This window comes from Pasteurella sp. WM03 (genome assembly GCF_004570945.1).
Lineage (GTDB): Bacteria > Pseudomonadota > Gammaproteobacteria > Enterobacterales > Pasteurellaceae > Rodentibacter.
This window is the reverse complement of record NZ_SPPO01000002.1, coordinates 57,672-114,951: the sequence shown is the minus strand read 5'-3', so window position 1 is coordinate 114,951 and position 57,280 is coordinate 57,672. Positions and strand designations below refer to the sequence as shown.

The window sequence follows — 57,280 nt, the reverse complement described above, 5'->3', positions numbered from 1 at the left end:
TTGATTCAGTCCGTACACAACTTGCCGATTATCAACAGGCCCTTGATGCACAACAAACTCGTGCATTGCAGTATCAACAAGCAATTGCGGCATTAGAAAAAGCCAAAACCTTATGTGGTTTAGCTGAATTAAGTGTAAAAAATGTGGACGATTATCACGCCGAATTTGCTGCTCACGCCGAAAGTTTGACGGATACCGTGTTGGAATTGGAACACAAAATGTCTATTTCTGAAGCGGCAAAATCTCAATTTGATAAAGCTTATCAGCTCGTTTGTAAAATTGCGGGTGATGTGCCTCGTTCTGCGGCTTGGGAAAGCGCAAAGGAATTATTGCGTGAATACCCAAGCCAAAAATTACAAGCTCAGCAAGCCCCACAATTCCGTGGAAAATTACATGAGCTTGAGCAACGTTATGCTCAACAGCAAAGTGCGGTCAAATTACGGAATGATTTTAACCAACGGGCAAATTTAAATTTAGAAACAGCCGATGAGTTAGAAGAATATTATGCCGAGCAAGAGGCCTTGGTCGAGGATCTGTCAGCAGAACTTTCCGAACAAGTGGAAACACGTTCGATACTTCGTCAAAAACGTGAAAATTTAACCGCACTTTATGATGAAAACTCACGTAAAGCGCCCGCTTGGTTAACGGCTCAAGCAGCATTAGAACGTTTACAGGAACAAAGTGGTGAGACATTTCAACATAGTCAGAATGTGATGAATTTTATGCAGGCGCAACTCGTGAAAGAACGCGAATTGACGATGCAGCGTGATCAACTTGAACAAAAACGCCAACAATTAGACGAGCAAATTTCCCGTTTAAGCCAACCGGACGGTTCTGAAGATATGCGTTTGAATACGCTTGCAGAACGTTTCGGCGGGGTATTGCTTTCTGAACTTTATGATGATGTGCCGATTGAAGACGCACCATATTTTTCCGCACTTTACGGCCCGGCACGACATGCTATTGTAGTTCGTGATTTAAATTCGGTAAGGGAACAATTAGATAAACTTGATGATTGTCCGGATGATCTTTATTTAATTGAAGGTGATCCGACCGCTTTTGATGATAATGTACTATCCGCACAGGAGCTTGAGCTTGGTGTCGTGGTGCAAGTATCTGAACGTGAATTGCGTTATTCTAAATTCCCGGAAATCCCATTATTTGGTCGTGCCGCCCGTGAAAAACGTTTGGAAGAATTGCAAGTTCAACGTGATGAAATTGCGGAAGATTACGCACAAATTGCCTTTGATGTGCAAAAATGCCAACGTTTACACGAACATTTTAGCCAATTTGTCGGTTTACATTTAGCCCTTGCATTCCAACCAAACCCGGAAGCGTTAATGGCAGAAATTAACCGTGAGCGTAATGAAATTGATCGTGAATTAAATCAATTTAGTAGCGGTGAGCAACAATTGCGTATTCAATTAGACAATGCAAAAGAAAAAATGCAGTTGCTTAATAAATTAATTCCACAATTAAGCGTATTGGCAGATGAAGATTTAGTTGATCGTATCGAGGAATGTCGGGAACAATTAGATATAGCTGAGCAAGATGAATTATTTATTCGTCAATATGGTGAGACGTTGTCACAACTAGAACCGATAGCTAACACGTTACAAAGCGATCCGGAACATTATGAAACGTTAAAAAATGAATTAGCACAAGCCATTGAACGTCAAAAACAAGTGCAACAACGTGTTTTTGCATTAGCCGATGTCGTACAGCGTAAACATCATTTTGCTTATGAAGATGTAGGACAGACGGAAACCTCAGAATTAAATGAGCAATTGCGTAAACGTTTAGAATTGATGCAATCGCAACGTGATACACAACGTGAACAGCTTCGTCAAAAACAGGCTCAATTCGCACAATATAATCAAGTGTTTATTGGATTACAAAGTTCTTATGAGAGCAAAAATCAGTTATTAAAAGAGCTAATGGATGAAGTGGGGGAATTAGGAGTACGTGCTGATGAAGGCTCAGAGGAGCGTGCCCGTATTCGTCGTGATGAATTGCATCAACAACTTTCAATTAATCGTCAAAAACGTTCTTATGTAGAAAAACAACTCACGTTAATTGAAAGTGAAGCGGAAAATCTTAACCGCCGTATTCGCAAGGCTGAACGTGATTACAAAACCCAGCGAGAATTGATTGTTGCTGCCAAAGTCAGTTGGTGCGTCGTGCTACGTTTATCCCGCCACTCTGATGTGGAAAAACGATTAAACCGTCGTGAGCTTGCTTATTTATCTGCCGACGAATTACGTTCAATATCAGATAAGGCATTGGGCGCATTACGTACTGCCGTTGCGGATAACGAATATTTACGTGATAGCTTGCGAGCCTCGGAAGATAGCCGCAAGCCGGAAAATAAAGTACAGTTCTTTATTGCAGTCTATCAACACTTACGCGAACGTATCCGACAAGATATCATTAAAACGGATGATCCTATTGACGCCATTGAACAAATGGAAATTGAGCTTTCCCGTTTAACAGCGGAACTTACCGAGCGTGAGAAAAAGCTAGCGATTAATTCCGAAAGTGTGGCAAATATTATGCGTAAAACGATTCAACGTGAGCAAAATCGTATTCGTATGTTAAATCAAGGGTTACAAAATATTGCCTTCGGTCAGGTAAAATCCGTACGCTTAGTAGTAAATATTCGTGATACCCATGCGATGCTGCTTGATGCCCTTTCAGGTCAGCAAGATGAATATCAAGATTTATTTAGTGACAACCGTATTACTTTCTCAGAAGCTATGGCGAAGCTCTATCAACGCATTAATCCGCATATTGATATGGGACAACGAACTGCGCAAACTATCGGTGAAGAATTGTTAGATTATCGCAATTATCTTGAATTAGAAGTGGAAGTTTTCCGTGGTGCAGATGGTTGGTTGCGTGCAGAAAGCGGTGCACTTTCCACCGGGGAAGCAATTGGTACCGGTATGTCAATTCTCTTAATGGTCGTACAAAGTTGGGAAGAAGAAAGCCGCCGTATTCGAGGCAAAGACATTATACCTTGTCGTTTACTCTTCCTTGATGAAGCTGCACGTCTTGATGGCAAGTCTATTTCCACTTTATTTGAATTATGTGAACGATTGGATATGCAATTATTGATTGCCGCCCCTGAAAATATTAGCCCTGAAAAAGGCACAACCTATAAATTGGTACGGAAAATCTCAGGAAACCAAGAACACGTTCATGTGGTCGGATTACGTGGATTTGGTGCAACAGAGTAGAATACAAGTGCGGTTAAAAATGAGCGTGTTTTTCGGTTGTAGCCGTTGCACAAATCTGTTTTTTGGTTAAGTTGTAGGGACACACTGCGTGTGTCCGAATTTTAACCTATTTAAATGATTTTATAACGGACACACGCAGTGTGTCCCTACATGTTCGTTGAAATTTCTATTTTTGTGCATTTGCTACATAATACTGGTATTTTTGAGCGCACTTTTTTGAAAATATCTATTTCTTCTAAAAAATTATTAATGTTTAATCAACTACTAGTCAGGGAACAAAATGTACAATCTCATTCTCGCTATTTTCTGCAGTGTTGCGGTTTCTGTATTGCTTAAAATTGCACGTAAAAAAAATATTATTATCGAGCAGGCTATTGCATTTAATTATATTACGGCAATTACGCTTAGCTATTTTCTATTAAAACCGGATTTTAAAGGGCTAACATTGACGGATTATATCGTACAGAGTGAAAGTTCCCCCATTTTTCTAGCCTTAGGGGTATTGTTACCTAGCGTGTTTATTATTATGTCAAAAGCCGTGGAGTTTGCAGGTATTGTTCGTTCAGATGCAGCACAACGTCTCTCTTTATTCTTGCCTATTTTAGCGGCATTCCTCATTTTCCATGAAACATTGAGTCAATCAAAAATAATCGGGATTATCCTGGCATTTATAGGGCTATTTTGTTTACTAACAAAACCAAATCAAGGACAAAGTGCGGTTAATTTTAAAGGCGTTTTATGGTTAATCGGTGTGTGGTTTGGCTATGGCATTATTGATATATTATTCAAACAAGTGGCTAAAAGTGGTGGAGCATTTCCAGCGACACTATTTATATCATTTTCACTTGCTGCTTGCGTCATGTTTGTCTATTTATTTCTGAAACGTGTACAGTGGACTTTGGCGAGCTTCAGCGGTGGGGTAATTTTAGGTGTACTAAATTTCTTTAATATTCTCTTTTATATTAAAGCTCATCAGAGTTTTGGTAGTAACCCAACATTAGTTTTTGCCGGTATGAATATCGGAGTCATTTGCCTTGGCACTATTACCGGCGCATTCATTTTCAAAGAGAAAATTAGCAAAATCAATGGGCTAGGTATTCTATTTAGTTTGAGCGCAATTTTCTGTTTGTACTATTTAGATAAAATTATGGCATAAAAGAGAAATAGTATGGCGAATAATTTTAGCTTTTTTATTTATGACTATGAAAGCTTTGGCATTAGTCCATCAAAAGATCGCCCGGCACAGTTTGCCGGTATTCGTACAGATGCGGATTTTAATATTATCGGTGAGCCGGTAATGCTTTATTGTAAGCAAACAAACGATTATTTGCCTTCTCCGGAAGCTGTAATGGTAACGAGTATTACACCTCAAGAATGCAATGAAAAGGGAATAGCTGAACCAGAGTTTGCAGAAAAAATTCTTGCCGAATTTTCCCAACCAAACACCTGTGTGATGGGCTACAACAATATTCGTTATGATGATGAAATGACACGCTATACCTTTTACCGCAATTTTATCGATCCTTACGAGTATAGTTGGAAAAATGGTAATTCCCGTTGGGATTTATTGGATGTGGTACGTGCGTGTTACGCACTTCGTCCCGAAGGCATCCAATGGTGTTTTGATGAAGAGGGGATTCCAAACTTTAAATTAGAAAATCTTACAAAAGTTAATGGAATTGAGCATGAAAATGCTCACGATGCGATGGCTGATGTCTATGCAACGATAGCTATGGCGAAGCTCATTAAGGAAAAACAGCCTAAATTATTCCAATATTTCTTTGAAAATCGTGGTAAAAAAGAGGTAGAAAAGCTCATTAATACAGCTGAAATGACCCCATTAGTACATGTTTCCGGTATGTTAGGGAATTATCGTGGTAACTGTACTTGGATCGCACCATTGGCTTGGCATCCAACAAATCAAAATGCCGTCATTGTTTGTGATTTAATGGGAGATATTGATAATTTATTGGCGAAAAGTGCAGATAAATTACGTGATGATTTATATACTAAAAAATCTGAATTAGAAAAAAGGGGAGTCCCATCAGTTCCATTAAAACTGGTTCATATTAACAAATGCCCAATTATTGCTCCGGCTAAAACATTATTACCGGAAAATGCGAAACATTTGGGGATCGATCGCCAATTATGTCTAGAAAATTTAGCTAAATTGCGTGCATCTTTTGATATTCGAGAAAAAGTCGCAGATATATTTATCGAAGAGCGTCAATTTGAACAAAGTGATAATGTTGAAACTGAGCTTTATAGTGGTTTCTTTAGTCATGCGGATAAAAATAATATGGCTATTTTACGTCAATTACCAGCAGAAAAATTGGCTGAACATGGCTTGTCCTTTGAAGATAAACGTATACCGGATTTATTATTTCATTATCGTGCAAGGCATTTTTATAAAACATTAACACGACCAGAACAAATTAAGTGGCAAAAGTATCGACAACGTAAATTAGAGCAAAGTGCAGCTGATTTTGAAGCCAGTTTGCAACGTCTTGCTAATGAGAATGCAGATAATCAGGAAAACTTAGCTTTATTGCAACAAGTTTATGAATATGGCATAAAATTGCTAGGCTAATTCGTGACAACATAACAATATAAGAAAAGCATATTCAATGATGAATATGCTTTTTTAGTGGGTAACAAACTCAAATAGAAAAACAAGTCGCTTAAAAATCGCTAAATATCTTTCTATCTTTCTCAAACCCGCTAAAAAACAAAATCTTAATTCCTCATAAAACATAATCCCAAGAATCTTTACATTCTGATGACAAATCATTCAGCATAGTCAATAAAACATTTCAGAAAGCCGTTACAACGCTTAAAAATCACTTTATTTGTCCTGTTTAAGTAGTATCTGTGACTTGTGCATAAGTCTGTGATTTTCTTAATCCGTAGTTTTCACTTACCGGATAACTAATTTCGCATAATGATTTTGCGGATTATGTTACAATTCGCCGCGCGGTATAATAGCGCACGCACCGCGCAAGAATTTATACATAATCCGCCGTTATGCGAAATTAACTCATTGATTTTATGGCAAATATCACATTAAAGGACATTACGCCTATTCATTTTTTGAATGCAGTCAGATTACTTAAAGCAGATGATTATCAAGTTTACTGCACACTAGATACGATTGAGATCAGGTTTGAGACCAAGCGGTTTTACACGAAAGAAGAATCAAATGCACGGTTTGATCTTTGCGACCATTTGGCGGCGTTCTTGGGGGAGTTGAAAAATTCAAGTGTACCAATAGACAAGGAAGAGTTTATCAAGGCATTTAGTCCGATTGCACCAAAACCTAAATTTTACAGACGAAAATAGTCATCGATTGTTGGTTTTATTTTTTTATCCCTAATTTTGTTCCAAAATAGATAATTAACAAAATTGCTATTGCACCGGTTGTTAAAGTCATATTCTTTCCTTATTGATTTCTGTTCAAAAAACGCCCGAAAAAGTTCGGGAGTTCTGTTACACCCGAACTTTAGTGCGGAATCCCGCACCAAAGTCCGCTTTTATTTTTTTTCTGATTCTCTCAATAATATGATGTCGCAAGCATCTTTTTGAAAGTTATCAATCATAACTTCCATTATTTCAGTCCATTTTATAGGTTTACCTAATTTGACACTGAGTTCAATAGCTGCTTTCTCTAGTTTTAGTTTTTTCTCTGTTTTTATATTGTATGTAGCTCTCATATAAAACCTTTGTTTTCAAGTTTTATCCACTGTTTTTTGTGATTTAGTTCATAAATTTTATAACTTTTTAGCTATTTTGTTTAATAATTATTGAGTTAATTAGTTTTATTGCTCTATAATGATTTTATTAGTTAAATAGTTATTGAGTTGCATATTCTTTGATTGGCTTAAACTTGAACAAGTTTTTGACTGCCAAGTCCCTTTGATTGGGGATTTTGGTTTTGTCGGTGTTCATATTGAGACAGGAGAGCAACAGGAAGGTATCCGAATTCCTACTTTTAAACATGAAGGAAGTTTTTGTGATTCGGTGATGATAAAAATTAATGGTTCTACTTTAACTATGAGTGGGAATCCAAGTAGATGGGGACGGGTTGAAAATTTATTTGGTCCTTCATCTGTTGAGGCTTGTGTCAATGTATTCAACAAAATATTAACTGAACTAGGATTACCCAATTTTACTAAATGCACAAGAACTTGGATTGGTCAATCAGATGAAAATTCAAAACCTAAAAAATATTCAGATGGTGCTGTAATCAAAGAATTACATATCACAGAAAACAGGGCGGTTACACCCGAACTTTAGTGCGGAATGCCGCACCAAAGTCCGCTTTTATTTTTTTTCTGATTCTCTCAATAATATGATGTCGCAAGCATCTTTTTGAAAGTTATCAATCATAACTTCCATTATTTCAGTCCATTTTATATGGTTTACCTAATTTGACACTGAGTTCAATAGCTGCTTTCTCTAGTTTTAGTTTTTTCTCTGTTTTTATGTTGTATGTAGCTCTCATATAAAACCTTTGTTTTCAAGTTTTATCCACTGTTTTTTGTGATTTAGTTCATAAATTTTATAACTTTTTAGCTATTTTGTTTAATAATTATTGAGTTAATTAGTTTTATTGCTCTATAATGATTTTATTAGTTAAATAGTTATTGAGTTACATATTCTTTGATTGGCTTAAACTTGAACAAGTTTTTGACTGCCAAGTCCCTTTGATTGGGGATTTTGGTTTTGTCGGTGTTCATATTGAGACAGGAGAGCAACAGGAAGGTATCCGAATTCCTACTTTTAAACATGAAGGAAGTTTTTGTGATTCGGTGATGATAAAAATTAATGGTTCTACTTTAACTATGAGTGGGAATCCAAGTAGATGGGGACGGGTTGAAAATTTATTTGGTCCTTCATCTGTTGAGGCTTGTGTCAATGTATTCAACAAAATATTAACTGAACTAGGATTACCCAATTTTACTAATGCACAAGAACTTGGATTGGTCAATCAGATGAAAATTCAAAACCTAAAAAATATTCAGATGGTGCTGTAATCAAAGAATTACATATCACAGAAAACAGGGCGGTCGGCGGAAATAATGTCGAACATTACATTAGTGGACTCGCAACCCTCAATTATAGAAATTCAACTGCAAGATTACACACAAATGGGCAGACAGTGGATTGGTTAAGTAAACAGGGGAATGCCTCATTAATTTATCCATCTGTTTACAACAAAGCATATGAGCTTGAATTACATTCATTGACAAAAATAAGAAATAAATTTGGAGAACAGTCCGAACAATACCAACAGTTAATCAAAGTGATTGAATATTGTAAAGAACAAGGCGTAGCAAGGTTTGAACAGAAATTAAAATCAAGGTTTTTACAACGAGAAAATTTACATTTTTATGGTTTAAGTGATTATTCGAGATTAAGAAAATTAAACAAAGAATTTTTAAATATTGATAAAAAATTAAAGGTTACAGCAATGAATTTTGAAACTATATCAGAAACATTAATTAATAGCGGGGTAGTAGAGACCGTAAAAGCGGCGAATACAACAGCAATGTATGCTTTACAGTGGTCTCACGGTCAAGTTTTTGATTTATCAAAAGCTCAAGTGAAAGTACACCGTGCAAGATTGCGCAAAATTGGCATTGATATAGCGAATAAATGCGATATTTCTAAATTCTCACCGGTTAAAGTGGTATCAACCAGAGAAATTGAAGTAAAACCTTTGACTATTCCGAAATGGTATCAAAGATCGAATCATCACTTAAAACTAGCAGCCTAAGGGGGCATAAATGGAACACGGTATCATCATTAGAGGGACTTTACTTGGTTATAAATCCAGTGAATATACAAATAGAGAAACGGGTGAAGTTCGTTATCGTCATGTAATGGGAATTGGCGTTTCTGCAATTAATGAATTTGGTTCAAAAAGTGAAGAAGTCCAAAAAATTTCTATTTCTCAAAATGATTTCAATAATGGGTTAATTGAAAAAATAAACAGTTTGAAATTAAAAGATGTAGAGATTCATGTCAATTTATCCGCTTGGGAAGTTGGGGGGAGATATGGTTATTCAATTTCTTATGCTCCTCAATATGGCATTACACCAGTTAAATAGGTGGCAAAAATGCAAGAGTTCTTAGTTATGTGTTTAGCCTCAACGTTGGGGTTTCTTAGTGGTATCGGAATTCTTTATTTTATCTTGTGGTAAGGATTATGGCGAACGATGAAATTATTTTAACAACGGTGATTTGTGACACAGATTCATCTGTTTGCCAAGATGTATTTTTGAAAATTCCAAAGACAGAAATAACAAAATTTCAATCTTCGGAGTTATCAAAAATAGGCGAGTGGGGAGAATATTCAATGCAATATGAACCTGCTCAAATTTGGGGATTTGCTTTTAGTGCCATTGTGTTTTTTTATTTGACCGGTTTAGGTGTTGGTTCGGTTCTTAGTGCAATAAAGCAATTCACACGTTAAACAAATTTAAGGATTTCATTATGAGCAAGTTAATTAAAAAATCTCTTGTTGTTTTAGGTACATTATTAGTCGGTTCAACTGCATTTGCAGTAGATTTTTCTCAAATGACAAGCAGTGTTGATTTTTCATCTGCTGTAACTGCCGTGCTTTCAATCGGTGGAGCTTTGGCAGGTGTACATCTTGCAATTGCTGGAGCCCGAGCAGTTCTTCGTATGATTAAATAAAAAACAAGGGGCGGAAGCCCCTTTTTTGATCTTGAGGGAGAACTATGTGGGATCTAGCCTTAAGATTAGGTAAGATTATCAAAGTTGAAGATGATGATGTTCTAAAATCGAATTTTTTTCCTTATAAAAATTCATCAGATGACGAAACTATTGCTAAGAATGGTGATTTAATTTGTATTGATGAAGTTTGGCGAATCTTTGATGAAGCGAAGAAAATCAAAGATGAGCATAAAAGTTTTCTTGCAGAACACCGCCATTTTGTGAATGAAAAAGGTAATACAAGTGATCTTGTTGTCATTTCTCAATCTGTCAGCAATATTCCCAGATTTATCAAAGATAGAATAGAAAATACGTTCAAAATGACGAAATTAAAATCCATTGGATTAAATAATCGTTATCGTATTGATGTTTATGCCAGTGCAAAAACATTTAGAACAAATCTTATTCATTCAATCCAATCAAAGTATGATCCGGAAATATTCAATTTATATAAAAGTTATGATAATGACAATGCAAAAGAGCAATCAATAGATGGCAGAACAAATTTATTAAAAAATAAATTTTTTATTGGAAGATTTATACTTTCAATTATTCTTTTAATTATAGGTGGAATGTATTTATATAAATATTTTAACGGTTCAAATCAAAGTAATATTTCAGAATCTGAAATTGTTGAAGAAAAATTTCAAGAGAAAAATAAAAATAAACCAGTAGAGAAAAAGATTAGGAGAGTTGAGCAATACAATGAAAATAAAAAACAGATTGAGAATTCAAAATTATCTGAAAAGTGGCGTATTGTTGGAAATATAGAGCGTAAAGGAAAAAAATTGATTATCTTGTCAGATGGAAATTATCTTAGATATGAACTATCATCAAATTTTATTAATGACGGAAATAGGCTTATAGGTTTAGTTGATGGTGAAAAAGTAACTATTTATTCTGGTAATGCAAAAAAAGATTTCGTGTTTGGAATGAGAGTAAAAAATGAAAATTAGAGTAGTAGTATTATTAACGCTGTTCTTGGCATTTTTTGCTAAAGCAGATAGTTTAAAAGTTGATGACCTAGAATTAAAAAGAGCCATTGGAATGATTTATGAGGAGTTCTTAAATCGTCCTTATATGCTTGATCCAAATGTGCTTGAATTAAATAAAAAAGTTTCTTTTTATTTAACGGATAACGTAAACAAAGAGGATTTTTTTAACCGTTATTTCAACAACATGAACATAAAAGTTTATAAAAAGAATGGAGTTGATTATCTAAAATACGTTGAACCAATTATCAAGATAAAAGGACATAGTTTCGTGTATAAACCTCGTTTTCGTGGCGTTGAATACCTATCTGATAATATCCGTGAATTAATTACCTCATCATCAGAGGTCAATGAAAATCAACGTTTCAAAGGGTCAATTAACTCAAAAGGGGATGTGCTTGTCGTTCACGCCGACCAAGAGACAATAAATAAAGTTAAAAAAGTGCTGCCAATGCTCGACATAAAACCGGCTCAAGTAGTCGTAACGGCGAGAATTTTAGAAGTGAAAAAAGGGGATAACCATCAATCGGGCCTAAACATTCTCGCCAACATTTTAAAATCGAAACTATCCCTTAATTTTTCAATCGGGAATACATCAGATAACCTGATTTCATTAAAAACATCAGATGTGAACGCACTTTTTAGCCTATTTGACACAGAATCACGCTTTAACGTGATTTCTTCACCGGTGATTAGAGTGCTTGATAGTGAAAGCGGTTCATTTGTCGTGGGATCAGATGTACCGGTTCTTGGTGCAGAAAGTTATCAAGACGGTGTAAGAACAAAAAGCATAGATTATCGTTCTTCCGGTGTTATTTTTAACATCAAACCAACTATTACAGATAACGGCGTCAAAGTGAATGTACGGTCAGAGTTATCCAATTTTGCCCGTACAGAAACCGGTGTAAATGATACGCCAACATTATTAAAAAGACTGGTTGATTCAACTGTTTATGTTAATGATGGTTCTTTAGTGATTCTAGGTGGTTTGAGTGAAGAAAAAACGGATAAAAACGACCAATCGGCATTTGGTTTACCATCTTGGATTTTTGGCAAGTCAAAGAAATTTGAAAAATCAGACATTCTCTTACTTATGCACACAAGAATCGTTAATGACAGTAGAAATGAAGTCAATTTAGACCATTTAATGCGTAAATTTGACAAGGATAATCTTTTTTAGCCGTGGTTCGGCACGCCCGGAACTTGTGAGGACGTACCGAACCACGGCTAAAAGATGACATTGTCACAAATTTAAAAATTAAGTGCGTTCAAATTGATCGCACTTTTTTATCTAGTTATTTTTTCACTTGTGAAAAAATGGAAGGGCAAACCGGCCGGATTTGCCCGAAAACCTTGCTCGATGTAATTTGAAAAATTGTCCGCCTTGCGGTGCTGTCAGTTTAAAAAATTGCTGAACGTTTGCCGCACCTGCCGAAAAATAAAAATCTTAGTTTCACACAAAAAACCGAATAAAACCTACTAAAAAATCTTTACATTCTGATGACAAATCATTCAGCATAGTCAATAAAACATTTCAGAAAGCCGTTACAACGCTTAAAAATCACTTTATTTGTCTTGTTTAAGTAGTATTTGTGACTTGTGCATAAGTCTGTGATTTTCTTAATCCGTAGTTTTCACTTACCTGATAACTAATTTCGCATAATGCATATTATGTTAAATAAAATAGAGGTGAATCACTTTTAAATAATTACTCTACTTAAGGTAAAAATTTTGCATTTATTAATTCAAGGCATTTAATACTGAGGTTTTAAAGTGTGACTAATTAATCAATGTGACGTTGTCTTATTTATAAGATGTTACTCAAATCCAGTTGATGAGAATCATTGTTTTTATTTTTTTATTTAAAATTAATAAGTTATAAAAATTTAAATAAAAATAAACTTGAAAATTCTCATTTAAACTTATAGAATAAGAGCCAGAAGTTAAGTTATTTTTTAGTAATCAATAAGGAAAGGAGTTAGTTATGCTTAGCCAAGCAATTACAGACAAATTGAATGAACAGATTAATCTAGAGTTTTACTCTTCCAATGTTTATTTGCAAATGAGCGCATGGTGTTCGAAACATGGTTATGAAGGTGCTGCTGCCTTTTTACTTCGTCATGCCGATGAAGAACTAGAACATATGCAAAAGTTATTCCAATACGTCAATGAGACTAGTGGTATGCCTCTTTTAGGTAGAATTGAGGCGCCTAAAAATGACTATAAATCTTTGAAGGAAGTATTTGAAATTACACTTGAGCATGAAAAATTAGTCACCTCAAAAATTAATGAGCTGGTTGAAGTGACTTTTGAGAACAAGGACTACTCCACTTTTAATTTTTTACAATGGTATGTTGCTGAACAGCACGAAGAAGAAAAATTATTCAGCGGTATTCTTGATAAATTCAACCTTGTTGGTGAAGATGGTAAAGGTTTATATTTCATTGATCGTGATTTAGCAACATTAGAGTAATACAGGAGAAATAAAATGTTATCAGCAAACGTAGTAAAATTGTTAAATGACCAAATGAATTTAGAGTTTTATTCTTCTAATTTATATCTTCAAATGAGTGCATGGTGTGAGCAACAAGGCTTTGAAGGAACAGCAAAATTTTTATCTGCACATGCGGCTGAAGAAATGCAACATATGCGTAAATTATTCACTTATTTAAATGAAACAGGCGCATTGGCTATCATTTCTGCTATAGAAGCACCATCACACGAATATAAATCATTAAAAGAAGTAATTGAGCTTACTTATGAGCATGAAAAGCTCATTACCAGTAAAATCAATGAGTTAGTAGGACTTACTTTTGAAGAAAAAGATTATTCAGCATTCAATTTCTTACAATGGTATGTAGCTGAACAACATGAAGAAGAAAAACTTTTCAGCAGTATCCTGGATAAATTAAACCTTCTTGGTGAAGATGGTAAAGGCTTATTCCTCATTGATAAAGATTTAGGAAATCTTGCCAGCTCCGTCGCTTAGTTTGTAAAACTCTTCCCAAATACAAAAATGCGGTCATTTTACATTATGTTCTATGATTGCATTTTTGTGATCTATTTCACAAATTTAGAAGAAATTGCTCGATCATCCTGCATTTTTCCTTTATATTCCCTCCCATTTTTAATAATCATTTTCATTTAAAGGAGAAAATAATGAAAAAAAACCTGATCTTAGGATTAGCCTTTTTTATCAGTTCTGTCCAAGCTCACGAAGTCTGGGTTTCAGCACCACAGCAACTGAAAGCAGAAAATATTTTAAAAGCAGAGCTTGCTTATGGAGACTACCCTTATGTTGAAAAAATTCCTGATGCCCGCTTACACATTTTTTCACCAATGGAAATTATCAGCCAAGATGGCGAACATCAGACCTTGATACAAAAAGGTGAAAATTATCAATATCAATCTGAAAAACCTTTAAAATCAGGTTATTATTGGATTACTGCGACCTATAAACCAACGTTTTGGTCACAAAATTCTGAAGGTTGGAAGATGGATAATATGCAAGCTACACCAAATGTCACTTACTGTGAACAAACTCAAATGTTTGGCAAAAGTCTTTTGACTGTGGGAAATCAACCTTTAAATGCAGAAATGGCAATGACCCGTATAGGATTACCTCTTGAAATCGTTCCATTGAAAGATCCAAGTAAAGTAAAATCAGGCGAGGTCTTCCCTATTCAAGTTTTCTATAATGAAATGCCATTAGCGGGAGAAACTGTGATTGCAACGGCGGATACCGTGATTGTGAAAGATTTAGAAGCCGCAACAGGCCATCGTGAACCTCAAGGCTTTTCCGGTAAAACAGATAGTCAGGGGCGAGTTAATATCATTCCGTTAATCGATGGTATTTGGAAAATTAAAGTCGTTCATAAAACGCCATTTGCCGATCAAAATATTTGTCAGCAATCGGCAAATTATTCAACCTTAATTCTTCCGGTTGGAAAAGGATTGGATAAACTTCCTCCAAAACCGGAACACCATCATTAAGCTTGTAGGGACACATTGCATATGTTCATTATAAAATTAAATCATTTCAATAGGTTAAAATTCAGACACACGCAGTGTGTCCCAACAGGCTGACTAAAAAACAGATTTGTGTAACAGCTACATAATACAGATAAATTTGACCGCTCTTTTTATTTCAGTATCATACCGCCGATAATTGAAAAAGAGGCAAAATTATGACAACTGAACTTCAAAAACTTGATCCTGATGCCGCAATTGACATTGCTTATGATATTTTCTTGGAAATGGCGGGAGAAAATTTAGATCCGGAGGATATTATACTCTTTAACCTTCAATTTGAAGATCGTGGTGCAGTGGAATTTGTGGAAACCTCAGAAGATTGGGAACAGGAAATCGGGGTATTAATCGATCCGGATACTTTTGCTGAAGTCTGGATTGGTTTAGTCAATGAGCTGGATGAAATGGATGATATTTTTGCCAAATTCCTCATTTCTCATAATGAAGAAGATCGTGAATTTCACGTTATTTGGAAAAAATAACATTAAACCTAGTTATGAAAAGGTTTTATCGAACTTTCCGTTCCGCAATTATTGCGATTTTGTTATAAATTTTCCTTTATAAATCAATATTCGGAACGTTAAGTCCATTTGCTATTTTAAGAGTCATGTCTTGTTGTTCATTTTGCAGACTTGTACACAGGTATATTGATACCTGAATCTCAGTTCAACACATCGCTTTTTATATTAAGGGATAAAGTTTAAACATCTTTTTTCATTTTTAGATAAGCTTATTAGCATGTATTTCAAATGTTTTAGAAAATTAGATTATTACATCAGCTAAATAAAATCCATTGGGATTTTTTCATAAAAAGAAATAATGTTTTTCCTAGAAACAGATTTATCTATAAAAAAATAAATACTAGAATCGCAACCCTTATTTTACACAAGTTAAAGGAAATAAAATGAGCAACGTATTGGTGTTAAAATCAAGCATTCTTGCTGATAATTCTCAAACTAATAAATTAGTTGATTATACGATTGAAAAACTGCAAGGTAATCATATTGTAGTTCGAGATTTAGCTAAAGATCCCCTTCCCCACTTCGATTCTACAGCGGCTGTTGCGGTGCGTGGCGAACCTCAAACAGAAGAAGAAAAACAACTTCTTGCACTTTCCGATGAGCTAGTCTCCGAATTAAAAAATGCGGATACTCTTGTCATTGGTGCGCCAATGTATAACTTAAATATTCCCACTCAATTAAAATCTTATTTTGATTTCATTGCTCGTCCACGTGTCACATTCCAATATACGGCAAATGGTCCGGAAGGTTTATTGAAAGGTAAAAAAGCCATCGTATTGTGTGCATTTGGTGGCTTATATGATGATGAAAACCTCGTCACACAATATATGAAAGCTATTTTAGGTTTTGTCGGAATTACTGACGTGCAATTTGTGTATGCACAAGGTATTGGCTTTGGCCCGGAAGCGGTCAAAAAAGCATTACAGTCTGCCAAAGTAAAAATTAATGATATTGTGACCGCACTTTAATCTTTTCTTAAGCCATCTTTCAAGATGGCTTCTTTTTCTCTTATTGATATGCATCTTGTAAAATGAAATAGAATTTTTAAATCTTTTCTTGACTTATTTATTTTGTACTAGTTTAATAGTACAAAATAAATAAAAAGGATTTAAAAAATGCAAAACAATGCCTTTATTGCGGTTACCACACAACCTGTCCCTTATCACCCAGATACCACGGCTATTTTTAACACATTATGTCATCATCCCAACACACTACTACTCGACTCTGCTGAAATCGGTAGTAAAAATAGCTTACAAAGCCTTATATTTATCAATGCGGCAGTCAAAATTACCTGCGTAGGTCACAACGTCACATTTAAAGCATTAAATGCAAATGGTAAACAGGTTTTGAAAGAAATTTTTTCTGTTTTAACTGAGCTTAATCCGCTAAGTGCGGTCGATTTTGATGATGAATTTTCTGTTAATTTCCCTCCGCTTGATAATCAATTAGATGAAGACAGTAAATTACAATCAACAACAATTTTTGATGGATTACGGGTTATTTCAAATCTTTACCAACACAGCGATACGGCTATTTTTTTAGGCGGTTTATTTGCTTATGATTTAGTGGCTCATTTCATCCCGATGAACAACATCAGACTAAAAGATGACGGGATTTCTTGCCCTGACTACAGTTTTTATCTTGCTGAACATCTTATTACTATCGATCACCAAAGCCAGCAGGCAACGCTAAAAAGTTACTGTTTCTCACAAGAAGAACAAGTCAATGTGGCAAAAACAGCCCTGGCTATCGCACAAAAATTAAAAAATATTGATCACATCTTATCCATCAAATCGGCAAGTGATGAGATAAAAACTAATTTTGACGATTCTGAATTTATCCATGTGGTGAAAGCTTTAAAACACCATATTAATATTGGCGATGTCTTCCAAATCGTGCCTTCCCGTCGTTTTTCTCTTGCTTGTCCGAATCCGCTTGCCAGTTATGCTCAACTTAAACAAAATAATCCTAGTCCTTATATGTTCTACATGAACGATGAAGATTTCATTTTGTTTGGCGCCTCACCGGAAAGTGCGCTCAAATATACGCCGAAAAATCGTCAGTTAGAAATTTATCCGATTGCCGGCTCACGCCCACGTGGATTTGATGCGCACGGTAATATTGATCCTGAATTGGATACCCGTTTAGAGTTAGAATTACGATTAGATCATAAAGAGCAAGCAGAACACCTGATGTTAGTGGATTTAGCACGCAACGATATCGCTCGAGTTTGTCAAAGTGGTACTCGTCAAGTGGCAGAATTAATGCAAGTGGATCGTTATTCCCATATTATGCATCTTGTGTCACGAGTGGTGGGTAAACTCCGCCCTGAATTAGATGCCCTTCACGCTTATCAAGCCTGTATGAATATGGGGACACTCACCGGCGCACCGAAAATCAAGGCAATGCAGCTTATTTATCAATATGAACAACAAAAACGCCACAGTTATGGCGGTGCGGTGGGTTATCTCACTTCCGATGGCAGTTTAGATACCTGCATCGTGATTCGTTCAGCCTTTGTTCAAAACAGTATCGCACACGTGCAAGCGGGCTGTGGTGAGGTGTTAGATTCCGATCCGCAAATGGAGGCGGACGAAACCCGACATAAAGCTGCTGCGGTATTAAAAGCAATTCGTCAAATCAATACACAAGCCAAATAAGGGATACGTTATGGCAAATATTCTTTTTTTAGATAACTTTGATTCCTTCACTTATAATCTTGTGGATCAATTTCGTGTCTTAGGACATCAAGTGAAAATTTACCGCAATGATTGCGATTTAGAACAACTCGTTGCAACGGCGATGAGTACACCAGATACTATTCTTGCCCTTTCGCCCGGCCCCGGCACACCGGAAGAAGCGGGTATTTTGTTACCATTAATTGAGCGTTTAAAATCACAAATCCCCATTATTGGAATTTGTTTAGGTCATCAAGCCTTAATCCAAGCATTTGGTGGTAAAGTTGTCCATGCCGGTGAAGTGTTGCATGGTAAAATCTCAAAAATTTCCCATGATGGTGAAGCGATGTTTCAAAATTTGGCTAACCCAATGCCGGTCGCACGCTATCATTCACTCATGGGACAAGATTTACCTCAGGAATTTGTTATCAATGCCCAATACAATGGTATTATTATGGCAATTCGCCACCGAGAGTTGCCTATTTGCTCATTCCAATTCCATCCGGAAAGTATTTTAACCGTGCAAGGATCACAGTTATTACAACAATCCATTGAATGGTTACTCAATCACTAAAAACAATGATAGGCACTAGCCTATCCAACCTAATAAGGAAAACGATATGATTACTGTATTTGGACTTAAATCTAAACTCACACCACGAAGAGAAATGTTAGCTGACGTGATTTATAACAGCCTCTATTTAGGCTTAGACATTCCCAAAGGAAAACACGCGATTCGTTTTTTAGGCTTGGAAAAAGAAGATTTTTACTACCCTTTCGATCGTAGTGATGATTACACCGTCATTGAAATTAATTTAATGGCTGGCCGAATGGAAGGAACAAAAAAACGCCTAATCAAAATGTTATTCAGTGAACTGGAATATAAACTAGGTATTCGTGCCCATGATGTGGAAATTACCATTAAAGAGCAACCGGCTCATTGCTGGGGTTTCCGTGGCATGACAGGCGATGAAGCACGGGATTTGGATTACGATATTTACGTATAATAGTCATGTGCTATTTACGCCATCATAATAAGATTTCAATCCCAATAGCAGTAAATAGCACTATATCAAGGAACAAACTATGCAACACAACTTCTTATTAGAACAACTTTATGATGGTCATCAATTAAACCAATCAGAAAGTACCGCACTTTTTAATGCGGTCATTCAAGGCCATCTTTCTAATGAACAACTTGCGGCAATGTTGATGGCTCTAAAAGTCCGTGGTGTCACCGTTGAGGAAATTACCGGAGCGGTGGCAGCCTCATTACAAAATGCAAAATCTTTCCCACGTCCCGACTACCCTTTTGCCGATATTGTCGGTACCGGAGGCGATGGACAAAATACGATCAATATTTCCACCGCAAGTTGTATTGTTGCCGCAACAATGGGGGTTAAGGTTGCCAAACACGGTAATCGTAGCGTGTCCAGCCAATCCGGTGCAAGTGATGTGCTAATCGCATTAGGCGTCAATGTCAGTATTTCTGCACAATCGGCACGTCAAGCCTTAGATGAAATCGGTGTCTGTTTTTTATTTGCACAACAGTATCATTCCGGCTTTCGCCATGTTGCCCCAGTTCGTGCCTCATTAAAAACCCGCACAATATTCAATATTCTCGGCCCTCTTATTAACCCTGCCCGACCGAATTACAACCTGCTTGGCGTCTATACGCCGGAATTAGTCAAAACCTATGCTGAAACGGCGGTGGCGCTTGGTCATCAGCATAGCTTTGTCGTACATGGTTCAGGATTGGATGAAGTCGCATTACACGGTGAAACACAAGTAGCGGAAATTAAAGACGGTAAGATTGAATATTTCACGCTAACACCTGAAGATTTTGGCTTAAAAATGCAATCATTAGAAAGTTTACGCGGTGGCGAACCACAAGAAAATGCCAAATTATTAACCGCACTTTTACAAGGCAAAGGTAAATTGGAACACGCCAATGCCGTTGCTGCCAATACCGCATTATTGCTTAAACTATTCGGCTACCATGATCTCAAACAAAATACCCAAAATGTATTGGAAACCTTAGCCGGTGGCAAAGCATTTGAGACCCTGCAAAAATTAACACAATACTAGCCCCTGAAACACCTGATAGAAAATAAGATGATTACTCAAGACTTCTCAAAACCCATTGATTCTGCGACCGTACTGCAAAAGATCGTCCTTGATAAAGCTGCATGGGTGAAAGCCAAAGAAGCGGAATTTCCGCTCAATGAATTTCAACAAAACATCACAAAATCCGACCGCTCTTTTTATGATGTGCTATCAAAAGGCACTCAGCAAAAGCCTGCTTATATTTTGGAATGTAAAAAAGCCTCGCCTTCTAAAGGATTGATTCGGGCTGAATTTAATTTAGATGAAATCGCCAATGTCTATAAACATTATGCCTCAGCCATTTCTGTGCTGACGGACGAAAAATACTTCCAAGGGGATTTTGAGTTTTTGCCTCAAGTGCGAAATATCGTGAGCCAACCGGTGCTTTGCAAAGATTTTATGATTAGTGAATATCAGGTGTATCTTGCCCGTTATTATCAAGCCGATGCTATTTTATTAATGCTTTCCGTGGTAAATGATGAAACCTATCGAGTGCTGGCAGAGCTCGCTCACTCGTTGGGAATGGGTATATTAACCGAAACCGGTAATGAAGCTGAGTTTGAACGTGCTTTATCGTTGGGAGCAAAAATCATCGGTGTGAATAATCGTAATTTGCATGATTTAACCGTGGATTTAAATCGTGTAGTCGAATTAACGGAAAAATATGCAGATCGCATACCGGAGGATGTTCGCATCATCAGCGAATCCGGTATTTATACTCATCAACAAATTCGTCAATTACAAAAAGTTGCACAGGGATTTTTAATCGGCAGTAGTTTAATGGGAGATACTGATTTAAATAATGCGGTTCGTTCGGTGATTTTCGGTGAAAACAAAGTATGTGGCTTAACACGCACTCAAGATGTGAAAACCGTTTATGCAAACGGAGCACTTTATGGCGGATTAATTTTTGCTGAACATTCAAAACGTGCGGTGAGTTTGCGTCAGGCTCAAGAATTAGTCACCGTCGCGCCACTTCGTTTTGTCGGCGTATTTCAAAATCAAGAAGCGGATTTTATCGTTAGAATCGCTCAACAATTGCAGCTTTATGCGGTGCAGTTGCATGGTTCGGAAACGCCGGCGTTTATCACTGATCTACGCAGTAAATTACCCGAAACCTGTCAAATTTGGAAAGCCCTATCAATCAACATTGATGAAAAAAGTGCGGTTAATTTTACAGATGATTTAAATGTTGATCGTTATATTTTTGATAGCCAGACCTCAAACCAACAAGGGGGGACAGGTCAAACTTTTGATTGGTCATTAATCCCTGAAAAGCTCAAATACAAAACGATTTTGGCCGGTGGGATTTCAACGGAAAATATTGAACAGGCAATAGCTCAAGGCTGTTTAGGTGTAGATCTGAATTCCGGCGTAGAAAGTGCGCCCGGTATAAAAGATGAGTTGAAAGTGCGGTCAGCTTTTGAGACGATTTTTAATACGATATCATTCTTTTAATTCAATACTGCAAAGATGTCGTATAAACATTCCGAGACTTTACTAGGAGATGATTATGTCTAGAATAGCATTTGTTACCGGTGCAACAGCCGGATTTGGTGCGGCAATTTGCCGTACATTAATTGGCGCAGGTTACCATGTCGTTGGTACAGGTCGCCGAACCGAACGATTAACCCTTCTCCACGCCGAACTTGGCGAACAATTTCTTCCTCTTGCTTTCGATATTTCTGATCGCGAAAAAACACAACAGGCCATCCAATCGCTCCCCACTGAATGGCGTAATATTGATTTGCTTGTTAATAATGCCGGTCTTGCCCTCGGTTTAGAAACGGCGGATCAAGCAAATCTTGACGATTGGGAACAAATGATTGATACCAATATTAAAGGTCTTGTGACAATCACCCGTCTTTTACTCCCCCAAATGGTCGAACGCAATACCGGACATATCATCAATCTTGGATCAATTGCTGGCAATTATCCTTACCCAGGCGGTAACGTATATGGTGGCACAAAAGCTTTCGTAAAACAATTTAGTTTAAATTTGCGTGCAGACCTTGCCGGTAAAAATATTCGTGTGACCAATGTAGAACCGGGGTTATGCGGTGGGACAGAGTTTTCAAATGTTCGCTTTAAAGGGGATGACCAGCGTGCTGAAAAAGTTTATGAAAATGTTCAATATGTCACCCCACAAGATATTGCAAATATCGTCTTGTGGCTGAATCAGCAGCCCGAACATATCAATATTAATCGTATTGAAGTCATGCCTACGGCACAAACTTTCGCGCCTCTCAATGTTGCAAGAAATTCAAACTCATAACGATAAGGAAACACAATGTCAGAAATGTTATTAAATCCGTATTTTGGTGAATTTGGCGGTATGTACGTGCCAGAAATTCTCGTACCGGTGCTTAAACAATTGGAAAAAGCCTTTGTTGAAGCTAAAAGTGATCCGACATTTCAACTGGAATTCCAAGATTTACTGAAAAATTATGCCGGCAGACCAACTGCACTGACCCTTTGCCGCAATCTAACAAAAGGGACAAAAGCTAAAATTTATCTTAAACGCGAAGATCTTTTACATGGTGGCGCACATAAAACCAACCAAGTCCTCGGTCAAATTTTACTTGCAAAACGGATGGGGAAAACCCGTATCATTGCCGAAACAGGCGCCGGTCAGCATGGTGTAGCAACGGCTCTCGCTTGTGCAATGCTTGATATGCCCTGTCGTGTTTATATGGGGGCAAAAGATGTGGAACGCCAATCCCCTAATGTATTCCGTATGCGTTTAATGGGCACTGAAGTTGTGCCTGTGCAGAAAGGTTCTTGTTCATTAAAAGACGCTTGTTGCGAGGCGATGCGTGATTGGTCGGCAAATTATGAAAATACTCACTACTTACTTGGTACGGCAGCCGGTCCTCACCCTTTTCCAACCATTGTGCGTGAGTTCCAAAAAATGATTGGAGAAGAAACCAAACGCCAAATTCTGGAAAAAGAAGGTCGTCTGCCGGATGCAGTGATTGCCGCGGTGGGAGGCGGTTCTAATGCAATAGGGATGTTTACTGATTTTATAGATGAACCAAAAGTACGTTTGATCGGTGTAGAACCCGCAGGCAAAGGTATTGAAAGCGGTGAACACGGTGCACCGCTAGGGCATGCCAAAGTCGGTATTTATTTCGGAATGAAATCACCGTTAATGCAAACGAATGACGGGCAAGTTGAAGAATCTTATTCGATTTCGGCGGGATTGGACTTCCCTTCTGTCGGGCCTCAACACGCTTATTTACAAAGTATTGGACGAGCGGAATATCCCTCTATCACCGATGATGAAGCCTTAAATGCGTTCCAAGCACTCGCCAAACACGAAGGTATTATTCCCGCATTGGAAAGTTCACACGCCCTTGCACAAGCGCTAAAAATGATTCATCAAGAACCCAATAAAGCACAAATTCTTGTGGTGAATTTATCTGGACGGGGGGATAAAGATATTTTTACCGTGGATAAAATCTTAACTGAAAAAGGAATGCAATCATGAGCCGTTTTGAAACTAAATTTGCTGAGATTAAGGTAAAAAATGAGGGAGCATTTGTTCCCTTTGTAACCTTATGTGATCCTACGTTTGATCGTTCTTTTGAGATTATTTGCACGCTTGTTGATAATGGTGCCGATGCCCTTGAATTAGGCTTTCCTTTTTCTGATCCACTTTTAGATGGCCCGGTCATTCAAGCCGCAAATAATAGAGCATTAGAGGCAGGACATAGCACGGAAGACAGCTTTAAATTACTTAAAAAAGTGCGGTCAAAATATCCGGAGATTCCTATTAGTTTACTACTTTGTGCCAATCTTATTTTTGCCAAAGGTCTAGATACATTCTATCGACGCTGTACAGAAGTAGGTGTTGATGCCGTATTGGTGGCAGATATTCCATTACTGGCGAAAGATGATTACATCAATTCTGCGAAAAAATACGGCATTCAACCTGTTTTCATCTGCCCGCCAAATGCCGATGAAAGAACCATCCAAGGTGTGGCAGAAAACAGTGAAGGCTATACTTATTTGGTTTCTCGTGCCGGTGTGACCAGTGCTGAAAATCAATCACATGCCAAAAATTTGGATGCTTTGGTCGAACAATTGAAAGCACACAATGCACCTCCTATTTTGCAAGGATTCGGTATCGCCGCACCGAATCAAGTAAAAGAAGCCTTGCAATTAGGGGTTGCCGGTGCGATTTCAGGTTCGGCAACCGTAAAAATTATTGAACGCAATTTAGACAATCATACAAAATGTTTAGCCGAACTCGCCGAATTTGTCCAACAAATGAAAGTGGCGACTAAACAAAATACCTAATTATTTTTAAGACATACCAAATAAAAGTGCGGTTAAAATTAACCGCACTTTTTCTTTAGATTGTGTGTGCATCCGCTTAACACCCCATTGAAATGGTTTGTTTTTTATAACAGGCACACAAATTTGTTTATTGCTGAATGCCCTACAGAGGCTAAGCAATAGCCTTAAATTCTTCTCACTTGCCAAAATGTTTTTGTCCAATATGGTGTGTTCATTGAAGAATAGATCACCCCACCTTTTGTAGAAGCGTGCAAGAATTTATCATCTTTTACATAAATTCCTACATGATACCCATTTGGGCCACGCCCCGTTTTAAAAAAGATTAAATCACCGGTTTGAATATCTTCTTTTCGGACAAGTTTCCCATATTTAGCCTGTTCCTTTGTTGTTCTTGGCAAGGAAATATTAAAACGGTCAAAAAAGGTTTTCTGAACAAATCCTGAGCAATCAACTCCACGACGAGACTGCCCACCTAAAACGTAAGGCGTACCGGCCCATTCATATTGTTGCTCACTTAGCAAGGTCATCGCCATGATCGGATCATCAATTTGCCCTTTATAATTAATATGATAATCTTCAGCGTCCCTTTCCAGATTTCCTGAAGAACAAGCAAACAATGTCATTGTCGTAGCAATAAAAAATAGTCGGTTAATGGAAATCATTTTTTATCTCTCAAACAAAAAAGTGCGCTTAAATACCGCACTTTTTCTCTATTACTGACTCAGCTTAGCTTTTTCTACTCTTGCACGCAATTTTTGCCCCGGTTTAAATGCAACAACACGACGGGCTGAAACAGGGATACTTTCCCCTGTTTTTGGATTGCGTCCCGGGCGGGAAGCTTTATCACGCAATTCAAAATTACCAAATCCTGATAATTTAACATCGTTACCCGCTTCAAGAGATAAACGAATTTCTTCAAAGAAATTATCCACTAAGCGCTTAGCTTCTAACTTTTGCAATTGATATTTTTCAATTAAAAATTCGGTAATATCAATCTTTGTCAGTGTCATAAAATTTACTCCCTTAATTCCGCGTTAAAACGTTGTTTAACCTCATCTAATATTGCCGAGACCACCTTATTAATTTCATCATCTTCCAAGGTTTTTTCATTGTCTTGGATGATTAAACTAATCGCAAGGCTTTTAGCACCACTTGGCACCCCAATACCTTTATACACATCAAATAAATTCACTTGAATAAGTTTCTCTCCGCCTACCTGTTTGCAGACTTCAATCACATCGCCAGCGGCAATTTCATCAGAAACAACCAGAGCTAAATCACGACGGTTAGCCGGGAATTTTGAAACTTCTTTCGCTTGTACAACAGTCCGATTTGCTATTGCGTTCCATAAAATTTCAAATACCACAACTTTTCCATTTAGCCCTAATTTTTGAGAGATAGATGGATGAATGGTGCCAATAAAACCAATTTCTTTACCGTCCACTTCAATGGCTGCCGATTGTCCTGGGTGTAGTGCATCATACATTTTTGCCACAAAACGCACTTTTTTTCCAATGCCGGTTAAAGAGAGAAGACTTTCTAGATCACCTTTTAAATCGAAGAAATCCACCGCTTCTGATTTCGTGTTCCAACTTTCATTGTTAACCGAACCGCTTATCACTGCACTTAATACGAATTCTTGACGTACGCCAAATTCAGCCTCGGTATCAGGAATGAAACGTAACCCGGTTTCAAATAAACGAACCCGATTTTGTTGACGATTCTGATTGTATAATACCGCACCGAGCAATCCACTTAACAACGAAACCCGCATAGCGGACATTTCAACGGAAATTGGATTTGGCAATTCTAATGCTTCTTGATTAGGGTGTAATAATCCTTGAATTTTAGGATCAACAAAGCTATAGGTAATCGCTTCTTGATAGTCAGCATCGACAAGAGCCGCTTTAATTCGATTTAAATCTAAATCTGCTTCTTTGTGTTCACGCATCCGTAAATGAGCAAGTGGGGCATGATTCGGAATGCTGTTATAACCATAAATACGAGCCACTTCCTCAATCAAATCTTCTTCAATTTCAATATCAAAACGCCAACTGGTTGAAGTCACCGTCCATATATCATTCTCATATTGCACATTAAAACCAAGGCGATTAAAAATATCGGTGATCGTATCCGTTTCAATGTGATGCCCGAGTAAAGCATCTAATTTTTCACGACGAAGTTGAATCTTACTCAATTTAGGTAAAAAATCTTCGTTCGCAACCTCATTGATTTCGCCTGCTTGACCACCGCAAATTTCAAGTAATAACGCAGTTGCGCGTTCCATAGCTTGACGTGCTAATTCAAAATCAACGCCTCGTTCAAAACGGTGTGAGGCATCAGTGTGTAACCCATATTGTCTTGCTCGACCGGCTATCGCTAATGGCGCAAAAAAGGCGGCTTCCAAAATCACATCTTTGGTTTCGGAAGTGACGCCACTTGTTTGACCACCAAAAATCCCTGCCATAGCGAGCGGACCATTTTGATCGGCAATAAGCAATGTGTTGGATTGCAATTTTGCGGTGGAACCATCAAGTAAAAGTAGCTCTTCTCCTTCTTTGGCAAAGCGAACTTGCACCGGCTGTTTTACTTTTGCTGCATCAAAAGCATGCATTGGCTGGCCTAACTCAAGCAAAATATAGTTGGTAATATCGACAATGGGATCAATAGAACGAATACCACAACGACGCAATTTTTCTTGCATCCAAATTGGAGATGAAGCATTGACATTGACATTTTTCACCACACGTAATAAATAACGAGGGCAGGCCTCTTGCTCGGCCACATCAATTTCAACTTTCTCTGAAATGGTTGCCGGAACGACTTCAAAGTGCGGTTGATTTACCGGAAGTTTGTTCACCACACCAATTTCACGGGCAATTCCTTCAATACTTAAACAATCTGCACGATTTGGCGTTAAACTAATCTCAATTGTTTGATCATCTAGATTTAAGTAATCGCGTAGATTTTGACCAATAGGCGCATCCAAAGGTAATTCAATAATTCCCTCCGCCTCAACATCAATGCCTAATTCAGAGAACGAACAAAGCATACCTTCTGAAGGTTGACCACGCAATTTTGTTTTCTTAATTTTGAAGTTTCCCGGTAATACCGCCCCTTCAATTGCACAGGCCACTTTCAAACCTTGACGGCAATTTGGTGCACCACACACGATATCTAACAATCTATCCGAACCCACATTGACTTTAGTGACACGCAATTTATCGGCATCGGGATGTTGGGCACATTCTACCACCTCTCCAATCACGACATTGGTAAAATCACCCGCAACTTTTTCTACACCATCTACTTCTAACCCAAGCATTGTTATTTGATCACATAATTGTTCTGTAGAAATGCTTGGATTAACCCATTCTCTTACCCACTGTTCACTAAATTTCATTATTTTTTATCCCTTAAAATTTCGTTGTTTTATCTCATATCTAAAAAGTAGTTTATTTAAATTGTTTTAAAAAACGTAAATCATTTTCAAAGAATGAACGTAAATCTGTGACGTTGTAGCGTAGCATTGTTAAACGTTCAACCCCCATTCCCACGGCAAAACCAGAATATTCATTTGGATCAATACCGACATTACGTAGTACATTAGGGTGAACCATACCACAACCTAGCACCTCAAGCCATTTACCATTTTTCCCCATCACATCCACTTCAGCAGAAGGTTCTGTAAATGGGAAATAAGACGGGCGGAAACGTACTTGCAAATCCTCTTCAAAGAACGCACGTAAGAAATCATGCAATAGCCCTTTTAACTCAGTAAAATTTGCTTTTTTATCGACATAAAGCAGCTCAATTTGATGAAACATTGGTGTATGCGTTTGATCGTAATCATTACGATAAACTCGCCCCGGCGCCATAATACGGATAGGCGGCTGCATTTTTTCCATTGTACGAATTTGTACGCCTGAGGTTTGGGTTCGAAGTAATAATTCAGGATTAAACCAAAATGTATCGTGATCTGCTCTTGCGGGGTGATGTTTTGGAATATTTAAGGCATCAAAGTTATAATAGTCACTTTCAATTTCCGGCCCATTTTCCACAGAAAAACCGAGTTCGGAAAAGAATTGTGTTACACGATTAATGGTGATAGTAACAGGGTGTAACCCGCCTTTTTCTACTTTTCTCCCCGGTAAAGTGACATCTACCCGTTCTTTTTCTAATTTTGCATTAAGCTCTGCTTGCTCCCATTCTGATTTTTTTGCATTCAAAAAATCAAGGGCAATTTGCTTCGCCTCATTAATTTTTGCCCCAAGTGCCGGACGCTCTTCCGCAGCAACATTTCTAAGTTCTTGCATTAATTGAGTAAAATGACCTTTTTTACCAAAATACTCGACACGAATTTCATCCAGTGCCGACAAACTTTTATTCTCGATCTTATCGATCGCCAATTTTGCTTTCTCTACAAGATCTTTTAGATGTTGCATAAATTTCCTCTGGTTAATTTCTATCACTTAAAAACGGCGTTAATAATAATACCAACGAATTAAAAAATCACCTTTTTATTTAGAATCAAGGGATGTTTTATCTATTATCGACGCATTGAATAAAATTTATAAAACTTTGAGCTATATCACAGTAATCTTTAAAAATTCTCTTAGAATGGGGGAAGAATTAAATCTAGGGGGTTGCTATGTGGAAATCCATTTCTCAGGTATTGGCTGATCAATTTGGTGCTTATTACTCACTTAAGGAAAAGAAACGTATCCATTGTGGAGAAATGAATGAAACTTGGATGATTAATGATGGGATTCAGCCTGTTTTTGTCAAAATCAATGAAAAATCCTATCGCTCAATGTTTCGAGCAGAAGCCGATCAACTTGAAATGTTACGAAAAACGACCGCACTTAACCTTCCCATAGTTTACGGGGTAGGATGCTCACAAAACCATAGTTTTTTACTTTTAGAATCACTCAATATCAAACAACAATCTTCACTTACTGAGGAATTTGGTAACCAATTAGCCCAACTGCACCAAATCTCTGGCACAAAATGTTACGGATTAGATTTTGATACTTGGCTTGGTCCGGAATATCAACCGAATAAATGGCACGCCAATTGGGCAACATTTTTTAGTGAGCAACGCATTGGCTGGCAGTTACAATTGTGTAAAGACAAAGGATTAAATTTTGGAAATATTGACCAAATCGTTTACCTTATTTCACAAAAACTGGCAAAACATAATCCAAAGCCCTCTCTTTTACATGGAAATCTATGGGTTGAAAATGTTTGCATCGTAAACAATCAAACATTTACTTATGATCCAGCGTGTTACTGGGGAGATAGAGAGTGTGATCTTGCTTTTACCGAACTTTTTGAACCCTTCCCTGAAAAATTCTATATCAATTATGACCGCACTTTTGCCATAGATTGGCAAGGATATGAAAAAAGAAAACTAATTTATCAACTTTATTATTTACTCAATTTCAGCCATCGTTTCTTAGGTAACTACATTCATCTTACCCAAACCACACTCGCCAAAATCATGAAAAATTAATCTACGCATAAAAAAATAGCATAACCCTAGGGTTATGCTATTTCTTACTCAAAAACTACTTTTGATAAAGTGGTGCTGGACCTTGTGTACCACCGTTCATTTGCCCCACTTCTTGATGTAACTTCAACACAGAACTGGAAGCAGTAATCTCTACACGACGGTTAGGACGTAAACAATCTTTTTCTTCTTGACTAGCATGACGAACCCCCTCACAAGCTTTAACCTGTGGATTCTTACCATAACCAATCGCAGTGATTTGTGCAACGACACCATCTTCAACTAAACGAGCTTTAACACGGTTCGCACGACGTTGAGAAAGCCCCATATTATACGCATCTGATCCTAAACGGTCTGTATAACCTGCAACTTTAACTTCCTTAGCATCTGATGATTTTAAATGAGCTGCGATATTATCAACCACCTCTTTACCGCGTGGTGTTAATACATCTTTATCAAAGTCAAACAAGAAATCGCCACTTAAAGTGTAAGCAAAGTTACCATTACATCCGTTTGGATACCAAAAGAAACTTTGGGCATTGTAGTTCTTATCAAATAAAATTTTGTACTGACAAATTTTATGCACCCCATTTTCACGGTAGTTAAAGGCATAATCCCATTCTTTTACACCATACAATCCCTCTGAAAAATGTGGACGTCCAATCAAATTGTATAACTGTTCTTTATTCATGCCACGTTCAATCATCCGTACGTTATCCCAATTTGGCCATGAACCGAATTGGCTACCATCATGGTTGAAACCCGACTCATCAATTTTTGGCCATACAAGTTGCGGAACTTGAACTCCATCAACATTCTTATATTCCGGTGTACCTTCTGGTGTAATTTTACTTAAGTTGCCACAAGCAGATATAGTTATAACTGCTGTCATTGATAATAAAACTTGGGATAATTTATTCATGTGTTTACCTTCTACAGTTCAAAGTCTCCTCTAATATAATCAAGAAGAGATAAAACTAAACCTTACAAATCTCATGTATAGAAAGTCGTCAAAGATTCGTATGTCCGCTAATACTAATAGCAAAAATTCATTTTGTAAATATTAATACTAAGCTAAACTTTCTTATTTATTATGAAGAACGGAAATGTAAACTCAAGAAATTAATGGATAAACTCTCTAGAATTTTTATACATATAACGCTGAATCAAGCTATCTGCTCGTTCTTCCACTTGCTGCCCCAACTTCTGTAGCAACGGTTTCTTTATTTTGTATGTGATACCCACTACCGATTTATCTTTCATCGCTTCAAGTAAAAGATCATCACTAGTCGAAACACCATCAATTAGGGCTAATTCTAGAGCTTGAGTTCCAAACCAATGTTCTCCGGTCGAAACTTGATCAATATCCAAGTGCGGTCGGTTTTGCTGCACAAATTGTTTAAACAATTGATGGGTTTCTTCTAATTCTTGCTGAAATTTTTGTTTTCCTTTCTCCGTATTTTCACCCAGTACCGTCATTGTTCGTTTAAACTCTCCAGCCGTCATCACATCCACATCAACATCGTATTTTTTCAATAATCGATGAATATTTGGCATTTGTGCAACAACACCAATCGACCCAACAATTGCAAAAGGTGCTGCAATAATTTTATCTGCCACACAAGCCATCATATATCCTCCACTCGCAGCAACTTTATCAACAGCTACGGTAAGTTTAATCCCCTTTTGTTTTAAACGCATCAACTGAGAAGCTGCTAAACCATATCCGTGAACGACCCCTCCAGGGCTTTCTAAACGCAGTAACACTTCATCATCGGGCTTTACGACATGAAGAATGGCTGAAATCTCTTCACGAAGTGCGGTTGTTTGCGAAGCAGAAATATCCCCCTTAAAATCTAAAACATAAACACAAGGTTTCGGGGGTTCAATCGCTCCACCTTTCTTCAGTCTCGCTTTCAATGACTTCGCTTTTTGCTTTTCTTCCTTTTTTTCAGCCTTTTCCTGCTGTTTCAATTCATCTTCTGATAAATGAAAATGACGTAAATGTTTTACCGTATCTTCAAAATGTTCAGATAGATCCGTAATAACTAACTCACCTTGCACACCAACCTTATGCTGACGAGCAGAAATAATCAATACGACAATCGCTGCAATAAGCAACAAAATTGTCAAAATTTCCAAAATAAAAATACTGTAACCAGTTAAAATATCTGACCACATAACAGTCTCCTCTAAATCATAGGCGGTGTATTGTACTTTAGTCTCACTTCAAGCCCTAACTTTTTTACGGAAAATTTTCTATTTTCAGTCAAAGTAACAGGATTAAATTATCCAAGAAAAAGTACGGCAAAACTACCGCACTTTTATCGGATATTCACTGATAATCGGTGTGAAATCTGTGACGACGCAATCATTATCCGTGCCGGTACCAATCACATATTTGGCATTGATTGAACCATCTTCTTGTGTACTGTAAGCAGCAATCGCTGAATACATTGGGTTTAAGATTTTGTTGAATGTTGTCATAAAAGATTCCTTGTTGTTAATAAAAGGGTTACAAACATCCCAAATTGGGATATGATGTATTCAAAGGTTAAATGAAGGAAACACGATGCGGATTATTTCAATCTCTACACTTGTTGCATATTGGGAAAAGCACCCCGATGCAGAGCAAGCACTCAAAGCGTGGATTGCGGAAGTGAGGAAAGCGAATTGGCAGAATGCACACGAAATTAAGGCGCAATATAAATCTGCCAGTATTTTAAAAAATCGCCGTGTTGTGTTTAATATAAAAGGCAATGATCACCAATTAGTTGTAGCGATTGCCTTTCAGTTTGGTTCGGTGTATATCAAATTTATTGGTACACATACCGAATACGATAAAATCAACGCCAATGAAATTGAGTTAAATTAGGGAATGCTATGTATCAAATTAAACCTATTCGTAATGAACAAGACTATCAAGCCGCTTTAAAAACGGTTGAACCTTTCTTTGATAAAGAAACCTTTTCTGCGGAGGAAGCCGATTTTTTTGATGTAATGCTTACCTTAATTGAACACTATAAAGCGAAGCATTATCCCGTAGATTTGCCTGATCCAATTGAAGCAATTAAATTTAGAATGGAGCAAGAAGGTTTGGCGATTAAAGACTTGGAAAACACGATAGGAAAACCAAATCGAGTTTATGAGGTCTTTAACCGTACACGTCCATTAACGCTCAATATGATCCGTAAAATCCACCAACAAATGGGGATTAGTGCCGATGTGCTGATTCAGGCGTAGATTTAACCGCACTTTGTGCGCAGCTAAATCTATTACAATCAAATATTGAAGGTAATGAAAACAAGATTTTGTGTAGAAGATAAAAGCCAATCTGACTGTCCCCGTTCTATCGATTAATTTGAGCTTAAATTCTTTGTAGAAGCTCAGACTGACAAATCGCAATAATAGAAGCTGAGAGTTTCCCGTGTAGAATATGAATGTCCAATCAATCTCAACAGAAAGGAAACGCTCTGGCTTTATTCTAGCAACCCTCTTATTAAACACAAAACCGGCTTACTTAATCTAGCTGAAAAATTAGGCAATATCTCACAAGTCTGTAAAATTATGGGAATGAGTCGGAATGCCTTTTATCGTTAGTTTACAAAATCACGCCCACATCGCCCAAGGCGAAAGAGCAAGAACCACAAATGCAAAAGTTTAATAATGAATAGATTTACTGGTGAGAGCTTAGCTGACGAAAGCGAGCACACCAAACAATCCATCACCGATATTTTACTCACTACTATTGGCTCGCGTATTCAACGGCGGGAATACGACAGTTTAATTTCAATGTTGATTGATCGACCAATCAACAGCGTTTTGTTGCTACAACTTGCCGCTTGTGCCGTGACGGCGATCAACCGTTGGTGTACAGATTACTCAATTTAAATCACAACCGACGGAACGAGGTATTACCGCAAGTTATTGTCGTGCGTTATCGTAAAAATAATCAAGAAATTCGCAATGAACAACTTTTACTCGGTAGCAAACAATGAGCGAGCTTGTCGAAAGTCATAATCCTGAGTTTTGATTAAAACAGGATGTTGATAGGATCAACCCTGATAATTGACATATATCTTTAAGCAAATTTAAACACTGATTTTATATACAGTCAATAGTTTTGATTTTATTTGCAACTCAATGAAAATAAAGGATTTTTAGGCAACAAAAAAGCCGCTGTAAAAGCGGCTTTCTATGTTTAAATTCTGTTTGGTGCCTAGGGTCGGACTCGAACCGACACGGTTATTCACCGGCGGATTTTGAATCCGCTGCGTCTACCAATTTCGCCACCCAGGCTTGGGAATGAGAGGGATTATACGCATATCTAGATTTGTAGCAAGTAAAAAATTCGAGATTTTACTTATTTGATTTAAAATTAAACAAACCCAAATTATTAATTAATAAATCCTTTAAGAAAATAAATATCGCCAAACAAATGCGGTAATTAAAATACACAACACAACAAAAATTTGAATCAATCTTTTCCTTGTTAATTTTTCTGCAGCCATCTTCTTAAAATGCCTATTTAGTGTTAGAATCTTGAGTTAGATCAATTTTACACTATCTTTAAAAAATATCTGAGGATTAAATGAAAAACTTCGTTTCAGAAACTAAGGTTGGGCGCCGAATTCAGTCAGGTGGTTGTGCGATTCACTGTCAGGATTGTAGTATTAGCCAGCTTTGTATTCCTTTCACATTAAATGAACACGAACTTGATCAACTCGACAACATTATTGAACGTAAAAAACCTATCCAAAAATCGCAGGTATTATTTAAAGCTGGTGATCCTCTTAATTCTATTTATGCAATCCGTTCCGGCACTATTAAAAGCTATACAATCAGTGAAGCCGGTGAAGAACAAATTACCTCATTTCATTTACCCGGGGATCTTGTGGGCTTTGATGCGATCAATAATATGCAACATCCAAGCTTTGCTCAAGCCTTAGAAACGGCGATGGTGTGTGAAATCCCTTTTGATATTTTAGATGATCTTTCAGGCAAAATGCCTAAACTTCGCCAACAAATTATTCGCTTAATGAGTAGCGAAATAAAAAGTGATCAAGAAATGATTTTATTACTTTCAAAAATGAATGCGGAAGAACGTCTCGCCGCTTTTATTCATAACCTTTCAAGACGCTACTCCGCCCGAGGGTTCTCTGCGAGGGAGTTTCGGTTAACAATGACTCGTGGTGATATTGGTAATTATCTTGGTTTAACAGTTGAAACAATCAGCCGTCTCTTAGGACGCTTCCAAAAACTAGGCGTACTTTCAGTGCAGGGTAAATACATTACGATCAATGATATTAATGCCTTAATTGAACTAACAGGTTCAAACAAAACAAAAATTACGATGACAGAATAAAAACGAGGCGTGATATTTTTTCACGCCTTTTCGTTATTTATAGAAAAGTTGTATCAGATCAGTTTTTCGGTGATCTTTTCTTGTCATGTTACAAATTCTTTTTTATGCTATGGAAAATGATCACGGAGGTTGTTATGAAATTTAAAAATATCTTAGTTGTTCTCAATCCTGATAATGAAAAACAATATGCCCTCGCACGTGCAGTTCGTCTTGTAAAAGAACAAGAAAATGTTGAGAAAGTAAAAATTACAACATTATTAGCGGTTTATGATTTATCTTATGAAATGTCTGCTTTGCTCTCTTCTGAGGAAAGAGAGGAAATGCATAAAACGGCGATTGAACAACATCGTCAAGCTGTTCAGTTTTATCTTGATAAATATGCAGATCCACGAATTGAGTTTGAATCTCATATCGTTTGGAACAGTAATGAAGCTGAGGGGATCCGTGAAGAAGTCGAGAAAAACCAATATGATTTAGTCGTGAAATATACAAAAGATGAGGAAAGTTTAACCTCCCTCATTTTCACACCTGTTGATTGGCAATTATTACGTAAATGCCCTATCCCTGTTTTAATTGTTCGTGATGGGAATTGGAAGCATCAACGTCGTATTTTAATTGCAGTCAATGTCTCCGGTGAACAAGATTATCAAGATGAATTTAATCAAGAGCTTGTCGCTACAGGTATGTCGCTTGCAGAAAATTTAAATCGTGGCAATGTACATCTTGTCACCGCCTACCCTGTTACGCCAATCAATATGGCGATTGATTTACCGGAATTTAACACTTCAGGCTACGAAAATGGTATCCGGGGGCAACACTTAATTAATATGAAAACCTTACGTCAAAAATTTAGTATTGATGAAGATCATACCCATGTACGAGAAGGTTTCCCCGAAGATGTGATTCCCGAGGTAGCAAAAGAAATTGAGGCAGAGCTTGTGATTCTTGGTACAGTAGGTAGAACCGGTTTATCTGCCGCATTGTTAGGTAACACCGCTGAACACGTGATTAGTAAGCTTAACTGTAATTTACTTGCTATCAAACCATCTAAAAAAGAGGATTAAATTGAATTAAAAAAGAGCGGTCATCAAAACATAAGTTTTATTGACCGCTCTTTTTTATAAAAATTTTCTCTATTTAAAACGACAACTCAATTAAATCTACCTAAAATTATTTAGTAAAGCGTGAACTAACTCACGAAGTTTTGGTCTGACAAATTGCTAGTGCACTGCGAATGCAGTTTTCTCAGTTTCTTATTTTAAGACCTCCACCGCTATTCAAATGAGTAGCGGTTTTTTTTCGAAGAGGTTTAAAATTCAACCGAATAAACTAAGGACGTATTATAACTGCTGATAAACCCTCATCGCATGAGCATCCGACATACTCGCAATATAATCACAAATCACACGTTTTTTCTGGTTGTCCGGAGCATTTTGCCACTCTTCAGCTGTATGACGTGGCAAAAGACGAATAGGATCGGATTCAAAAATTTGAAACATTTCCGTCAACATTCTTTGCCCTTTGTATTCAATTCTCTGCGTATCAACACCACGAATAACATATTTCCAAACGAATTTTTTGAATACGTCAAGCGCCATCACCACCGATTTTGGGAGTTCTGCGTTATAACGTAACAAAGGCTCATCAAAATTCTCGGTGAGTGTCCAACGTACATTGGTAATAAAAAAGTTCACTAATGCCCCAATGGCATTTTTTCGCTCAAAATGTTTGTCAGAAAAAAGCCCTTGACTAATATGTTGGATATTTTCTTGCAACCATGGATAAGGGATTTTCTCCAGTGCCGAATGGGCTTCTTGCCATTGATGTTGATTCACCATTTTGGTTACAATAGCGTCTTCTAAATCATGCACTGCATAAGCAATATCATCCGCCAATTCCATAATACTGCAATCGAGAGATTTAAAACGTGTTTTTAAAAACTCGGCAAAATTTGACCGCTCTTTTTGCACTGAAGTGAATAAAGTGCGGTCATTTTCAGAGAGATTTTGTAACAGCCAATTAAACATCTCTAAGTCATCACGAAAAATTCCCTTCCCCGGTTTCCAATCGCTAATTTTCACATAACGGGCATCAACTGGGATTAAATTAGGTAAAGACTCATATTGTGGAGATGCGGTATCTAAAATCGTTGGGTATTTGATGACCCCAAGCAATGTGCGGCGTGTTAAATTCATGCCGGCATTTTCTGTATAAGGTTCGAGCTTTGTCAAAATTCGAAAAGTTTGCGCGTTCCCTTCAAAACCGCCGTTTTGATGCATCATAAAATTCAACGCCACTTCCCCACCATGCCCAAAGGGCGGATGACCAATATCATGGGCAAAGCAAAGGCTTTCGATTAAATCATTGCTGGGCAATAATCCTTTAAGTTGTTTTTGTAGCGCCGTTTGTTCCCAATTTAATTGTTCGGATAAATGATTAAATGCCTCAGCATATTTAAGTTGTGCGACCAAACTACTTCCAATTTGAGCCACTTCTAGAGAATGGGTTAAACGGGTTCGATAAAAGTCATTTTCGCCAATAGCATGAATTTGGGTTTTGGCTTGTAAACAACGAAATGCGGCAGAATGTAAAATCCGTCCACGATCTCGGCGAAATGGCGGACGATAATCTTTTTCACGGGGTAAATCGGGAATAAATCGTTCAGTCCAACTAGGCGATAAGGTATTTTTCATAAAGTTTACATAAACAAATAAATAAGGTTAAACACCAAAGGGGCAAGGATAGAGCTGATAATGCCACAAAGTACCAAAGAAATCGAACTATAACTCCCCGCTTTAGGATTAATTTCCATACAGCTTACCGTGCCTAATGCGTGAGAAATCGAACCGACCGACAAACCTATCGCCTCTTGGTGACGCAGCCCTATTTTTTTCAAAATCAAATAACCAAAAATCGAACCTTGCAACCCTGCCAGCACAACGCCTACTGCGGTAACCGCAGGAATCCCCCCTAAATGGGCTGATACTTCCATTGCAATCGGTGTGGTAATAGATTTGGGCAACACAGTAGCCACCATATCCGGTGTCGCCCCTAAAATTAATGCGAGGATGGCACCGGTAAACATTGAGAAGACAGAAGCAAGGACAACAACAGAAAGAATAATACGCCACTGTTTGGCAATTTGTCTTAATTGCTCATAGAGCGGCAAAGCAAGCGCCACAATACTCAAGCTCAATAAATGATTAATAGGGGCATTGCCTTGCATATAGTCATCATAAGGAATTTTCCCCATTACTAAAATCACAACCAAAATCACCACGGTAAGAATAAATGAGTTGAAAATAATAGATTTCCAACGCTTATTAATTTGGAGAGCAAGCCAAAATCCGAAAACTGTTAATAAACTACAAAGATAAATGCCGTAATTCATAATATCACTCTATTTAATGACTTTGTTTTTCTTCTTGTACCGTGCGTTTGGCTAAGACTTTTTTGCGTTTATGGTGAAAGGATTGGCGTTCAAACATGATATTCGCCACAATGCCGATAAAAACGAGGGTGGCACAAGTGCTGACAACATTAGGAATAATCAAAATATTCATTTGCGCCCACAATAAGTCAGAATACTTAATAATCCCTACACTCACAGGGACAAACAACACGGCCATGAAACGAATCAACAAACTTGCACTCAAATAAACCCATTCCAAAGCAATGATTTTTGTCGTCAAGCCAATAAAAAGTAGTAATAATCCCCAAATACTACCGGGTACGCCAACTGGGATAAAATGCGCAATTTGATTACCGAGATAAAGAATAATGTAAAGAATCAATAAGGAACGAACCAAAAGAAACAGCTTGTATAACATCTTTTTCCTTTTCAACTTTTTCAATAAAATTTAAAAAATATTTTACGCCTATTTTTCCGCCCTTTACTACTCTTTTTCTTGAAAAATACAAGAATTTATGCGTTTGATCAAAAATCATAACACTGGTTCATTAGGGTTGTAATTTGCTACAATGCTGATTCATTTTCCAAAGTGGAAAATTTTCAATAATTCACCGAAATAAAACCATTTATCATTCATTAACCCAATGATTAAAAATATCTTTTTAATTTTATTTGTTTTTTTTACCGCACTTTCAGCCCATTCCCACCCTTCCAACACTTGTCTTGTGATAGGAATCAGTGATGGCGATACGATCACCTGCCTGATGATAGGAAATAAACCGATCAAAGTGCGTTTAGAAGAAATTGATGCACCGGAAAGGAATCAACCTTTTGGCAAGAAATCCAAACAGCAGCTTTCAAAGCTGATTTATAAACGGAGGGTCACCTTAAAAATAAGCGGTCAAGATCGCTATAAACGCACGCTTGCGACCGTTTATTACAACGGAAAAAACATTAATCTTGAAATGGTAAAATCCGGTATGGCTTGGGCGTATAATCAATATCTTCACCACCCCATTTATTTATACGCTCAAGAAAAAGCACAAGCACAACGATTAGGCTTATGGGCTGATCGTTCCCCCATTCCTCCCCATGAATGGCGCAAACAGGAGAAAAAGTATGGCTTTTGATTATCAATCATTTAAAGAACATTTCCCTTATTTTAAAAGCCCTAATGCCACCGTGTATTTAGATAATGCCGCTACGGCATTAAAACCTCAGGTATTAATTGAACGCACCGCTGAATTTTATGCCTCAGCAGGTTCAGTGCATCGTAGCCAATATGATGCGAAGCAAACCGCCCAATATGAACAGGCACGCACGCAGGTGAAACGGCTGATTAATGCGGAAGATGAAAAAGCGGTGATTTGGACGTCCGGCACAACCCATTCGATTAATTTAGTGGCGAACGGGTTATTACCCCATTTGAAAACCGGCGATGAAATTCTGATCAGTCAAGCAGATCACCATGCGAATTTTGTCACTTGGCATGAAACCGCCAAAAAGTGCGGTGCAAAAATTCGGATTTTGCCTCTTTTGGATAATTGGCTTATTGACGAAACCGCACTAAAGAATACGCTCAATGAACGCACAAAACTGGTGGCATTAAACTTTGTTTCAAACGTCACCGGCACGGAGCAGCCCGTTAAATGCTTAATTCAAATGATTCGCCAACATAGCAATGCCCTTGTTTTAGTGGATGCCGCCCAAGCAATCAGCCACATTAAGATTGATCTGCAAGATCTTGATGCGGATTTTCTCGTCTTTTCCGCCCATAAAATTTATGGCCCAAATGGAATTGGGGTTTTAAGCGGAAAATTGACCGCACTTTCATCACTCCAACCACTTTTTTTCGGTGGAAAAATGGTCGATCGTGTGTCATCAGAAAATATCACCTTTGCCGAATTACCCTATCGCCTTGAAGCCGGCACACCAAATATCGCTGGCGTAATTGGCTTTAATGCCGTATTAGATTGGTTACAACAATGGGATTTTGAATCAGCAGAACAACACGTGCTGGCATTGGCAGAATTGGTCAAAGTGCGGTTAAAAAATTATATAAATTGTCGATTATTCGATTCTCCACAACCAAGTAGCATTGTGTGTTTTGTCTTTGATGGGATTGATAGCTCGGATCTTTCCACCTTGCTCAGTGAACAAAATATTGCGTTGCGAGTGGGAGAACATTGCGCCCAACCCTATTTAGCAAGTATCGGAGAGCGAACCACTTTACGCCTCTCTTTTGCCCCTTACAACACACCTGAGGATGTGGCAAAATTTTTCGCTGCACTAGATAAAGCTTTGGAACTTTTACAATGATTGATCAATTAAAACTAGCAAAAAACTGGGAAGAACGTTACCGCCTGATTATTCAAGCGGGCAAAAATTTGCCTCGCCCAAGTGATGATGAACTCGCCAATATGCAACCGATTACGGGTTGTGAAGCACAAATGTGGTTTCAAATTCGCCCTCAACATGACCGTACTTTTCGATTCAGAGCCTTCAGTGAAGCACGCATTATGAACGGTTTACTTTGGCTTTTACTTGAAAAAATCAATGGCAAAACTGCCGATGAATTAAGCGAATTTGATCTCACCGCTTTTTTTACCGAACTCGGTATAGCACAACGTTTAAGCGAAACCCGCTTAAACGGCTTAAATCAAATTAAAGAACAATTAAAACAACAATGTACTTAATCGAAACTTTCTTCAAATTGACCGCACTTGAAAATGACATTGCGGAACAAAGCCGTTTGCTGAATACACTCATTGATCAATGGCGTTATAACGGTCAGATTATCGGGCGTGAAATTCCGCTCTATTTAGCGGAGGAAAACGGGCAACAAGGCTTTGCTATGCGTGTCATTTGCCCTGAACAAGACAGCCTTTTCCCCCAAAATAATAATATAGAGGTCAGTCACGCATTAGAAAATGCCAAAAAGTACGGTCTGATTTTTGAGGGTTTTCAATTAATCGGCGATGATCTCAATAGCGATCAAACCACCCCAAATTCTTATCCTGCGTGGCAAATACTTTATACCACCCATTTACAAAGTTGCTCGCCTCTTCATAGTGGCGAGAATTTTTCTCCCATTCCTCTTTATAAACAACTGAAAACCCAACCGCACCTAAGCCAAGATATCATTAAATGGCAAGAAAACTGGCAAGCCTGCGATCAACTTCAAATGAATGGCGCGATTTTGGAACATCAAGCCTTAAAGGAAATCACCGATCATCAAAGCAGATTGGCAAAACATGGTCGCTATTTAGCCCAAGAAATCGAAAAAATAAGTCATATTCCTACCTATTATTATCTTTATCGTGTGGGTGGTGAATCCCTTGAAAAAGAGCAACATCGACAATGCCCCGAATGTGCTGGCAACTGGGCATTAAGCGAACCTATTTTTGAGGTATTTCATTTTAAATGTGATCAATGCCGATTGATCTCAAATATTTCGTGGAATTTTTTATAGCAAGGAAAAACAATGAACAAGCAAAATTACGGGCTAGACGCCCTTAAACTCGGACAAAAAACCGATTATGCCAATGAATATGACCACACGTTATTGCAGCCCGTTCCTAGAGCATTGAACCGTGATGATTTAGGCATCACCAAAGCCCAACCCTTTACAATAGGTGCTGATATTTGGACAGCTTATGAAATTTCATGGCTGAATGAAAAAGGTGTGCCACAGGTGGCGATTGCGGATATTTATTTGGATCATCAAAGCCAAAATTTAATTGAATCTAAAAGTTTTAAACTCTATTTAAACAGCTTTAACCAAACCAAATTTGCCGATTTTAATCAAGTGGCACATATTATGCAGCAAGATTTAGCAGAATGTGCCCAAGGCGAAGTAAAAGTGTGGTTAAATCCGCTTGCGTTTTATCAAACACAACAAATTGATAGGTTACAAGGTGAATGTATTGATGAGCAAGACATTGAAATTACTGACTATCAATTTAATACCGGTTGGCTAGAAAATTGCGTATCTGATGAGGTGGTAGAAGAATATTTAGTCAGTCATTTATTAAAATCAAATTGTTTAATCACCAATCAGCCTGATTGGGGCTCCCTTCAAATTCACTATATTGGCAAAAAAATTGATCGGGAAAAATTATTACGTTACGTTGTCTCTTTCCGTCAGCACAACGAATTTCACGAGCAATGTGTCGAGCGTATTTTTTGCGATTTAATGCACTATGCCACACCGGAAAAACTCACAGTTTATGCCCGCTATACCCGCCGTGGCGGCTTGGATATAAATCCCTTCCGTTCTAACTTTGAGCCTCTACCTGAAAATTTACGGTTAGCCAGACAGTAAGGATTATTATAATCGAATATATCCATTATTTTTAAATAGGAAAAGAACAGACAATTGTGCGGTTATTCTTAACCGCACTTTCTATTTACCCTTGTTTTAAATCATTTGCTTGTTGCAGCAATTGATGGCTTTCTTTTAAAAATTGTTCGGAATAGTCGCCGAACCATTCTCGTACTTGATGAAAGGCATCAATGAATCCCATGCGATCATGGTTTTCAAAAAATGCTAATGCTTCTTCATAAGTTTGTTTTAAACTTTCAATTACCTCTAGGTTTTCCGCTTTATCCATAATAATATCTGCATACAGCTCGGCATCTTGTGCAAACAAACGCCCGATCATCGCCAATTCTAAACGATAAATTGGGGAAGAAAGCGCCAATAAATTAGCAAGATTTACCGGTTGCTTGGAAAGGTGCAAGCCATTGGCAAAAGTCGAAAAATGACGTAAGGCTTGCACATAAGTCATATTGTGATCATGTTCGATAGCGTCGGTTTGGTGAATTTTTGCTCCCCAAATTTGAATTTGTTCAAGCAACCATTCATAGCGTTCAGGAAAACGCCCATCACAGCGTACGACCACTTGTTTTGCCATACTGGCAATATCCGGGCCAAACATCGGGTGCAATCCCACAACAGCCCCTTGGTGTATTTCCAACATTTTCTCCAAAGGCTCACGTTTCACGGAAGTGAGATCCGCCAGTAGCATATTTTCTGCTAAATAAGGTTTTAAGCGTTCAATGGTTTCAAGTGTATTGGAAATTGGGACGGAAACAATTAGCGCATCTGCATTAGCAAGAATTCTCTCGGCTACATCCCAATCATCACGTTCTAAAACAGAAATCGGATAACCGGAAGCTCTCAAATAACGGGCAAATAATCCGCCCAATTTTCCATAACCGCCTACAATCACAATTTTTTGAATGTTGGGATTCACGGTTTTAAAACCAAACCGGTTTTCATTGGTATAGGATTCCCGTATAAAACGGCGTAGCACATCTTCAATTAAATCCGGTGAAATCCCGGCTTTCTCCGCTTCCAAACGGCGTGCTTTTAACATAGCAATTTCACGATCGGGTGCATAGATAGGGAGACCGTGTTGATGTTTGACTTTGCCCACCTGTGAAACCAGTTTGAGGCGTTTAGAAAAAAGTTGAATGAGTTCGCGATCGAGCGAATCAATTTCGGAACGTAAATCATTAAGCGCTTCCATAATCCACCTGTAATATTTTATTTACACCAATTGTAAGAAATTAATTACAGGTGAGATTACTGGAATTTAGTCGGAAAGGCAACTGAAATTATAGAGTTTGTGTGATTAATCGTTGCGGATGAATGATATGCCCTTCAATACGAGCAACACCCAAAAACAAATTCTCCGCTGAAAACAACCGCACTTGCCCTTGCCATTGTTGCTCGTTAGCAAATTTTACACGCTGACCAAAACCAATGGCACGGCTTTGTGACTCATTCAAATGCAACGCTGGTAATCTGCTCACTGCCGTGTCTGTTGGTAATAAATGTTGATCAAGTAACGCCAAATTTTGCTTTTCCGCAAGATATTGTAATTCTTCCCAACTCATCATCGCTTCAATGGGATAATCCGCCACGGCAAGTCGGCGTAACATAGTGACGTGTGCGCCACAGCCTAACACTTCCCCTAAATCATCTACCAAAGTGCGAATATAAGTGCCTTTAGAGCAATGTACTTCCAAGGTTAAATAAGGGGCTTGATATTCAATAAAGTTGAGTTCAAAGATGGTGATTGGGCGGGCTTCACGCTCTACGGTAATACCTTGACGGGCATATTCATACAAAGGTTTACCTTGATGTTTTAAGGCTGAAAACATGGTCGGCACTTGCAAAATATCGCCCCGAAATTGCTCAAGTGCGGTCAAAATTTGCGGCGTTTCTACCCCCACCGCACGAGTTTCCACAATCTGCCCATCAGCATCGGAAGTATCGGTGCATTCCCCCAATTTCGCGGTCACTAAATACCGTTTATCCGCATCCAATAAAAATTGCGAAAACTTCGTTGCCTCACCCAAACAAATCGGCAACATTCCTGTTGCCAAGGGATCTAACGCCCCCGTATGCCCTGCTTTATTGGCTTGGAAAAGGCGCTTGACTTTTTGCATAATCTCATTGGAAGACATTCCCTGCGGTTTATCCAACAAAAACACGCCATCAATATCCCGTCCCCGTTTGCGTGGTCTGGACATTATTGCTCGTCCTCAACATGTTTGCGTTCATCTTCACGCACCACGTTCGTCACCAAATTGGACATTCTCATCCCTTCCACGAGGGATTGATCGTAGATAAAACGAATTTCCGGCACAATGCGTAAACGCATCGCTTTGCCAAGCAAAGTGCGAATATAAGGTGCGGCTTTTTCCAACCCTTTCATCCCTTGTTCAATTGCCGTTTCATCGTGATCGAACAAGAAAGTGACAAAAATTTTGGCATACGCCAAATCACTCGACACCTCTACATCGGATACGGTTACCATACCAACACGGGGATCTTTCACCTCACGCTGTAAAATCACCGCAATTTCTTTCTGGATTTCCTGCGCCACACGGTCGCTACGTTTAAATTCTCGAGCCATTTCCTTTTCCTATTGTCAAAATTCTTTTTTAAGGCGAGGGATTATAGCAAAATTTATCGTCCAAAAGTGAAAAGTGCGGTCTGTTTCGAGGGAATTTTTCGGCCTTATGTCGCAAATGTACAATTTAATGAAATGGTAGGGACACACTGCGTGTGTCCGTTATAAAATCAAATCATTAAGCGGACACACGCAGTGTGTCCCTACCGGTCACGTTATTTAATATTGGAGGATATTAGCCTTTAATTTAGCGATATTGGTAACTATGAATCTACATTCCATTGAAAGTCCCTATTTGTGTGTTTGCAACCTAATATCGGGATTTTTTGAAAGCAATAAAAAGAGGAAATTGCCCCTCTTTATTTTGGATAATCTATCAAATTAGATATAAATATCCCCTAAATAATATCTAACTAACGTTTAAAATACTATTTAAGCGTATTTTCTTCTAAACTTTTTCTTACACTAAAATTTTGATCCTTTCTTAATTGCTCAATAACATCGCAAAGTAAATTTGAACTTTCAGCTAACTTCCGTCTTACAAAAACATCTCTGCTTTTTACCATTTTAAGCTGTTCTTAAGGGAAAAAAGCGGATTTTCACTGAGTTTTTGTACTATTATTTCCTGTGTTTGATTGATGGATAATCCATTGTTCACGGTATTTTCCTCTTAATCAATTATAAAAAACGAAACCATTGACTGTTTGTAAATTTTGTTTGCTCACTGTGAATTCCAAGTGCTTCTTTTACTTCCCTATTTCCTTCTTTAGCTAAAATCAACCGCACTTCTTCAGAAAGATTCGGATTACCGGCAAGCCCTATTCTTGTACCGCTACTTTGCAATAAAAGTATTTGTGGCGTTTGGCGAAACATTTGGATTCATTGAGAGCGTTTTTCGTACCCAACGATCTTCATCTTGAGCTAAAAGCAACTGCACATTTTCGGGAAGATTATTCTTCTCAGCAAGTGTTCTTTTTGCCAAACAGCTATGACCTTTTGCCAAAACTAATTGAGTTGCTTCGGCAAGCGCCGGATTGTCAGCAAGTATCTCAATTATATCGTCATACTCATCTTCCGCCAAAATTAGTTGGGCTTGTACCGAGAGATAAGGATTTGCTGCAAGGATTTCTCGTACACGCCAAGTATTGGATTTTGCCAAAAGCATTTGAGTTTCAACAGAAAGTTCCTCACGCAACATTTTTCTTAGCGGGCTATCGGCATTTTCCAGCTCTTCACCACAATATTCATTATCGCGTTCCTCAATCTCCAATAATCTTGTTATCTGCTGTTCCGCTTCACTTTTATCTTTTGAGTCTGTCGGTTGCTCCGCTAAACTTGAAGGGATTTGTTGATTGATATTTTCAGGATTTGAATTAACGGTAAGTCTATGCATAGATTTTCTCCTCTGTGATAATTAAATCACACTGGAGTATAAAGCATTTCTCATAATGCACTGCGACAGGTTGTGTCGTGAGAAAAATTTTTTTATTTTATGAAAGAAAGGTAGCCCGAGTCAGAGGTTAGGTAAAGGAGCGGTAAACGTGATAATAGTTAACCGCTCTTTTGGTTATAATACCCTAAAAGCAACTTATTAATTTGATGGTGGGTTATAATCGGCAAATAAATTTTGTCTAATTTGATCAAAATCAATTCGACGTAGCAGTTTGCCGTCTTCAAAGAGTAGTTCTAATAAATCATCACTAAAGTCATCTTTTGCGGTTAGTCCATCAAGATAGGTATCATAAGAAAGGACTTTAACCCGGCCTTTTTGGGATTTCTTTAAGCCATTGTCGGTTTTAGGGTTTTTAAAGATCGCTTTTTCTTCACCATTAATCGTGATAGAGGTGGCTTTAATAGCGAATCCTAATGTATCACGTGTATTACGCTGATAAGTTTGCGCACCAACACCAAACACAATATTACTTGAGGCAAAGCCTTTGGTTTTTAGCCCCTCTAAAATCTTCACCATTTTTTCATAAGTTACGCCATCGCCATAAATAGCACCAATATGGGGATCGAGAACTTTATAACCTTTCTGATTAACCATGCCGCCAAAAATATCCCATAAACACTCAATCAGCCCTTTACGTTCATGTTCAGTATTTGCCGTAGGATCACCACAAATAATCGCAAAAAAATCACCGCTATCAGGTCGAATAACTAAACGGGCATTTTCAGGCCTTGCCATAATTTCCTGCTTCAATAAAGGTAAATTAATCGTAATGTTATGCCAAAAATCAGTGGTATCCGACACAATTGACAACATACTATTCGGGAATTTTGCCATTAAATAACGAAATGTAGGCAATTCATCAATACCATGTGAGCTCATCACTGAGTGTTCTGAAGCCGGTATTGAAGTGCCAATTAAATCCTTAGAGCCATAGTAGGCTTCAATGAAAGCGATCGCCGGAATCGTATCTGTACCTAAAAAAGAGGTTAAATGAGCCGCCCCCGAAGTTTCCGCCGATTCTAAAGAACTCATACCTCTCATTGAAAAATCGTGAGATTGAAATGGCACGTGATCTTGGTTATCACAGGTTTCATTTGCAAACTTAGCTAATAGTGTTCGACAGGCAAAAGCAATGGAAGCTGAGGTCATCGGCTGCCAAAGGGATACATTAATAAGTGTTTCTAAATAGTTTGTCAGCCAAAAGAAATCGGGATGGGTATTCTCAATCGTCATCACGGGAACTTTAATTGCTACGGTTTTTCCTTCAGGAATGGCTTTAATCTGAATGGGTAAGTAACCCAGTTCGTGTAGTTGTTTAATGTGTTCCCCTTTATCATCTAACTGCAACGTTTTTTTAATAAAATCTGAATATTCGGAAACAATTTCATCTTTATCCCGAGAAAAGAAGTTGTCATTAAAATAATGAATTAAATATTTAGTAATAAATGCTTGGAAACCAAAGGAGACTACTCTTGTTAAATAAGGGGCATGTTTATTGCTACGAGGTGTAAATGTACTATAAAGAATTTGTGAACCTTCGGGATACATTATTCGGTGAGAGGTTTTGTAAAAATCACATAATAATGAAGGTATGGCACTCGCACGACTACACTTATTTAATAGATTATCCATAAAAATTTACTACCTTATTACAAATTAATATCAATGTATCTTTTAAAGATATCAGACTCATTTCTGAGTCATAATTTTAGCAAGCAATTAAACACTATTCGGGCTAAGATACCAAAATAACAAGAGCTTGCCTAGGTATAAACAAATTCTAAATTTAGATGAAATAAAACGATTCTATCCCATAGATAATAGAACCGTTTTTAGTATTCAGCAGAATATTTATCTATTTTAGTGGTCCAAATAGAGGTAATTTTTCCAACTATTCATTCTCAATAAAATTTTACGCATCATAGCGAGATGGTGAGCATGTTCGGTGTAAACTGCCGCTTCTGCGGTTGCACCAAAAGGAAGTTGATATTCCTCCATTTCTTCAGTGAGTTCAAGTAATACAAGAGGCATGGCTTGTTCATCAATGAATTTACGGGTATATGTTGTGCCGTTTGCTTGCACTTCACTTTCACCAATAGCCGGTAAAATCGCTTTCACTTTGGCAGGGAAAACTTTTCCAGGAATAGCAGGAAAGGCTAATTCTGCCTCATCACCGGCTTTTAAACGTAATAGAGAATTTTGACGAAATGCTGCAACAAACTGACGTTTTTGTTCACCAATAAAGGTCATCACCGGGCGAATAGCTAGACGCCCTGCCATCATACCTTCTTGTAAAAATTGCTGTGAAATATAACCGTCAGACGGTGCACGCACAATCGTTGATTCCAAATCGAACTCGGCACGTTCAAGGGCAGCACGTTTGGCTGCAACGGTGGTATTTTCACCCTTGATGTTAGAATCTAGTAATTTCTCTGCTTTTTCAAGCTCGGCGATACGGGTTTCATAGGTCGCTTTTGCAGTCAAAGCCTCACGCATTTTTACTTCCGATTCAAGTTGGCTCACCCCTTGTGTCGCCACCAGTTTTTTGTAACGTTCCGCTTCTTTTTGTTTTTGGTACATCGTCAATTTCGCTTCTTCTAAGCGGGCTTTAGCGGCATTCACATCGAGTTGCAATGTTGTTGCCGTTTGAATTGCACTCGCCAGTTCCGCTTTTTTCGCATCGACATCAGCTTGATAAGGTGTAGGATCAATACGAAATAGCACCTCACCTTTTTTGATCCGTTGGTTCGGTGTAAATTGATTGACTTCAATCACACGACCACGAACCTGTGGCACAATGGGTGTGGAAACATAATATTGTGTCGCTAATTTGGTATGTGGATGGTTATAATTCATAAATAATAACATTGAAACCAGCAATACTACTCCACCTAAAATAGCCGTCGGAACCGACCATTTGTTTAAAGGAATTTTAAAGAGTTTAAAAATTCCCACACAAAGCGAAGCATAAATAATTAAAATCATTAACTCCATAACCTACACCTCGGTTCTCTTTTGCTTATTTTCTAATTGGTTTAATTTTTGTGTCAAAATATTCAATTCTTGACGTAATGTTGCCAATTCCATTTCTAATTTTAGATTTTGCTTTTCCAATTCAGGGAACTGTTGCGTGATATGTTCTACGCTTGAAAAAAGTACCTGTTCTTTTTGACGATTGCCATTTCCCCAGCCGTTTTCTTTATGCCATAAGGTTGCCCAAATCCAAAGGAAAGGCCAAATTACGTGTAAGGTAAACAAACTCACCCATCCGGCATAATGAATCGCCTCTAGGTGGGGATGATTCCGTTTTTTGGCTATTTCATAGGGGATATCGTGAATGGCAATGACTGCATAAAAAATAACAATACTTGCAAATAATAGAAAAAATAATGCTAAATAATCCAGCATTTTAAAACTCCAAAAGATAACTGCTTTTACATTTTTGAATATGAACAGGCTATACAAATATAGCGACAACTAAACTCGATATAAAAAAGTGCGGTCAGATTTTCTAGTGTTTTTAAAATCGAGGAGAATCTCACCGCAACTTTTAACGTTTCGACAGGTTACAACTTAATAATTAAATTGAACGTTTAACCTCCACGACTTCAAATACCTCGATTTGGTCGCCCACTTTAACATCGTTGTAGTTTTTCACACCGATACCACACTCCATATTGCTACGCACTTCTGCCACGTCATCTTTGAAACGACGGAGGGATTCCAATTCGCCTTCAAAAATCACGACGTTGTCACGTAACACACGGATTGGGTTATTACGCTTAACAATCCCTTCTGTCACCATACAACCGGCAATCGCACCGAACTTCGGATGACGGAACACATCACGCACTTCTGCCAAGCCGATGATTTCTTGTTTGAATTCAGGCTGTAACATACCGCTCATTGCCGCTTTGATTTCGTTAAGCAGTTCATAAATGATTGAATAATAACGTAAATCAATATTTTCACTTTCAATCACACGACGGGCCGAAGCATCAGCACGAACGTTGAAACCAACCATAATCGCATTGGACGCTGCGGCTAATGTGGCATCGGTTTCTGTAATACCGCCTACGCCCGAACCGACCACTTTCACTTTTACTTCGTCCGTTGAAAGTTCGTGTAAGGCTTGAACAATCGCTTCCACAGAACCCTGCACGTCTGCTTTAACGATCACGTTTAATTCTGCTACATCACCTTCTGTCATATTGCTAAACATATTCTCAAGTTTCGCTTTTTGCTGACGGGCAAGTTTGACTTCACGGAATTTACCTTGGCGATATAATGCTACCTCACGCGCTTTTTTCTCATCACGCACGACTGTTGCTTCATCACCTGCCGCCGGCACACCGGAAAGCCCAAGCACTTCTACCGGAATAGATGGGCCGGCTTCGTCAATTTCTTTACCATTTTCATCACGCATCGCTCTTACACGACCATACTCAAAACCACAAAGTACGATGTCGCCTTTACGTAAAGTCCCGGATTGAACTAAGATTGTTGCCACAGGGCCACGGCCTTTATCAAGGTAAGATTCAATCACTACACCACTTGCCATACCATCTTTCACAGCGGTTAATTCAAGCACTTCGGATTGAAGAAGAATCGCATCAAGTAACTCATCAATACCAAGTCCCTGTTTTGCAGAAACCGGCACAAATTGAACTTCGCCACCGAATTTTTCTGAAATCACTTCATACTGGAGCAATTCTTGCTCAACACGATCAGGATTGGCTTCCGGTTTATCAATTTTGTTTACCGCAACCACTAATGGCGCACCTGCGGCTTTTGCATGTTGAATCGCTTCAATGGTTTGAGGCATCACCCCATCATCAGCTGCCACCACAAGAACCACAATATCCGTTGCTTTCGCACCACGAGCACGCATAGAGGTAAAGGCGGCGTGTCCCGGTGTATCAAGGAAAGTAATCATCTTGCCATCATCCATTTCTACATGGTACGCACCAATGTGTTGGGTAATTCCCCCCGCTTCTCCGGCGGCAACTTTCGCTTTACGAATATAGTCAAGTAAGGATGTTTTACCATGGTCAACGTGACCCATAATCGTGACTACCGGTGCACGGGTGACTTTTTCCGCATTCACATCACGATCTCCGAGTACTGCTTCTTCAAGTTCATTTTCATTACGGAGAATCACTTTATGACCGAGTTCTTCCGCCACTAACTGTGCTGTTTCTTGATCAAGCACTTGGTTAATTGTCACCATTTCGCCCATTTTCATCATCATTTTGATGATTTCAGTCGCTTTAACTGCCATTTTATTGGCAAGTTCTGCAACGGTAATGGTTTCACCAATCACCACATCGGCTTTAGCAACTTGAACCGGTTTTGTGAAAGCCTGTTGTAATGCGGCCCCTTTCTTAGCATTTTTACCTTTACCGAGTTTACCCTCTTTTTGGTTTTTACGGTTAGATTCACGCTCATTTCGACTATTCTTGCTATTATCATCATCACGACCGCCTTTTTTCGCTTTTGCGACTTTATTTTTTCCACGGCCACGGCTTTCATTACGGCGTTCTTCTTCATCTTCCGCTTCAAGGGCATATTTAGAGCTTAAATTATAGTCGGAATAATCTTCTGAAGATGATTCGTGATCCTCATCATCTATCTCAGCATAACGTTTTGCTTCTTCCGCCGCTTTACGGGCTTGCTCTTCTGCTTTTTGACGGGCAACTTCTTCCGCTTTACGGCGAAGTTCGGCTTCTTCCGCTTTACGTTTTTCTTTTTCCACATCTACAGATTTAGGTTTGGAATCGACCGCACTTTGGGCTGCATTTGCCGTTTTTTCTTTCTCGGCTTTCGCTTTTTCCGCTTCTAAGCGTGCTTTTTCCTCTGCGGCTTTCTTTTCTGCTGCTTTTTTAGCCTCTAATTCTTGCTGAGCTTTTAATTTTGCGGCTTCTTCCGCTTTTTGTGCCGCATCGGTTTTTACCGTTCTTTTTTTACGCACTTCTACTTGAACAGCCTTACTCTTACCCGTGGTAGTTGTTCCACTCACTGTTGTTTTCGTTCTGCGTTGAATACTTAATTTTTTCGGTGCTTCACTATCCGATTTTTTTACTTCATCTGTCATGATTAATTCTCCTTACTCTTCGCTGAACCAACAAATATTACGTGCAGCCATGATCAAATCTGCAGCTTGTTCAGAAGTTAACTCTTCAATATCCGCTAAATCATCAACCCCTTGCTCAGCGAGCTCTTCAAGGGTCGTAATGTGTTTTTCCGCCAGCTTAAATGCGATGTGGCGGTTCATTCCCTCTAAGTTGAGTAGCGCTTCTTCAATATTCGCTTTTTTCAATGCTTCTTCCTCAGCGACTGCTGCGGCTGTAATCGCATTTTTTGCTCGGGTTTGAAGTTCTTCAACAAGATCTTCGTCTTCTAAACCATCAATAGCGGTTAATTCACTCACCGGTACATAAGCAATTTCTTCTAAGTTGGTAAACCCTTCTTCTACAAGGATTTGTGCAAATTCCTCATCAAGTTCCAAGGTATTCATAAATAAATTCAAGGCCTTATTATCTTCTGCTTGATGTTTTGCATTAAGTTCATCACTACTCATAACATTGAGTGACCAACCGGTCAATTGGGTAGCTAAACGAACATTTTGACCATTACGCCCTATTGCTTGTGCAAGGTTTGCTTCATCTACCGCTATATCCATTGAATGATTATCTTCATCTACAATAATTGATGTAACATCCGCCGGTGCCATCGCATTAATCACAAATTGAGCCGGATTGTCATCCCAAAGCACAATATCAACACGTTCACCGCCCAATTCATTGGTAATCGCTTGAACTCGAGCGCCACGCATACCAACGCAGGCTCCAACAGGATCAATACGTTTATCATTGGATTTCACGGCAATTTTTGCTCGAGAACCCGGATCACGTGCTGCCCCACGAATTTCGATCATTTCCTCACCAATTTCCGGTACTTCAATACGGAATAATTCCACAAGCATTTCCGGTTTTGCACGTGTTACAAACAATTGTGATGTTTTATTTTCCGGAATGACTTTATAAAGCACACCACGTACTCGATCGCCCGGTCGGAAATTTTCACGAGGAAGCATATCTTCACGAGCCATTACCGCTTCTGCTTTATGACCTAAATCTAAAATAATGTTATCGCGACTGACTTTCTTCACCGTACCGGTCACAATTTTTCCTTCCTCGGAACGGAACTGTTCAATCACTTTTGCCCGCTCAGCTTCTCGGATCTTGGCACTAATCACTTGACGTGCTGTTTGCATCGCAATGCGGTCAAAAATGATGGATTCAATTTGATCTTCGACATAGTCCCCTAATTGAATATTTGGATCATCAAACTGTGCCGCTTCTAAAGTCATTTCTTTTGTTGGTACTTTAACTTCATCCACCACTAACCAACGGCGGAAAGTATCAAATTCCCCTGTCTTTGGATTAATTGAAACACGAATATCCGTTTCATATTCATATTTTTTCTTCGTTGAAAGAGCTAATGCACTTTCTAAAGCTTCAAAAATTTTCTCACGTGGTAGTAATTTTTCATTAGAAACCGCCTCCGCTGCTAATAAAATTTCTTTACTCATTTTTTATTTTCCTCCTTTTTAGAATTTTGCAACAACATTCGCTTTTTGAATGTTACCAAATACAAAAACCTGCTCTTGACCATCAACAGTCAATATCAACATATCATTTTCAATTCGTTCCAATTTACCTTGCCATTTTCGGCGATCCATCACAGGAATACGCAAGTGGATTGCAATATCTTGACTGATATAGCGTTCATATTGTTCCAAAGTAAACAAGGGACGATCTAAGCCGGGTGAAGACACCTCAAGATTGTATTTATCTGTGATTGGATCTTCGACATCCAAAATTGCACTAACTTGACGACTGACATCTGCGCAATCATCAACGGTTACGCCCCCTTCTTTATCAATAAATAAACGTACCGTCATAAAACGACCGGCACGCTGACATTCAATTCCCCAAAGCTCACAGCCGAGGTCTTCGACTGCCCCTTCAAGTATCTCTTTTAAATTTTGTTCTAATGTAGCCATTTCTACTCCTATTACAGGTGAGATAATTCACCGTCACTGTGGTATGTGTGAACGAGGCACACTACATCATTAAATTTTAGGCGTAAAAAAAGGGTTAGGTTCATTGAACCTAAGCCCAGTTTTTAAATTTCTCGTACAAAAAAACCCCAAATTTGGGGTTCTTTTTACTGAACTTGTTATTGGTTGCGGGGGCCGGATTTGAACCGACGGCCTTCGGGTTATGAGCCCGACGAGCTACCAAGCTGCTCCACCCCGCGTCCGAAATATGTGGCGTATTATAGTGAGCTATCTTGAAAGATCAAGCATTTTCTTACAAATCTTCAAAAATCCTAAAATATTAACCGCACTTTAATATTAAAAACCAACCCCCGCACCAAGTCCGATACCCATTCCAACACCGTTACTACCGCCACCGACACCAATGCCTCCTCCAACAGAGCAAGCAATAACAAAGATAGAAAATATTAAAACTAAGAAAATTCTTTTCATTATTTTTCCTTTAATATAACAGTTCAAATAAACGGTAAATTCCAACAAGATTTTTTATATTTGCATAAAATTCGGCATTTATGCAGGAATTCATTCTAACCTCACGCCAAGTGATTTATTCTATTGTATAGTGCCACGATGTAAAGACCCTCAAGTTTTACACTTTTGTTCAAATCCTTTCAATTTACAGGTGTTTTATGAAAAATCTTACTACTTGTTTAACGTTATTATTGGGACTTTCCATTTTATCAACTACACAGGCTTCTCCTTTTAAAATTAGCGAAGATCAAGTTAATCAATATCTTGCTGAAAAAAGTTCAATCGCGGATAAATTCAGTTTTCCAGGATTATTTTCACTTGATTATCAGTTAAAAGATCTCACAACTAAAATCGGACGAGACATAGAAAAACGTGTTGAAATAAACGGCACAGCCGAAGGATTATTCAAACTGGGAAATAAACAATTTCCGGCTAAATTAAATCTGACATTTGATACGATACCCTACTATGAACCGGAAAAAGGCGCAGTTTATCTACGAAATTTACGAATCCTACGTTGGTCTGGTGAACCTAATGAATATATGGAACAATTACAAATCGCTATGCCATTTTTAAGTGAAAGTATTTCCGCATTACTTTCTTCCATCCCAATTTATACCCTTGATGAAACTAATATTCGGGATGTTTTAATCAAAAAATTTGCCAAGGGAATTAAAATTGAACCGGGTGTTTTGGAACTTGAGACCAATATCCTATAAAACTTTTCAAAACAAATCCCATTGTTGATGAGGAATCTCATCAACTTGGTTTTTCATTTCAAAGCCAAAAGGTATCAGTAAATTCTTGAGCATCACAATATTATAAAAAGAATGACTTTGCGTAGTATTTTGGAAATAAATAAACAATTTTTCGAACCGCTCTTTTTGTTGAACAATCAAATTTGCAATTTCGGTAAGTTCATCTTCGGTATAATGATAGTTATGCCGTGCCTGAGCTGAGTTTTCACGCCACCAGTTTGTATTACGACCATGTAGGCGTAAATAACCCGTACTTTGATTGATTTTTAATTGAAAGGTCGGTAATCCGATATTGGGTGGATAATCAACATTTCCCCAAATTAAATGGGGTTGCCGGCAAAATGCCTCAAATACCGCCTCACAATGCCAACTAGGATGACGGAATTCAACTGCCATTGGATAATCAATAAACCATTGGGTCAATTCCGCTAAATAACGGCGATTTGGGGTGTTTCTCTCGAAACGATGAGGAAATTGTAAAAATAAAGTGCCAAGTGCTTGTTGTTGAATCAGCGGTTGTAAAGCGTTTAGAAATCGTTTGGCATTTTCCCCTGTTGCCGTACGATTGTGGCTAAAATCTTGATGCAATTTAATTGAAAATTTCAATTTACCATCAGATTTTTCCAGCATGCCTTTCAGTGTCTTTTCCC

Annotated in this window: 60 protein-coding genes, 2 tRNA genes and 2 pseudogenes (2 of these 64 only partly in view); 38 read left to right on the top strand and 26 right to left on the bottom strand. The window is 38.1% G+C overall.

The features are described from left to right. From mukB to E4T92_RS02690, 4 genes are all read left to right on the top strand, one after another. Positions 1–3,239, top strand: partial view of a chromosome partition protein MukB gene (gene mukB / locus E4T92_RS02705; protein WP_135093335.1) — the 3' portion only. It extends 1,288 nt beyond the left edge of the window; only the last 3,239 of its 4,527 coding nucleotides appear in the window; its start codon lies off the left edge, out of view; its stop codon occupies positions 3,237–3,239. Positions 3,240–3,519: 280 nt separating this feature from the next. Beyond that, positions 3,520–4,395 carry an EamA/RhaT family transporter gene (locus E4T92_RS02700; RefSeq protein WP_135093334.1) on the top strand — a complete coding sequence of 292 codons (876 nt, stop codon included), beginning with the start codon at positions 3,520–3,522 and terminating at the stop codon, positions 4,393–4,395. A gap of 12 nt (positions 4,396–4,407) precedes the next feature. Next, entirely contained in the window at positions 4,408–5,829 is a 1,422-nt protein-coding gene (gene sbcB, locus E4T92_RS02695; RefSeq protein ID WP_135093333.1) for an exodeoxyribonuclease I, read from the top strand. 458 nt (positions 5,830–6,287) lie between these two features. After that, positions 6,288–6,578 carry a hypothetical protein gene (locus E4T92_RS02690; RefSeq protein ID WP_135093332.1) on the top strand — a complete coding sequence of 97 codons (291 nt, stop codon included), beginning with the start codon at positions 6,288–6,290 and terminating at the stop codon, positions 6,576–6,578. A 191-nt stretch (positions 6,579–6,769) separates the two neighbouring features. Here the strand turns inward: E4T92_RS02690 and E4T92_RS02685 are convergent, their stop codons facing one another. Continuing rightward, on the bottom strand, positions 6,770–6,949 hold the full coding sequence (locus E4T92_RS02685; protein WP_135093331.1) for a hypothetical protein: 180 nt from the start codon (positions 6,947–6,949) through the stop codon (positions 6,770–6,772). Positions 6,950–7,091: 142 nt separating this feature from the next. Between E4T92_RS02685 and E4T92_RS02680 the strand changes: the two genes are divergently transcribed. The 21 genes from E4T92_RS02680 (at position 7,092) to trpA (ending at position 24,608) form a co-directional block, all read left to right on the top strand. Further along, positions 7,092–7,532: a hypothetical protein gene (locus E4T92_RS02680; RefSeq protein WP_135093330.1), complete on the top strand. Its 441-nt coding sequence runs from the start codon at positions 7,092–7,094 to the stop codon at positions 7,530–7,532. 350 nt (positions 7,533–7,882) lie between these two features. After that, positions 7,883–8,272 carry a hypothetical protein gene (locus tag E4T92_RS11150; protein WP_135093329.1) on the top strand — a complete coding sequence of 130 codons (390 nt, stop codon included), beginning with the start codon at positions 7,883–7,885 and terminating at the stop codon, positions 8,270–8,272. A gap of 125 nt (positions 8,273–8,397) precedes the next feature. Continuing rightward, positions 8,398–9,015: a phage/plasmid replication protein gene (locus E4T92_RS11145; protein ID WP_135093328.1), complete on the top strand. Its 618-nt coding sequence runs from the start codon at positions 8,398–8,400 to the stop codon at positions 9,013–9,015. A gap of 10 nt (positions 9,016–9,025) precedes the next feature. Continuing rightward, the gene (locus E4T92_RS02660; protein ID WP_135093327.1) at positions 9,026–9,349 is read left to right on the top strand and encodes a DNA-binding protein; all 324 of its coding nucleotides are present in this window, start codon (positions 9,026–9,028) and stop codon (positions 9,347–9,349) included. Between the two features lie 98 nt (positions 9,350–9,447). Beyond that, complete coding sequence (locus E4T92_RS02655) at positions 9,448–9,714, top strand: hypothetical protein (protein ID WP_135093326.1); 267 nt, start codon at positions 9,448–9,450, stop codon at positions 9,712–9,714. A 20-nt stretch (positions 9,715–9,734) separates the two neighbouring features. Then, positions 9,735–9,938, top strand: coding sequence for a major capsid protein (locus E4T92_RS02650; protein WP_135093325.1), 204 nt, complete (start codon positions 9,735–9,737; stop codon positions 9,936–9,938). A gap of 44 nt (positions 9,939–9,982) precedes the next feature. Then, entirely contained in the window at positions 9,983–10,933 is a 951-nt protein-coding gene (locus E4T92_RS02645) for a zonular occludens toxin domain-containing protein (RefSeq protein ID WP_135093324.1), read from the top strand. Then, a complete protein-coding gene (locus E4T92_RS02640) occupies positions 10,923–12,149 on the top strand; it encodes a type II secretion system protein GspD (protein WP_135093323.1) in 1,227 nt (408 codons plus the stop codon). Before E4T92_RS02645 ends, E4T92_RS02640 begins: the two co-directional genes overlap by 11 nt. Before the next feature lie 804 nt (positions 12,150–12,953). After that, positions 12,954–13,442 carry a non-heme ferritin gene (ftnA, locus tag E4T92_RS02635; protein ID WP_077540744.1) on the top strand — a complete coding sequence of 163 codons (489 nt, stop codon included), beginning with the start codon at positions 12,954–12,956 and terminating at the stop codon, positions 13,440–13,442. A 15-nt stretch (positions 13,443–13,457) separates the two neighbouring features. After that, positions 13,458–13,958 carry a non-heme ferritin gene (gene ftnA / locus E4T92_RS02630; protein ID WP_077540742.1) on the top strand — a complete coding sequence of 167 codons (501 nt, stop codon included), beginning with the start codon at positions 13,458–13,460 and terminating at the stop codon, positions 13,956–13,958. Between the two features lie 170 nt (positions 13,959–14,128). Next, on the top strand, positions 14,129–14,962 hold the full coding sequence (locus tag E4T92_RS02625; RefSeq protein WP_135093322.1) for a DUF4198 domain-containing protein: 834 nt from the start codon (positions 14,129–14,131) through the stop codon (positions 14,960–14,962). A gap of 194 nt (positions 14,963–15,156) precedes the next feature. Beyond that, positions 15,157–15,480 (top strand): HI1450 family dsDNA-mimic protein, encoded by a 324-nt coding sequence (locus E4T92_RS02620; RefSeq protein ID WP_135093321.1) that lies wholly within the window; start codon positions 15,157–15,159, stop codon positions 15,478–15,480. A gap of 422 nt (positions 15,481–15,902) precedes the next feature. Beyond that, positions 15,903–16,487: an NAD(P)H-dependent oxidoreductase gene (locus E4T92_RS02615; RefSeq protein WP_135093320.1), complete on the top strand. Its 585-nt coding sequence runs from the start codon at positions 15,903–15,905 to the stop codon at positions 16,485–16,487. 147 nt (positions 16,488–16,634) lie between these two features. After that, a complete protein-coding gene (gene trpE / locus E4T92_RS02610) occupies positions 16,635–18,182 on the top strand; it encodes an anthranilate synthase component I (protein WP_135093319.1) in 1,548 nt (515 codons plus the stop codon). A gap of 10 nt (positions 18,183–18,192) precedes the next feature. Further along, positions 18,193–18,774: an aminodeoxychorismate/anthranilate synthase component II gene (locus tag E4T92_RS02605; RefSeq protein ID WP_077540732.1), complete on the top strand. Its 582-nt coding sequence runs from the start codon at positions 18,193–18,195 to the stop codon at positions 18,772–18,774. A gap of 46 nt (positions 18,775–18,820) precedes the next feature. Further along, positions 18,821–19,207 carry a tautomerase family protein gene (locus E4T92_RS02600; protein ID WP_077494646.1) on the top strand — a complete coding sequence of 129 codons (387 nt, stop codon included), beginning with the start codon at positions 18,821–18,823 and terminating at the stop codon, positions 19,205–19,207. Between the two features lie 79 nt (positions 19,208–19,286). After that, entirely contained in the window at positions 19,287–20,288 is a 1,002-nt protein-coding gene (gene trpD / locus E4T92_RS02595) for an anthranilate phosphoribosyltransferase (protein WP_135093318.1), read from the top strand. 27 nt (positions 20,289–20,315) lie between these two features. Further along, a complete protein-coding gene (trpCF, locus tag E4T92_RS02590) occupies positions 20,316–21,764 on the top strand; it encodes a bifunctional indole-3-glycerol-phosphate synthase TrpC/phosphoribosylanthranilate isomerase TrpF (RefSeq protein ID WP_135093317.1) in 1,449 nt (482 codons plus the stop codon). Between the two features lie 55 nt (positions 21,765–21,819). Next, positions 21,820–22,581, top strand: coding sequence for an SDR family oxidoreductase (locus tag E4T92_RS02585; RefSeq protein WP_135093316.1), 762 nt, complete (start codon positions 21,820–21,822; stop codon positions 22,579–22,581). A gap of 15 nt (positions 22,582–22,596) precedes the next feature. Continuing rightward, positions 22,597–23,796 carry a tryptophan synthase subunit beta gene (trpB, locus tag E4T92_RS02580; RefSeq protein ID WP_135093315.1) on the top strand — a complete coding sequence of 400 codons (1,200 nt, stop codon included), beginning with the start codon at positions 22,597–22,599 and terminating at the stop codon, positions 23,794–23,796. Next, the gene (gene trpA / locus E4T92_RS02575; RefSeq protein ID WP_135093314.1) at positions 23,793–24,608 is read left to right on the top strand and encodes a tryptophan synthase subunit alpha; all 816 of its coding nucleotides are present in this window, start codon (positions 23,793–23,795) and stop codon (positions 24,606–24,608) included. The genes trpB and trpA overlap by 4 nt, the downstream gene beginning before the upstream one ends. A 164-nt stretch (positions 24,609–24,772) precedes the next feature. Here the strand turns inward: trpA and E4T92_RS02570 are convergent, their stop codons facing one another. The 4 genes from E4T92_RS02570 to pheS are packed head-to-tail and all read right to left on the bottom strand — an operon-like array spanning position 24,773 to position 29,053. After that, complete coding sequence (locus E4T92_RS02570) at positions 24,773–25,267, bottom strand: NlpC/P60 family protein (RefSeq protein WP_135093519.1); 495 nt, start codon at positions 25,265–25,267, stop codon at positions 24,773–24,775. A gap of 54 nt (positions 25,268–25,321) precedes the next feature. Continuing rightward, a complete protein-coding gene (locus E4T92_RS02565; RefSeq protein WP_077540721.1) occupies positions 25,322–25,618 on the bottom strand; it encodes an integration host factor subunit alpha in 297 nt (98 codons plus the stop codon). A 5-nt stretch (positions 25,619–25,623) separates the two neighbouring features. Continuing rightward, entirely contained in the window at positions 25,624–28,011 is a 2,388-nt protein-coding gene (pheT, locus tag E4T92_RS02560) for a phenylalanine--tRNA ligase subunit beta (RefSeq protein ID WP_135093313.1), read from the bottom strand. Positions 28,012–28,063: 52 nt separating this feature from the next. Further along, positions 28,064–29,053 (bottom strand): phenylalanine--tRNA ligase subunit alpha, encoded by a 990-nt coding sequence (gene pheS, locus E4T92_RS02555; protein WP_135093312.1) that lies wholly within the window; start codon positions 29,051–29,053, stop codon positions 28,064–28,066. A gap of 206 nt (positions 29,054–29,259) precedes the next feature. Here pheS and E4T92_RS02550 point away from each other — a divergent pair, with 206 nt between their 5' ends. Further along, on the top strand, positions 29,260–30,123 hold the full coding sequence (locus tag E4T92_RS02550; RefSeq protein WP_135093311.1) for a fructosamine kinase family protein: 864 nt from the start codon (positions 29,260–29,262) through the stop codon (positions 30,121–30,123). A 55-nt stretch (positions 30,124–30,178) separates the two neighbouring features. Here the strand turns inward: E4T92_RS02550 and E4T92_RS02545 are convergent, their stop codons facing one another. From E4T92_RS02545 to E4T92_RS11030, 3 genes are all read right to left on the bottom strand, one after another. Continuing rightward, positions 30,179–31,042, bottom strand: coding sequence for an OmpA family protein (locus E4T92_RS02545; protein ID WP_135093310.1), 864 nt, complete (start codon positions 31,040–31,042; stop codon positions 30,179–30,181). Positions 31,043–31,242: 200 nt separating this feature from the next. Further along, on the bottom strand, positions 31,243–32,301 hold the full coding sequence (gene sohB, locus E4T92_RS02540; RefSeq protein WP_135093309.1) for a protease SohB: 1,059 nt from the start codon (positions 32,299–32,301) through the stop codon (positions 31,243–31,245). A gap of 132 nt (positions 32,302–32,433) precedes the next feature. Continuing rightward, positions 32,434–32,607: a hypothetical protein gene (locus E4T92_RS11030; RefSeq protein WP_167753986.1), complete on the bottom strand. Its 174-nt coding sequence runs from the start codon at positions 32,605–32,607 to the stop codon at positions 32,434–32,436. 85 nt (positions 32,608–32,692) lie between these two features. Between E4T92_RS11030 and E4T92_RS02535 the strand changes: the two genes are divergently transcribed. From E4T92_RS02535 to E4T92_RS02520, 4 genes and pseudogenes are all read left to right on the top strand, one after another. Continuing rightward, positions 32,693–32,995 carry a type II toxin-antitoxin system HigB family toxin gene (locus tag E4T92_RS02535; protein ID WP_135093308.1) on the top strand — a complete coding sequence of 101 codons (303 nt, stop codon included), beginning with the start codon at positions 32,693–32,695 and terminating at the stop codon, positions 32,993–32,995. 8 nt (positions 32,996–33,003) lie between these two features. Beyond that, positions 33,004–33,363, top strand: coding sequence for a transcriptional regulator (locus E4T92_RS02530; protein ID WP_135093307.1), 360 nt, complete (start codon positions 33,004–33,006; stop codon positions 33,361–33,363). 204 nt (positions 33,364–33,567) lie between these two features. Continuing rightward, positions 33,568–33,717 (top strand): annotated as a pseudogene (locus E4T92_RS02525) (helix-turn-helix domain-containing protein); the annotation flags it as partial. Between the two features lie 69 nt (positions 33,718–33,786). Beyond that, positions 33,787–34,118, top strand: a pseudogene (locus E4T92_RS02520) (baseplate assembly protein W). Positions 34,119–34,333: 215 nt separating this feature from the next. On the opposite strand, the gene E4T92_RS02515 reads toward E4T92_RS02520, so the two are convergent. Next, positions 34,334–34,419, bottom strand: a tRNA-Leu gene (locus tag E4T92_RS02515). Between the two features lie 292 nt (positions 34,420–34,711). Here E4T92_RS02515 and E4T92_RS02510 point away from each other — a divergent pair. Next, positions 34,712–35,485, top strand: coding sequence for an FNR family transcription factor (locus E4T92_RS02510; RefSeq protein WP_077540635.1), 774 nt, complete (start codon positions 34,712–34,714; stop codon positions 35,483–35,485). Between the two features lie 134 nt (positions 35,486–35,619). Next, positions 35,620–36,549: a universal stress protein UspE gene (uspE, locus tag E4T92_RS02505; RefSeq protein WP_135093306.1), complete on the top strand. Its 930-nt coding sequence runs from the start codon at positions 35,620–35,622 to the stop codon at positions 36,547–36,549. 276 nt (positions 36,550–36,825) lie between these two features. On the opposite strand, the gene E4T92_RS02500 is transcribed toward uspE, so the two are convergent. From E4T92_RS02500 to E4T92_RS02490, 3 genes are read right to left on the bottom strand one after another with little or no spacing between them, the layout of a single operon-like run. Then, positions 36,826–38,178: an anti-phage deoxyguanosine triphosphatase gene (locus E4T92_RS02500; protein ID WP_135093305.1), complete on the bottom strand. Its 1,353-nt coding sequence runs from the start codon at positions 38,176–38,178 to the stop codon at positions 36,826–36,828. Positions 38,179–38,183: 5 nt separating this feature from the next. Beyond that, entirely contained in the window at positions 38,184–38,879 is a 696-nt protein-coding gene (locus E4T92_RS02495; protein ID WP_135093304.1) for a CidB/LrgB family autolysis modulator, read from the bottom strand. 10 nt (positions 38,880–38,889) lie between these two features. Continuing rightward, a complete protein-coding gene (locus E4T92_RS02490; RefSeq protein ID WP_135093303.1) occupies positions 38,890–39,315 on the bottom strand; it encodes a CidA/LrgA family protein in 426 nt (141 codons plus the stop codon). A 226-nt stretch (positions 39,316–39,541) separates the two neighbouring features. Here E4T92_RS02490 and E4T92_RS02485 point away from each other — a divergent pair, with 226 nt between their 5' ends. From E4T92_RS02485 to queF, 5 genes are read left to right on the top strand one after another with little or no spacing between them, the layout of a single operon-like run. Beyond that, a complete protein-coding gene (locus E4T92_RS02485; RefSeq protein ID WP_135093302.1) occupies positions 39,542–40,027 on the top strand; it encodes a thermonuclease family protein in 486 nt (161 codons plus the stop codon). Then, the gene (locus E4T92_RS02480) at positions 40,017–41,216 is read left to right on the top strand and encodes a cysteine desulfurase (protein WP_135093301.1); all 1,200 of its coding nucleotides are present in this window, start codon (positions 40,017–40,019) and stop codon (positions 41,214–41,216) included. The genes E4T92_RS02485 and E4T92_RS02480 overlap by 11 nt, the downstream gene beginning before the upstream one ends. Further along, positions 41,213–41,593 carry a SufE family protein gene (locus E4T92_RS02475; RefSeq protein ID WP_135093300.1) on the top strand — a complete coding sequence of 127 codons (381 nt, stop codon included), beginning with the start codon at positions 41,213–41,215 and terminating at the stop codon, positions 41,591–41,593. Before E4T92_RS02480 ends, E4T92_RS02475 begins: the two co-directional genes overlap by 4 nt. Further along, positions 41,584–42,369, top strand: coding sequence for a Zn-ribbon-containing protein (locus E4T92_RS02470; RefSeq protein WP_135093299.1), 786 nt, complete (start codon positions 41,584–41,586; stop codon positions 42,367–42,369). Before E4T92_RS02475 ends, E4T92_RS02470 begins: the two co-directional genes overlap by 10 nt. Positions 42,370–42,381: 12 nt before the next feature. Beyond that, entirely contained in the window at positions 42,382–43,221 is an 840-nt protein-coding gene (queF, locus tag E4T92_RS02465) for an NADPH-dependent 7-cyano-7-deazaguanine reductase QueF (RefSeq protein ID WP_135093298.1), read from the top strand. A gap of 85 nt (positions 43,222–43,306) precedes the next feature. Here queF and tyrA read toward each other — a convergent pair whose 3' ends face one another. The 13 genes from tyrA to E4T92_RS11310 form a co-directional block, all read right to left on the bottom strand. Then, positions 43,307–44,431 (bottom strand): bifunctional chorismate mutase/prephenate dehydrogenase, encoded by a 1,125-nt coding sequence (gene tyrA, locus E4T92_RS02460; RefSeq protein ID WP_135093297.1) that lies wholly within the window; start codon positions 44,429–44,431, stop codon positions 43,307–43,309. A gap of 88 nt (positions 44,432–44,519) precedes the next feature. Continuing rightward, positions 44,520–45,440 (bottom strand): tRNA pseudouridine(55) synthase TruB, encoded by a 921-nt coding sequence (gene truB / locus E4T92_RS02455; RefSeq protein WP_135093296.1) that lies wholly within the window; start codon positions 45,438–45,440, stop codon positions 44,520–44,522. Further along, positions 45,440–45,826, bottom strand: coding sequence for a 30S ribosome-binding factor RbfA (gene rbfA, locus E4T92_RS02450; protein WP_077540610.1), 387 nt, complete (start codon positions 45,824–45,826; stop codon positions 45,440–45,442). The genes truB and rbfA overlap by 1 nt, the downstream gene beginning before the upstream one ends. A 675-nt stretch (positions 45,827–46,501) precedes the next feature. Further along, entirely contained in the window at positions 46,502–46,696 is a 195-nt protein-coding gene (locus tag E4T92_RS02445) for a hypothetical protein (RefSeq protein ID WP_135093295.1), read from the bottom strand. Beyond that, positions 46,656–47,216: a hypothetical protein gene (locus E4T92_RS02440; RefSeq protein WP_135093294.1), complete on the bottom strand. Its 561-nt coding sequence runs from the start codon at positions 47,214–47,216 to the stop codon at positions 46,656–46,658. Before E4T92_RS02440 ends, E4T92_RS02445 begins: the two co-directional genes overlap by 41 nt. Before the next feature lie 198 nt (positions 47,217–47,414). Further along, positions 47,415–48,908: a nicotinate phosphoribosyltransferase gene (locus tag E4T92_RS02435; protein WP_135093293.1), complete on the bottom strand. Its 1,494-nt coding sequence runs from the start codon at positions 48,906–48,908 to the stop codon at positions 47,415–47,417. 228 nt (positions 48,909–49,136) lie between these two features. After that, entirely contained in the window at positions 49,137–50,270 is a 1,134-nt protein-coding gene (locus E4T92_RS02430; protein WP_135093292.1) for an HlyD family secretion protein, read from the bottom strand. Between the two features lie 3 nt (positions 50,271–50,273). Further along, positions 50,274–50,684, bottom strand: a complete 411-nt coding sequence (locus tag E4T92_RS02425; RefSeq protein ID WP_135093291.1) for a DUF3302 domain-containing protein — start codon at positions 50,682–50,684, stop codon at positions 50,274–50,276. 172 nt (positions 50,685–50,856) lie between these two features. Beyond that, positions 50,857–53,370, bottom strand: a complete 2,514-nt coding sequence (infB, locus tag E4T92_RS02420; RefSeq protein ID WP_135093290.1) for a translation initiation factor IF-2 — start codon at positions 53,368–53,370, stop codon at positions 50,857–50,859. A gap of 12 nt (positions 53,371–53,382) precedes the next feature. Continuing rightward, positions 53,383–54,870 carry a transcription termination factor NusA gene (nusA, locus tag E4T92_RS02415; protein WP_135093289.1) on the bottom strand — a complete coding sequence of 496 codons (1,488 nt, stop codon included), beginning with the start codon at positions 54,868–54,870 and terminating at the stop codon, positions 53,383–53,385. A gap of 18 nt (positions 54,871–54,888) precedes the next feature. Further along, on the bottom strand, positions 54,889–55,344 hold the full coding sequence (gene rimP / locus E4T92_RS02410; protein WP_135093288.1) for a ribosome maturation factor RimP: 456 nt from the start codon (positions 55,342–55,344) through the stop codon (positions 54,889–54,891). 180 nt (positions 55,345–55,524) lie between these two features. Continuing rightward, positions 55,525–55,601, bottom strand: a tRNA-Met gene (locus E4T92_RS02405). 97 nt (positions 55,602–55,698) lie between these two features. Continuing rightward, positions 55,699–55,833 carry a hypothetical protein gene (locus tag E4T92_RS11310; RefSeq protein WP_255518853.1) on the bottom strand — a complete coding sequence of 45 codons (135 nt, stop codon included), beginning with the start codon at positions 55,831–55,833 and terminating at the stop codon, positions 55,699–55,701. Positions 55,834–56,030: 197 nt separating this feature from the next. Here E4T92_RS11310 and E4T92_RS02400 point away from each other — a divergent pair, with 197 nt between their 5' ends. After that, a complete protein-coding gene (locus tag E4T92_RS02400) occupies positions 56,031–56,591 on the top strand; it encodes a DUF1439 domain-containing protein (protein ID WP_077540579.1) in 561 nt (186 codons plus the stop codon). A 6-nt stretch (positions 56,592–56,597) separates the two neighbouring features. On the opposite strand, the gene E4T92_RS02395 is transcribed toward E4T92_RS02400, so the two are convergent. After that, positions 56,598–57,280 carry the 3' portion of a DUF72 domain-containing protein gene (locus E4T92_RS02395; protein WP_135093287.1) on the bottom strand. Its footprint extends 154 nt past the window's final position, so the window shows 683 of its 837 coding nt (coding positions 155–837); its start codon lies beyond the right edge, outside the window — the gene reads right to left on this strand; its stop codon occupies positions 56,598–56,600.

What these genes read in the sequence shown, in the direction of transcription:
- E4T92_RS11310 (WP_255518853.1), bottom strand. Translation starts at nt 55,833, where the DNA reads ATGAAAAGAATTTTCTTAGTTTTAATATTTTCTATCTTTGTTATTGCT.
- E4T92_RS02430 (WP_135093292.1), bottom strand. Translation starts at nt 50,270, where the DNA reads ATGGAGTTAATGATTTTAATTATTTATGCTTCGCTTTGTGTGGGAATT.
- E4T92_RS02500 (WP_135093305.1), bottom strand. Translation starts at nt 38,178, where the DNA reads ATGAAAAATACCTTATCGCCTAGTTGGACTGAACGATTTATTCCCGAT.
- truB (WP_135093296.1), bottom strand. Translation starts at nt 45,440, where the DNA reads ATGTCCAGACCACGCAAACGGGGACGGGATATTGATGGCGTGTTTTTG.
- E4T92_RS02470 (WP_135093299.1), top strand. Translation starts at nt 41,584, where the DNA reads ATGTACTTAATCGAAACTTTCTTCAAATTGACCGCACTTGAAAATGAC.
- E4T92_RS02545 (WP_135093310.1), bottom strand. Translation starts at nt 31,042, where the DNA reads ATGAATAAATTATCCCAAGTTTTATTATCAATGACAGCAGTTATAACT.
- E4T92_RS02435 (WP_135093293.1), bottom strand. Translation starts at nt 48,908, where the DNA reads ATGGATAATCTATTAAATAAGTGTAGTCGTGCGAGTGCCATACCTTCA.
- trpCF (WP_135093317.1), top strand. Translation starts at nt 20,316, where the DNA reads ATGATTACTCAAGACTTCTCAAAACCCATTGATTCTGCGACCGTACTG.
- E4T92_RS02585 (WP_135093316.1), top strand. Translation starts at nt 21,820, where the DNA reads ATGTCTAGAATAGCATTTGTTACCGGTGCAACAGCCGGATTTGGTGCG.
- E4T92_RS02510 (WP_077540635.1), top strand. Translation starts at nt 34,712, where the DNA reads ATGAAAAACTTCGTTTCAGAAACTAAGGTTGGGCGCCGAATTCAGTCA.
- E4T92_RS02650 (WP_135093325.1), top strand. Translation starts at nt 9,735, where the DNA reads ATGAGCAAGTTAATTAAAAAATCTCTTGTTGTTTTAGGTACATTATTA.
- trpE (WP_135093319.1), top strand. Translation starts at nt 16,635, where the DNA reads ATGCAAAACAATGCCTTTATTGCGGTTACCACACAACCTGTCCCTTAT.
- queF (WP_135093298.1), top strand. Translation starts at nt 42,382, where the DNA reads ATGAACAAGCAAAATTACGGGCTAGACGCCCTTAAACTCGGACAAAAA.
- uspE (WP_135093306.1), top strand. Translation starts at nt 35,620, where the DNA reads ATGAAATTTAAAAATATCTTAGTTGTTCTCAATCCTGATAATGAAAAA.
- E4T92_RS02535 (WP_135093308.1), top strand. Translation starts at nt 32,693, where the DNA reads ATGCGGATTATTTCAATCTCTACACTTGTTGCATATTGGGAAAAGCAC.
- E4T92_RS11030 (WP_167753986.1), bottom strand. Translation starts at nt 32,607, where the DNA reads ATGACAACATTCAACAAAATCTTAAACCCAATGTATTCAGCGATTGCT.
- infB (WP_135093290.1), bottom strand. Translation starts at nt 53,370, where the DNA reads ATGACAGATGAAGTAAAAAAATCGGATAGTGAAGCACCGAAAAAATTA.
- ftnA (WP_077540742.1), top strand. Translation starts at nt 13,458, where the DNA reads ATGTTATCAGCAAACGTAGTAAAATTGTTAAATGACCAAATGAATTTA.
- E4T92_RS02685 (WP_135093331.1), bottom strand. Translation starts at nt 6,949, where the DNA reads ATGAGAGCTACATACAATATAAAAACAGAGAAAAAACTAAAACTAGAG.
- E4T92_RS02480 (WP_135093301.1), top strand. Translation starts at nt 40,017, where the DNA reads ATGGCTTTTGATTATCAATCATTTAAAGAACATTTCCCTTATTTTAAA.
- E4T92_RS02565 (WP_077540721.1), bottom strand. Translation starts at nt 25,618, where the DNA reads ATGACACTGACAAAGATTGATATTACCGAATTTTTAATTGAAAAATAT.
- E4T92_RS02620 (WP_135093321.1), top strand. Translation starts at nt 15,157, where the DNA reads ATGACAACTGAACTTCAAAAACTTGATCCTGATGCCGCAATTGACATT.
- trpA (WP_135093314.1), top strand. Translation starts at nt 23,793, where the DNA reads ATGAGCCGTTTTGAAACTAAATTTGCTGAGATTAAGGTAAAAAATGAG.
- rbfA (WP_077540610.1), bottom strand. Translation starts at nt 45,826, where the DNA reads ATGGCTCGAGAATTTAAACGTAGCGACCGTGTGGCGCAGGAAATCCAG.
- pheT (WP_135093313.1), bottom strand. Translation starts at nt 28,011, where the DNA reads ATGAAATTTAGTGAACAGTGGGTAAGAGAATGGGTTAATCCAAGCATT.
- E4T92_RS02425 (WP_135093291.1), bottom strand. Translation starts at nt 50,684, where the DNA reads ATGCTGGATTATTTAGCATTATTTTTTCTATTATTTGCAAGTATTGTT.
- E4T92_RS02600 (WP_077494646.1), top strand. Translation starts at nt 18,821, where the DNA reads ATGATTACTGTATTTGGACTTAAATCTAAACTCACACCACGAAGAGAA.
- rimP (WP_135093288.1), bottom strand. Translation starts at nt 55,344, where the DNA reads ATGGCTACATTAGAACAAAATTTAAAAGAGATACTTGAAGGGGCAGTC.
- E4T92_RS02615 (WP_135093320.1), top strand. Translation starts at nt 15,903, where the DNA reads ATGAGCAACGTATTGGTGTTAAAATCAAGCATTCTTGCTGATAATTCT.
- E4T92_RS02655 (WP_135093326.1), top strand. Translation starts at nt 9,448, where the DNA reads ATGGCGAACGATGAAATTATTTTAACAACGGTGATTTGTGACACAGAT.
- E4T92_RS02490 (WP_135093303.1), bottom strand. Translation starts at nt 39,315, where the DNA reads ATGTTATACAAGCTGTTTCTTTTGGTTCGTTCCTTATTGATTCTTTAC.
- pheS (WP_135093312.1), bottom strand. Translation starts at nt 29,053, where the DNA reads ATGCAACATCTAAAAGATCTTGTAGAGAAAGCAAAATTGGCGATCGAT.
- trpB (WP_135093315.1), top strand. Translation starts at nt 22,597, where the DNA reads ATGTCAGAAATGTTATTAAATCCGTATTTTGGTGAATTTGGCGGTATG.
- E4T92_RS02550 (WP_135093311.1), top strand. Translation starts at nt 29,260, where the DNA reads ATGTGGAAATCCATTTCTCAGGTATTGGCTGATCAATTTGGTGCTTAT.
- E4T92_RS02625 (WP_135093322.1), top strand. Translation starts at nt 14,129, where the DNA reads ATGAAAAAAAACCTGATCTTAGGATTAGCCTTTTTTATCAGTTCTGTC.
- E4T92_RS02445 (WP_135093295.1), bottom strand. Translation starts at nt 46,696, where the DNA reads ATGTTTCGCCAAACGCCACAAATACTTTTATTGCAAAGTAGCGGTACA.
- E4T92_RS02530 (WP_135093307.1), top strand. Translation starts at nt 33,004, where the DNA reads ATGTATCAAATTAAACCTATTCGTAATGAACAAGACTATCAAGCCGCT.
- E4T92_RS02640 (WP_135093323.1), top strand. Translation starts at nt 10,923, where the DNA reads ATGAAAATTAGAGTAGTAGTATTATTAACGCTGTTCTTGGCATTTTTT.
- tyrA (WP_135093297.1), bottom strand. Translation starts at nt 44,431, where the DNA reads ATGGAAGCGCTTAATGATTTACGTTCCGAAATTGATTCGCTCGATCGC.
- E4T92_RS02690 (WP_135093332.1), top strand. Translation starts at nt 6,288, where the DNA reads ATGGCAAATATCACATTAAAGGACATTACGCCTATTCATTTTTTGAAT.
- trpD (WP_135093318.1), top strand. Translation starts at nt 19,287, where the DNA reads ATGCAACACAACTTCTTATTAGAACAACTTTATGATGGTCATCAATTA.
- ftnA (WP_077540744.1), top strand. Translation starts at nt 12,954, where the DNA reads ATGCTTAGCCAAGCAATTACAGACAAATTGAATGAACAGATTAATCTA.
- E4T92_RS02605 (WP_077540732.1), top strand. Translation starts at nt 18,193, where the DNA reads ATGGCAAATATTCTTTTTTTAGATAACTTTGATTCCTTCACTTATAAT.
- nusA (WP_135093289.1), bottom strand. Translation starts at nt 54,870, where the DNA reads ATGAGTAAAGAAATTTTATTAGCAGCGGAGGCGGTTTCTAATGAAAAA.
- E4T92_RS02485 (WP_135093302.1), top strand. Translation starts at nt 39,542, where the DNA reads ATGATTAAAAATATCTTTTTAATTTTATTTGTTTTTTTTACCGCACTT.
- E4T92_RS02440 (WP_135093294.1), bottom strand. Translation starts at nt 47,216, where the DNA reads ATGCATAGACTTACCGTTAATTCAAATCCTGAAAATATCAATCAACAA.
- E4T92_RS02475 (WP_135093300.1), top strand. Translation starts at nt 41,213, where the DNA reads ATGATTGATCAATTAAAACTAGCAAAAAACTGGGAAGAACGTTACCGC.
- sohB (WP_135093309.1), bottom strand. Translation starts at nt 32,301, where the DNA reads ATGTGGTCAGATATTTTAACTGGTTACAGTATTTTTATTTTGGAAATT.
- E4T92_RS02700 (WP_135093334.1), top strand. Translation starts at nt 3,520, where the DNA reads ATGTACAATCTCATTCTCGCTATTTTCTGCAGTGTTGCGGTTTCTGTA.
- E4T92_RS02645 (WP_135093324.1), top strand. Translation starts at nt 9,983, where the DNA reads ATGTGGGATCTAGCCTTAAGATTAGGTAAGATTATCAAAGTTGAAGAT.
- E4T92_RS02400 (WP_077540579.1), top strand. Translation starts at nt 56,031, where the DNA reads ATGAAAAATCTTACTACTTGTTTAACGTTATTATTGGGACTTTCCATT.
- sbcB (WP_135093333.1), top strand. Translation starts at nt 4,408, where the DNA reads ATGGCGAATAATTTTAGCTTTTTTATTTATGACTATGAAAGCTTTGGC.
- E4T92_RS02660 (WP_135093327.1), top strand. Translation starts at nt 9,026, where the DNA reads ATGGAACACGGTATCATCATTAGAGGGACTTTACTTGGTTATAAATCC.